The organism is Paenibacillus sp. UMB7766-LJ446, assembly GCF_030226665.1.
Classification (GTDB): Bacteria; Bacillota; Bacilli; order Paenibacillales; family Paenibacillaceae; genus Paenibacillus; species Paenibacillus vandeheii.
In genome coordinates this window covers 173,014-230,684 of sequence record NZ_JASOYM010000003.1, presented here as the reverse complement: position 1 = coordinate 230,684, position 57,671 = coordinate 173,014, and the positions used below count along the sequence as shown (strand labels likewise).

General features: G+C 48.6%; 50 protein-coding genes and 1 riboswitch (2 of these 51 only partly in view). Of the genes, 32 read left to right on the top strand and 18 right to left on the bottom strand.

Annotation, left to right across the window (positions count from 1 at the left end; genetic code table 11):
• The 12 genes from QP794_RS09125 to QP794_RS09070 form a co-directional block, all read left to right on the top strand.
• Positions 1-788, top strand: the 3' portion of a protein-coding gene (locus QP794_RS09125) for a carbohydrate ABC transporter permease (protein ID WP_024632860.1). 94 nt of this gene lie to the left of the window's left edge; only the last 788 of its 882 coding nucleotides appear in the window; the start codon falls outside the window, past its left edge; it ends in the stop codon at positions 786-788.
• 59 nt (positions 789-847) lie between these two features.
• The gene (locus QP794_RS09120; RefSeq protein ID WP_285075908.1) at positions 848-2,461 is read left to right on the top strand and encodes an ABC transporter substrate-binding protein; all 1,614 of its coding nucleotides are present in this window, start codon (positions 848-850) and stop codon (positions 2,459-2,461) included.
• A 105-nt stretch (positions 2,462-2,566) separates the two neighbouring features.
• Positions 2,567-4,048 carry a glycoside hydrolase family 32 protein gene (locus tag QP794_RS09115; protein WP_285075907.1) on the top strand — a complete coding sequence of 494 codons (1,482 nt, stop codon included), beginning with the start codon at positions 2,567-2,569 and terminating at the stop codon, positions 4,046-4,048.
• 18 nt (positions 4,049-4,066) lie between these two features.
• On the top strand, positions 4,067-4,951 hold the full coding sequence (locus tag QP794_RS09110) for an ROK family protein (RefSeq protein WP_285075906.1): 885 nt from the start codon (positions 4,067-4,069) through the stop codon (positions 4,949-4,951).
• Positions 4,952-5,241: 290 nt separating this feature from the next.
• Positions 5,242-8,910, top strand: coding sequence for a GH32 C-terminal domain-containing protein (locus QP794_RS09105; protein ID WP_285075905.1), 3,669 nt, complete (start codon positions 5,242-5,244; stop codon positions 8,908-8,910).
• A gap of 204 nt (positions 8,911-9,114) precedes the next feature.
• Positions 9,115-9,459, top strand: coding sequence for a Na-translocating system protein MpsC family protein (locus QP794_RS09100; RefSeq protein ID WP_024632855.1), 345 nt, complete (start codon positions 9,115-9,117; stop codon positions 9,457-9,459).
• A gap of 242 nt (positions 9,460-9,701) precedes the next feature.
• Positions 9,702-10,772, top strand: coding sequence for an ABC transporter substrate-binding protein (locus tag QP794_RS09095; RefSeq protein WP_285076460.1), 1,071 nt, complete (start codon positions 9,702-9,704; stop codon positions 10,770-10,772).
• A 111-nt stretch (positions 10,773-10,883) separates the two neighbouring features.
• Positions 10,884-11,822 carry a nucleoside hydrolase gene (locus QP794_RS09090; protein WP_285075904.1) on the top strand — a complete coding sequence of 313 codons (939 nt, stop codon included), beginning with the start codon at positions 10,884-10,886 and terminating at the stop codon, positions 11,820-11,822.
• Between the two features lie 222 nt (positions 11,823-12,044).
• Positions 12,045-12,863 (top strand): ABC transporter permease, encoded by an 819-nt coding sequence (locus tag QP794_RS09085; protein WP_024632852.1) that lies wholly within the window; start codon positions 12,045-12,047, stop codon positions 12,861-12,863.
• Positions 12,864-12,867: 4 nt separating this feature from the next.
• Entirely contained in the window at positions 12,868-13,659 is a 792-nt protein-coding gene (locus QP794_RS09080) for an ABC transporter permease (RefSeq protein ID WP_024632851.1), read from the top strand.
• 18 nt (positions 13,660-13,677) lie between these two features.
• Complete coding sequence (locus QP794_RS09075) at positions 13,678-14,736, top strand: ABC transporter ATP-binding protein (protein WP_285075903.1); 1,059 nt, start codon at positions 13,678-13,680, stop codon at positions 14,734-14,736.
• Between the two features lie 155 nt (positions 14,737-14,891).
• The gene (locus QP794_RS09070) at positions 14,892-16,649 is read left to right on the top strand and encodes an adenine deaminase C-terminal domain-containing protein (RefSeq protein ID WP_285075902.1); all 1,758 of its coding nucleotides are present in this window, start codon (positions 14,892-14,894) and stop codon (positions 16,647-16,649) included.
• A 185-nt stretch (positions 16,650-16,834) separates the two neighbouring features.
• Here QP794_RS09070 and QP794_RS09065 read toward each other — a convergent pair whose 3' ends face one another.
• Together QP794_RS09065 and QP794_RS09060 are read right to left on the bottom strand one after the other, a co-directional pair.
• Positions 16,835-17,266, bottom strand: coding sequence for an SMI1/KNR4 family protein (locus QP794_RS09065; RefSeq protein WP_285075901.1), 432 nt, complete (start codon positions 17,264-17,266; stop codon positions 16,835-16,837).
• Between the two features lie 161 nt (positions 17,267-17,427).
• Positions 17,428-17,691, bottom strand: coding sequence for a hypothetical protein (locus QP794_RS09060; protein ID WP_285075900.1), 264 nt, complete (start codon positions 17,689-17,691; stop codon positions 17,428-17,430).
• Between the two features lie 273 nt (positions 17,692-17,964).
• Between QP794_RS09060 and QP794_RS09055 the strand changes: the two genes are divergently transcribed.
• The 3 genes from QP794_RS09055 (at position 17,965) to QP794_RS09045 (ending at position 20,865) form a co-directional block, all read left to right on the top strand.
• Complete coding sequence (locus tag QP794_RS09055) at positions 17,965-18,702, top strand: HAD family hydrolase (protein WP_285075899.1); 738 nt, start codon at positions 17,965-17,967, stop codon at positions 18,700-18,702.
• Positions 18,703-19,050: 348 nt separating this feature from the next.
• Positions 19,051-19,530 (top strand): Dps family protein, encoded by a 480-nt coding sequence (locus QP794_RS09050; protein WP_285075898.1) that lies wholly within the window; start codon positions 19,051-19,053, stop codon positions 19,528-19,530.
• Between the two features lie 129 nt (positions 19,531-19,659).
• Entirely contained in the window at positions 19,660-20,865 is a 1,206-nt protein-coding gene (locus QP794_RS09045) for a nitric oxide synthase oxygenase (protein WP_285075897.1), read from the top strand.
• 334 nt (positions 20,866-21,199) lie between these two features.
• On the opposite strand, the gene QP794_RS09040 is transcribed toward QP794_RS09045, so the two are convergent.
• Positions 21,200-22,477: an MFS transporter gene (locus tag QP794_RS09040; RefSeq protein WP_285075896.1), complete on the bottom strand. Its 1,278-nt coding sequence runs from the start codon at positions 22,475-22,477 to the stop codon at positions 21,200-21,202.
• Between the two features lie 258 nt (positions 22,478-22,735).
• Here QP794_RS09040 and QP794_RS09035 point away from each other — a divergent pair, with 258 nt between their 5' ends.
• Genes QP794_RS09035 through QP794_RS09020 form a run of 4 tightly spaced genes read left to right on the top strand, consistent with a single transcriptional unit; the run spans position 22,736 to position 26,522 of the window.
• Positions 22,736-23,845: an ABC transporter ATP-binding protein gene (locus QP794_RS09035; protein WP_285075895.1), complete on the top strand. Its 1,110-nt coding sequence runs from the start codon at positions 22,736-22,738 to the stop codon at positions 23,843-23,845.
• Positions 23,835-24,668: an ABC transporter permease gene (locus QP794_RS09030; protein WP_024632841.1), complete on the top strand. Its 834-nt coding sequence runs from the start codon at positions 23,835-23,837 to the stop codon at positions 24,666-24,668. Before QP794_RS09035 ends, QP794_RS09030 begins: the two co-directional genes overlap by 11 nt.
• On the top strand, positions 24,643-25,452 hold the full coding sequence (locus QP794_RS09025) for an ABC transporter permease (RefSeq protein WP_024632840.1): 810 nt from the start codon (positions 24,643-24,645) through the stop codon (positions 25,450-25,452). The genes QP794_RS09030 and QP794_RS09025 overlap by 26 nt, the downstream gene beginning before the upstream one ends.
• On the top strand, positions 25,449-26,522 hold the full coding sequence (locus QP794_RS09020) for an ABC transporter substrate-binding protein (RefSeq protein WP_094937573.1): 1,074 nt from the start codon (positions 25,449-25,451) through the stop codon (positions 26,520-26,522). The genes QP794_RS09025 and QP794_RS09020 overlap by 4 nt, the downstream gene beginning before the upstream one ends.
• A 357-nt stretch (positions 26,523-26,879) precedes the next feature.
• Here the strand turns inward: QP794_RS09020 and QP794_RS09015 are convergent, their stop codons facing one another.
• The 4 genes from QP794_RS09015 to QP794_RS09000 form a co-directional block, all read right to left on the bottom strand.
• Positions 26,880-27,380, bottom strand: coding sequence for a hypothetical protein (locus QP794_RS09015; RefSeq protein ID WP_285075894.1), 501 nt, complete (start codon positions 27,378-27,380; stop codon positions 26,880-26,882).
• A 363-nt stretch (positions 27,381-27,743) separates the two neighbouring features.
• On the bottom strand, positions 27,744-28,745 hold the full coding sequence (locus QP794_RS09010) for a cation diffusion facilitator family transporter (protein ID WP_094937602.1): 1,002 nt from the start codon (positions 28,743-28,745) through the stop codon (positions 27,744-27,746).
• Positions 28,746-28,955: 210 nt separating this feature from the next.
• The gene (locus tag QP794_RS09005) at positions 28,956-29,726 is read right to left on the bottom strand and encodes a dioxygenase family protein (RefSeq protein WP_285075893.1); all 771 of its coding nucleotides are present in this window, start codon (positions 29,724-29,726) and stop codon (positions 28,956-28,958) included.
• Entirely contained in the window at positions 29,726-30,400 is a 675-nt protein-coding gene (locus QP794_RS09000) for an alpha/beta hydrolase (protein WP_285075892.1), read from the bottom strand. The genes QP794_RS09005 and QP794_RS09000 overlap by 1 nt, the downstream gene beginning before the upstream one ends.
• Positions 30,401-30,621: 221 nt before the next feature.
• Between QP794_RS09000 and QP794_RS08995 the strand changes: the two genes are divergently transcribed.
• From QP794_RS08995 to QP794_RS08985, 3 genes are read left to right on the top strand one after another with little or no spacing between them, the layout of a single operon-like run.
• The gene (locus tag QP794_RS08995) at positions 30,622-30,990 is read left to right on the top strand and encodes a glyoxalase superfamily protein (RefSeq protein WP_285075891.1); all 369 of its coding nucleotides are present in this window, start codon (positions 30,622-30,624) and stop codon (positions 30,988-30,990) included.
• A 42-nt stretch (positions 30,991-31,032) separates the two neighbouring features.
• Positions 31,033-31,581, top strand: a complete 549-nt coding sequence (locus QP794_RS08990) for a helix-turn-helix domain-containing protein (protein WP_285075890.1) — start codon at positions 31,033-31,035, stop codon at positions 31,579-31,581.
• 10 nt (positions 31,582-31,591) lie between these two features.
• Complete coding sequence (locus QP794_RS08985; RefSeq protein WP_285075889.1) at positions 31,592-31,750, top strand: hypothetical protein; 159 nt, start codon at positions 31,592-31,594, stop codon at positions 31,748-31,750.
• Between the two features lie 54 nt (positions 31,751-31,804).
• On the opposite strand, the gene QP794_RS08980 is transcribed toward QP794_RS08985, so the two are convergent.
• The 5 genes from QP794_RS08980 to QP794_RS08960 all read right to left on the bottom strand — a co-directional run bounded on the left by QP794_RS08980 (position 31,805) and on the right by QP794_RS08960 (position 36,242).
• On the bottom strand, positions 31,805-32,524 hold the full coding sequence (locus QP794_RS08980) for a 3-ketoacyl-ACP reductase (protein ID WP_079347818.1): 720 nt from the start codon (positions 32,522-32,524) through the stop codon (positions 31,805-31,807).
• Between the two features lie 87 nt (positions 32,525-32,611).
• Positions 32,612-33,511: a DUF4097 family beta strand repeat-containing protein gene (locus QP794_RS08975; protein ID WP_285075888.1), complete on the bottom strand. Its 900-nt coding sequence runs from the start codon at positions 33,509-33,511 to the stop codon at positions 32,612-32,614.
• A 2-nt stretch (positions 33,512-33,513) separates the two neighbouring features.
• Positions 33,514-34,101: an HAAS signaling domain-containing protein gene (locus tag QP794_RS08970; protein ID WP_285075887.1), complete on the bottom strand. Its 588-nt coding sequence runs from the start codon at positions 34,099-34,101 to the stop codon at positions 33,514-33,516.
• Positions 34,094-34,423, bottom strand: a complete 330-nt coding sequence (locus QP794_RS08965) for a PadR family transcriptional regulator (protein WP_024632829.1) — start codon at positions 34,421-34,423, stop codon at positions 34,094-34,096. Before QP794_RS08965 ends, QP794_RS08970 begins: the two co-directional genes overlap by 8 nt.
• Positions 34,424-34,697: 274 nt before the next feature.
• The gene (locus QP794_RS08960) at positions 34,698-36,242 is read right to left on the bottom strand and encodes an FAD-dependent oxidoreductase (protein WP_285075886.1); all 1,545 of its coding nucleotides are present in this window, start codon (positions 36,240-36,242) and stop codon (positions 34,698-34,700) included.
• A gap of 374 nt (positions 36,243-36,616) precedes the next feature.
• On the opposite strand from QP794_RS08960, the gene QP794_RS08955 reads away from it, so the two are divergent.
• Complete coding sequence (locus tag QP794_RS08955; protein WP_285075885.1) at positions 36,617-39,433, top strand: glycoside hydrolase family 3 C-terminal domain-containing protein; 2,817 nt, start codon at positions 36,617-36,619, stop codon at positions 39,431-39,433.
• A 160-nt stretch (positions 39,434-39,593) separates the two neighbouring features.
• Here the strand turns inward: QP794_RS08955 and metE are convergent, their stop codons facing one another.
• The 3 genes from metE to QP794_RS08940 all read right to left on the bottom strand — a co-directional run bounded on the left by metE (position 39,594) and on the right by QP794_RS08940 (position 45,103).
• Positions 39,594-41,942, bottom strand: a complete 2,349-nt coding sequence (metE, locus tag QP794_RS08950) for a 5-methyltetrahydropteroyltriglutamate--homocysteine S-methyltransferase (RefSeq protein WP_285075884.1) — start codon at positions 41,940-41,942, stop codon at positions 39,594-39,596.
• Between the two features lie 223 nt (positions 41,943-42,165).
• Positions 42,166-42,366: riboswitch (cobalamin riboswitch) on the bottom strand.
• 269 nt (positions 42,367-42,635) lie between these two features.
• On the bottom strand, positions 42,636-43,145 hold the full coding sequence (gene nrdG / locus QP794_RS08945; protein ID WP_285075883.1) for an anaerobic ribonucleoside-triphosphate reductase activating protein: 510 nt from the start codon (positions 43,143-43,145) through the stop codon (positions 42,636-42,638).
• Positions 43,142-45,103, bottom strand: coding sequence for an anaerobic ribonucleoside triphosphate reductase (locus QP794_RS08940; protein WP_285075882.1), 1,962 nt, complete (start codon positions 45,101-45,103; stop codon positions 43,142-43,144). The genes nrdG and QP794_RS08940 overlap by 4 nt, the downstream gene beginning before the upstream one ends.
• Before the next feature lie 487 nt (positions 45,104-45,590).
• On the opposite strand from QP794_RS08940, the gene QP794_RS08935 reads away from it, so the two are divergent.
• A complete protein-coding gene (locus tag QP794_RS08935; protein WP_285075881.1) occupies positions 45,591-47,228 on the top strand; it encodes a hybrid sensor histidine kinase/response regulator in 1,638 nt (545 codons plus the stop codon).
• Positions 47,229-47,264: 36 nt separating this feature from the next.
• On the opposite strand, the gene QP794_RS08930 is transcribed toward QP794_RS08935, so the two are convergent.
• Positions 47,265-48,290 (bottom strand): LacI family DNA-binding transcriptional regulator, encoded by a 1,026-nt coding sequence (locus tag QP794_RS08930; protein ID WP_024632822.1) that lies wholly within the window; start codon positions 48,288-48,290, stop codon positions 47,265-47,267.
• A 304-nt stretch (positions 48,291-48,594) separates the two neighbouring features.
• On the opposite strand from QP794_RS08930, the gene QP794_RS08925 reads away from it, so the two are divergent.
• A complete protein-coding gene (locus QP794_RS08925; RefSeq protein ID WP_285075880.1) occupies positions 48,595-50,241 on the top strand; it encodes a cellulase family glycosylhydrolase in 1,647 nt (548 codons plus the stop codon).
• A gap of 203 nt (positions 50,242-50,444) precedes the next feature.
• Positions 50,445-51,383, top strand: a complete 939-nt coding sequence (locus tag QP794_RS08920) for an aldo/keto reductase family protein (protein ID WP_024632820.1) — start codon at positions 50,445-50,447, stop codon at positions 51,381-51,383.
• 100 nt (positions 51,384-51,483) lie between these two features.
• Here QP794_RS08920 and QP794_RS08915 read toward each other — a convergent pair whose 3' ends face one another.
• Together QP794_RS08915 and QP794_RS08910 are read right to left on the bottom strand one after the other, a co-directional pair.
• Positions 51,484-51,702: a diguanylate cyclase gene (locus QP794_RS08915; RefSeq protein WP_285075879.1), complete on the bottom strand. Its 219-nt coding sequence runs from the start codon at positions 51,700-51,702 to the stop codon at positions 51,484-51,486.
• Positions 51,654-52,610 (bottom strand): GGDEF domain-containing protein, encoded by a 957-nt coding sequence (locus tag QP794_RS08910; protein ID WP_285075878.1) that lies wholly within the window; start codon positions 52,608-52,610, stop codon positions 51,654-51,656. Before QP794_RS08910 ends, QP794_RS08915 begins: the two co-directional genes overlap by 49 nt.
• A gap of 274 nt (positions 52,611-52,884) precedes the next feature.
• Between QP794_RS08910 and QP794_RS08905 the strand changes: the two genes are divergently transcribed.
• The 6 genes from QP794_RS08905 to QP794_RS08880 form a co-directional block, all read left to right on the top strand.
• Complete coding sequence (locus tag QP794_RS08905) at positions 52,885-53,280, top strand: Fur family transcriptional regulator (RefSeq protein WP_024632818.1); 396 nt, start codon at positions 52,885-52,887, stop codon at positions 53,278-53,280.
• Positions 53,256-54,062: a winged helix-turn-helix transcriptional regulator gene (locus QP794_RS08900; RefSeq protein WP_285075877.1), complete on the top strand. Its 807-nt coding sequence runs from the start codon at positions 53,256-53,258 to the stop codon at positions 54,060-54,062. Before QP794_RS08905 ends, QP794_RS08900 begins: the two co-directional genes overlap by 25 nt.
• A 320-nt stretch (positions 54,063-54,382) precedes the next feature.
• Positions 54,383-55,846 (top strand): catalase, encoded by a 1,464-nt coding sequence (locus tag QP794_RS08895; RefSeq protein ID WP_024632816.1) that lies wholly within the window; start codon positions 54,383-54,385, stop codon positions 55,844-55,846.
• Positions 55,847-56,088: 242 nt separating this feature from the next.
• Positions 56,089-56,505, top strand: coding sequence for a BlaI/MecI/CopY family transcriptional regulator (locus QP794_RS08890; RefSeq protein ID WP_024632815.1), 417 nt, complete (start codon positions 56,089-56,091; stop codon positions 56,503-56,505).
• A gap of 1 nt (position 56,506) precedes the next feature.
• Complete coding sequence (locus QP794_RS08885) at positions 56,507-57,367, top strand: M56 family metallopeptidase (RefSeq protein WP_285075876.1); 861 nt, start codon at positions 56,507-56,509, stop codon at positions 57,365-57,367.
• Positions 57,368-57,406: 39 nt separating this feature from the next.
• Positions 57,407-57,671, top strand: the 5' portion of a protein-coding gene (locus QP794_RS08880) for a DoxX family protein (protein WP_285075875.1). Its footprint extends 146 nt past the window's final position; only the first 265 of its 411 coding nucleotides appear in the window; it begins with the start codon at positions 57,407-57,409; its stop codon lies off the right edge, out of view.

Below are 57,671 nucleotides of genomic sequence, written 5' to 3'. Positions count from 1 at the left end.
TTTATATCGTTGTGGCCTCATTCATGGACCCGACCGTGCTGCTAAATCGCGGGCTGTCCTTCAATGTATCGGACTGGAGTCTGGATGGATATCAGATGATTTTGTCCAATCCGGCCATGATTCGAGGGTTTGCGAATGCGGTGCTGTACTCGGTTTCCTTTGCACTCGTGACGGTGACCGTCTCGATATTTGCAGGCTATGCACTGTCTGACGAAAGGCTGGCAGGGCGAGGGTTTTTCATGATTATATTTATCATTACGATGTTCTTCGGTGGCGGATTGATCCCTACCTATCTGCTTGTTCGCAATCTCGGCATGCTGGACACGGTGTGGGCCATTATTATTCCAGGTGCAGTCAACGTCTGGAACATCATTCTCTCCAGAACCTTTTTCAAAGGCGTACCGCGAGAACTGAAAGAAGCAGCCAATGTGGATGGCGCCTCCGAGATGAAGATTTTTTTCCAAATCGTTATTCCCTTGTCCAAACCCATTATTTTTGTACTCGCATTGTACGCGTTTGTAGGGCAGTGGAATTCCTATTTTGACGCCATGATCTATCTGGATAATCCCAACCTCCATCCGTTACAGCTCGTACTGCGCTCCATTCTGATTCAGAATCAGGCTGCACCAGGCATGATCAGTGATCAGCTTGCGATGGCGGAACTGAAACGGCTTTCAGAAATGATCAAATATTCAGCCATTGTCATTTCGAGTCTGCCACTCATCATCATGTATCCGTTCTTTCAGAAATATTTCGAAAAAGGTGTCATGGTAGGTTCACTCAAATAGTGAGCAGCCCTGAAATACAGCCAAGTTTCGTCCCAACACAATCCACGGAGGTCATTATCATGAAAAAAGTGAATAAGTCCAGAAAAGCCGCTACAACGGCATCCATCTCCATGCTGTCTGCCATGCTCCTGCTCTCGGCATGTGGTGGGGGTGGAGGTGGAGGTGGTGCAGCTAGTGAAGCCCAGTCCCCTGATGGCAAAGTGACATTGAATTTTATAACACAGAGTTCTCCGCTGGCCCCCGCTGATCCGAACGAGAAGTTGATTAACAAGAGACTTGAAGAGAAGACCAATGTGCATATCAACTGGAAAAACTATACGAGTGATGTGTTTGCGGAAAAAAGAAACCTGGCGGTAGCCAGTGGTGATTTGCCGGATGCCATTTTTGACGCAGGTTATGGAGATTATGATCTTCTGAAACTCGCGAAGGATGGAGCCATCATTCCACTGGAGGACATGATTGAGCAATACATGCCGAACCTGCAAAAGGTGCTGGAGGAAGCTCCCGAATACAAGAGCATGATTACGGCTCCAGACGGACATATTTATTCCTTCCCCTGGATTGAGGAGCTCGGAAGTGGCAAGCAGCGGATACAGGCGGTGGATGACTTGCCTTGGATCAACGTGGAGTGGCTGAACAAGCTTGGACTGAAGATGCCAACGACAACCGAAGAACTGAAACAAGTACTGATTGCGTTCAAAACCCAGGACCCCAACGGCAATGGCAAGGCCGACGAAATTCCGTTGTCCTTCATTAACAAGCCGGGCGGAGAAGATCTAACCTTTTTATTTGCGGCATTTGGACTCGGGGAGAACTGGGACCACACCGTGGTAACCAACGATGGAAAAGTGGTCTTTACTGCAGCGGATGAAGGCTACAAGGAAGCGGTCAAATACATTCACGAACTGGTTCAGGAAGGTCTGGTGGATGTGGAAGCGTATCAGCAGGATTGGAATACCTATCTGGCCAAGGGTAAAGACAACAAATATGGCATGTACTTCACTTGGGATAAGGCCAACATTACAGGCATGAATGATACCTATGATATTCTGCCTCCGGTTGCCGGGCCCAATGGAGAGATTAATGTTGCACGTACGAACGGTATAGGTCTCGACCGGGGACGCATGGTTGTTACGAGCAGCAATAAAAATCTGGAATCCACAGCGAAGTGGGTGGACCAATTGTACGACCCGCTCCAATCCGTACAGAACAACTGGGGAACTTATGGCGATGAGACGCAGCAGAATATTTTTGAATTGGATGAAGCCAAGGGCATGCTAAAGCATCTTCCGCTGGAAGGCGCTGCACCCGTTGAGCTCAGACAGAAAACGAGCATTGCAGGTCCGCTTGCCATTCTCGACAGCTACTATGACAAATACACGACTAAACCGGAAGATGCCGCATGGCGTATGGAGCTGCTCGACAAATATATGGTTCCACATATGAAAGCGGAAAACGTGTATCCAAGCGTGTTTTTCTCAATCGATGAACTCGACCGCCTCTCCACCATTGAGACAGATCTGTTCGCTTATGTGCTGCGTATGCGCACGGAATGGTATCAGAACGGGAAGATCGAGCAGGAGTGGGATGCTTATCTGAAAGAGCTGGATCGTCTTGGACTGCAAGAATGGCTTCAGATTAAACAAGCGGGATATGACCGCAATACTAAATAAAACAAACTGGATGAGGAGACTCTGCATTCTGCCATACATAGCCTCAGATTGCGGAGCGAAGCAAAGTCTCCTCTTCAACGGTTTGATCCAAAGGAGTAAACCATAATGTCTACAATCTCAACATCCGATTACCGGGGAATCTATCACTTCTCACCTAAGGAGAAGTGGATGAATGACCCCAATGGCATGGTGTTTTTCAAAGGCGAGTACCACTTGTTCTACCAGCATCATCCGTTTGGCACAACATGGGGACCTATGCATTGGGGACACGCGGTAACCAGGGACTTGGTTACTTGGGAAGAGCTGCCTATAGCTTTGGCGCCGGATGAACATGGCATGATATTCTCCGGCAGCGCTGTGGTGGATTGGAACAATACGTCCGGATTCTTTGATGATGAGCCAGGACTGGTGGCTATTTTCACCCATCATCAGGAGGTACCAGACCATCATCCGGTTCAGCGACAAAGCCTCGCTTATAGCAAGGACAGCGGCAGAACATGGATTAAGTACGAGGGCAATCCGGTACTGGAGCATGAGTCGTTCGTGGATTTCCGTGATCCCAAAGTTTTCTGGCATGAGCAGACCAAAGAATGGATTATGATTATTGCCTGTGGTCAAACGGTATGTCTGTACCATTCTCCCGATCTGAAGGACTGGACTCTGGGCAGTGAGTTCGGCACAGGAATCGGTTCGCATGATGGCGTCTGGGAGTGTCCTGATCTGTTCCCGCTGACTGTGGATGGAGATACGAGTCAGGAGAAATGGGTAATGCTCGTCAGCATTGGTGCAGATCCAGCCTTCAAGGAAGGCTCTAGAACGCAGTACTTCACTGGAGATTTTAATGGCACTACATTTGTTCCTGATGAAGCTTCCCATACCGTTCGCTGGCTTGACTATGGTCGGGATAACTACGCAGGGGTCAGTTGGTCCGACATTCCGGCAGAAGACGGCCGACGCCTGTTTATGGGTTGGATGAGTAACTGGATGTATGCCAACCAGACGCCAACCGAAGACTACCGCGGCGCGATGACTATCGTGAGAGAGCTGACATTGGAGACAAGGAACAGTAAAGTCGTGCTGATTCAGCGACCTGCGCGCGAGTTGGAACAGTTCCGCACGTCAGTATTATCCCTACAGGATGCTTCCATCAGCCAGATGAGTGAGCTGTTGAGCACTTTGCGCCTTGTAAATTATGAGATTCATGCGGAATGGGCTTCTGACCAATCTGTTCATTTTGCATTACGAAGTGGCATGGACTACGTAACGCTCGTAGGTGTGGATGCTAACCGGAATGAAGTGTATATCGATAGAAGTCGATCAGGCGTCGGCAGTTTCCATGAACATTTCCTGGGTCGCCATGGAGCTGAATTGAAAGCAGACGACGGCAAACAACATCTGCGTATCTTTGTGGATTACTCATCTGTAGAGGTATTTGCCAATGACGGGCAGGCGGTTATTACCGATCTGATCTATCCGGATGCGGGTTCCAAAGGTATCTCTGTGCAGTCCGGAAACAAGGATTTAGTATTTTCTTCGCTTCATATCTACGAACTATCCCCCATCCGAACTGAAGGTCAATCGGAATGAGCGCGGGGGGACAGTAAGATGCGTATAGGAGCCATAGAAGCGGGTGGAACGAAGTTTGTATGTGGTGTCGGTAACGAGCACGGGGAAATTGAAGGTCGGTGCAGCTTTCCAACGGAACATCCGGAGATCACACTGGCGAAGGTCATCGACTATTTCAGGGATAAAGGAGTGGCGGCGATTGGGATCGGTTCCTTTGGTCCAATTGATCTGCAACCGGATAGCCCCACCTATGGTTACATTACGACAACGCCCAAGCCAGGGTGGGAAAACTGCAATGTTATTGGAACATTGAAGCGCGAATTCCCGATCCCCTTTGGATGGGACACGGATGTGAATGCAGCGGCCCTTGGAGAAGTCACTTGGGGTGCAGCACAGGGACTGGACAACTGTGCGTATTATACGATCGGCACAGGTGTTGGGATTGGACTTGTAGCGGGAGGTAAACGTGTGCATGGATTGTTGCATCCAGAGGGTGGACACATCCGGACGAGACGACATCCGGAGGATCATTTTGCCGGATTATGCCCGTATCATGGCGATTGCCTGGAAGGGATGGCTGCGGGGCCAGCCATTCAGGCCCGCTGGCAGAGCCCTGGTAGCGAGCTGCCGCCAGACCACCCGGCATGGGAGATCGAATCCTTTTACATCGCGGAGTCCATCACGACGGCCATTCTGCTTCATTCTCCGCAAAAGGTGATCCTGGGCGGTGGTGTGATGCAGCAAAATCATCTGTTTCCCATGATCCGAGAGCAGGTCGCACGGAACCTGAACGGGTATGTGAATGCAGCTCCAATAACGCAACATATCGACCAATATATTGTCCAGCCGGGATTGGGCCAGCACGCAGGACTATGCGGTGCTCTCGCATTGGGTCTGGAGGCACTGGAACGTGTCACGTCATAGTGTTTGATCCCCATTGAGATGTCCCAGAAGGGACGGATGCAGGTTCACTTATTTTGCTAAGAGACTGCACCGTCCTTTGTGGGATTTTTTTGTCTCATCTACTACTACGAAAAGAGGGAATGCTCATGAAATTTATGTTCCGAACCATCGGTTGTGTTCTATTATCTTGTTTCCTTGGATCTTCTTCTGCTGGGGCCTATTCCACAGCAGCTGTTATGGAGACAAATGCCTCGCAAAGGAGGGAGCAGACCTCCGAGGGCTCAGTGAAACAACACGAGGAGGCGGTTCATATGTTAACCAAAGTGTCCAAGGCAGCAACAAATTTGTCGGATTGGACATTGCAGGGCAAAGGCAGTATGGAAGACACGGATGAGGGGCTACGTCTGGCTTCCGATGCCGGGGAGAATGTGATGGCCATATCGGCCACACGAGCCGATAATTTTATCTATGAAGCGGATTTGATGATTCAGGATATGAAAGCGGATACGAGCCTTATTTTTCGATCCAATGATACAGGCTGGTCTTCATATATGCTGCAAGTGGTTCCTCAAGCTGGTGTAATCCGTCTAAGAGATGCCAGTGGACAGCCGGGAACGTTAAATGTAGAACATAAAGCAAACCTGGAATCTGGAGGCATCTATCATCTGAAGGTCAAAGTGGACGGGGAGCGCCTTCAGGTCTATTGGGATAATCGGTATGACCCGGTGATTGATGTGAAGGACAGTGCGTACTCGACAGGAAAATTGGGGCTGCACGTTTGGGATGGGTCTGCTTTGTTCCAGAATGTGCAGGTTAGCATCATGAATGGCAACATGGGCAAACCGATTAGAAGCGTAGGTGAATGGCAGCCGGATTTGAAGGGCTATAGAGGGAAAGGAAACGCCCAGGGAAAAGGAAGAGTTATTTACGAGAAAGCGGCGTCTGATTTTGTATATGAAGGAAATATATCTCTGGCTAATGCAAGTACCTCAGCAGCGCTGTTATTCAGGGCGAGTACAGATGGAGCGAGGGGATATGAAGCAGCCCTGATCAGGGAAGGTGAAGAAGTTCGGGTGCAGCTTCGAAAAACGGACGGAACCGTACTCGCCAGCTCGAATCGCAAGGTTCCAAGTCAACTGGGTGCAAGGCATCACATTGAAGTTATAGCCTCAGGTAGCTTAATTCAGGTCTATGTGGATGGATACAAGCCTGCCGCTGTTGAGGTCACAGATAAAAGCTACGCTAATGGAAATATCGGACTAGTCGTTCAACAAGGCATGGCTTATTTTCAGGATATCTATGTGACGGAGGAGTCGGTGTACTACAAGGAGAACTATCGTCCCCAGTACCATTATTCTCCGATTCGGGGATCGGCAAGTGATCCGAACGGGTTGGTCTATTATGAAGGAGAATATCATCTGTTTCATCAGGATGGAGGCACCTGGGCTCATGCAGTCAGTTCTGATCTCATAAATTGGAAGCGTTTACCCATCACCTTGCCTTGGAATGATCAGGGTCATGTATGGTCGGGATCAGCGATTGCTGATCTGAATAATACATCGGGTCTGTTCACGGATTCGGGTGGAAAAGGTCTGATTGCGCACTACACATCCTATCATCCGGATAGACCTGGTGGTAATCAACGCATCGGCCTTGCTTACAGCACCGATCAAGGACGGAACTGGCAATACGCTGAAGATCGTCCCATTGTCATTGAGAACCCTGGCAAGAATGGTGATGATCCGGGAAGCTGGGATTTCCGCGATCCGAAGGTTGTTCGGGATGAAGATCATAACCGCTGGATAATGGTCGTGTCTGGAGGGGATCACATTCGGTTCTTTACTTCAACGAATCTGCTCGATTGGACCTTAACCGATAACTTCGGATATGGCGAGTACGTTCGTGGTGGTGTATGGGAGTGTCCTGATCTCATCCAGCTGCCTGTAGATGGAACAGGTCAACGTAAGTGGGTGCTTATGATTAGTACAGGAGCCAATCCGAAGACCCAAGGCTCTGATGCGGAATATTTTGTAGGCGAGCTGACAGCTGAAGGGAAATTCCTGAACGATCATCCGGTTGGACAGGTGTTGAGAACGGACTTTGGTAAAGAGTTCTACGCATCAATGTCCTTTGCAAATATGCCCGATCAACGGAAAGTGATGCTTGCATGGATGACGAACTGGGATTATCCGTTTGAATTTCCAACCTCCTCTTGGAAAGGGCAACTGACCATACCGAGAGAAGTCTCCCTTCGAACCACGGATGAAGGAGTGCGTTTGGTACAAACACCAATCACTGAGCTCCAAACGCTGCGGTATAACCTGTATAGTGCACAACAAATGATGATTGGACCAAAATCAAAAAATCCGCTGGATGGCCTAACAGCGGGGGCGTATGAAATTGAAGCTGAAGTGGAAATTCCGGCTAATAGCCCTGTAACCGAGTTTGGTTTTCAACTGCGTCAAAGAGAAGGGCAGAAAACCATAGTAGGATACAAGGTGGATCAGCAGAACATGTTCGTGGATCGCACCAGCTCGGGTGACGTGAGCTTCTCCGACTTGTTCACCAAGGTCCATGAGGCCCCGTTACAACCGGAAAATCAAAAGGTGAAGCTACGTATATTTGTGGATGAATCCTCTGTTGAAGTTTTCGGCAATGATGGCAAGGTTGTCTTCTCAGATGTCATTTTTCCAGATCCGGCGGGAAGAGCAATGGCTTTTTATAGCCTTGGTGGGGAAGTGAAGGTGAGCTCCATGAAGGTGTACGCCTTGGACAACATTTGGAGAACGAGCCCATCCCCTAAGACTCAAATTATTGCAGATGTGCAAAGTAGGACGGTAAATATAGGGCAGACGCAAACGCTGTACGCCACGGTGGAAGGCAGACCCGGAACAGATGTAACTCCAGCGTTGAAATGGAAGGTAAGCAATCCTAAAGTGGTGCAAATCGTTCATTCTGACAAAACGAAAGCGACGGTTCGAGCTGTGGGTGGAGGTGAAGCAGTTGTAACGGCATCAACGGCAGATGGCAAAGCTTTTGCCGAAATACCGATTACGGTATCCAGTGGCACATTCCACACCAACTTGTCTGGTTGGAAGTCGGATAAATCAACTGCCGAGTGGCTTGTTGCCAAACAAGGCATACAGAGCAACTATAGTGGAGATACACAGTATATCGCACAGGAAACGGCAGGCGATTTTCAATATGATGCTGATCTGACGCTAGGCACTCAGGGGGGAGCGGGGTCTATTGTATTCCGTGCAAGCGAGGATGGTCGAAACGGCTACTACTTGAATATTGACCCGAATCTGAAGTCCATCCGATTATTTTATAAAGTGAATGGGAAATTCGAAAATCGGCAGGTGCTTGCTCAAATCCCGAAATTCATCCGTAAGGATCATACGTATCACATCAAAATTCAGGCGGATGGTCCGCGAATTCAGATTGATGTGGACGGAGAACGAATCATAGATCTTCAGGATGGAACGTTTGCCGAAGGACATTTCGGTGTTCATGTATTTGGTGGAAGTGCCTCCTTTCAGAATGTGAATGCAACCCATACGAAGACAGCAGATCTGGAGCAGGTGATGATTCGTAACGCAGGACGTTCCGTTGTGATGCACGCTGTTCCATCTGAAGGAGGAGAAGTGATAAAGGTTACTGACGAGGCAGAGAATACAAGTAGAAGTTTCAAATGGGTGCTTGTACCTACAGGCGATGATTCCGGCTCATACTCCATTCGAACCTTGAGCGGGATGTCTCTGGATTGGGATGTAGGACAGAATCGCATTCAACTCTACTCGTACCTTGGTTATGCGAATCAACGCTGGAATATTTCAAAAAATGAGGACGGGACAATGCGCATTACAAGTGCACATAACGGGCACGCACTCGGCGTATCTGAGGATGGATCAGAGCTGGTGATAGGTGAGCCCCATCAAGAGAGCGAGTATCAAAGATGGGTTTTTAAGCAACAATAATAGAGAAAAGGGATATAGGTATCGCCAAGCATGCTCACTTTGAAAACGTATGAATTGTTTTCACTAGTTTTATACCTATCGTTCGCTTTTATGTGTTATTTTTATGTTAACTATATCTTTTGGGTTGCCTAAAATCGTAGATATATGTATAATCAATCGTGTTAACACGTCGAACGTACGGTAGTAAATGATGTGGGTGAGTTCATGGAACTGCTGGACAGCAATGAGAGTAAGAAGAAGATGTGCCAGTATTATAACGAAATTTCGAAGGAACTGTTCGGCTTTGGGACCACTCTCCTGAGAGTGACCATTGATCAGAACATCGTGACCTTCTACGCGAAGCACCGCCGTTCACCGCGCTCTGACGCCCTGGAAGGGGAGGCCCCCGGCTTGAAGCTGGAAGTGGACTTCCGTATGTCTGTCTTGTATAAGAAGAAATTCAGGGAGAAGTTGGAGCAGCACATGGGTTTGCCAATCGAAGCTGTATTACGGGATTATGATGCGTCCACGCAGTGGGCCATTACGAATGTGATTTTGGAACAAGCATAGGATGGATCGACAGGTTCGATTCATGCGTTGCGCACGGTTCTAGTCCATCATTCGGATTCCGAACAATTTCATATGATGGCGTCTGTCTTCGGATTGATTCTGGAGCAGAAACCGATGATGTACCGGCAGCGGGTGTCGCTTTCCTTTGTTTACGAAGAAAAGTGTTCTTGTTTATACAAGAATGCTTTTCTTTTTGTTTTTTTTAATACACATCACACATATCAGGGGGAATCAGGATCATGATGAAGAAGTGGATTAGCGGTTTGGCGGCAGTGGCAATGACATCGGTATTACTTGCAGGGTGCGGCAGCAGTACAGAGGACGCTACAGGCGGATCAGTAAGCGGAGGTACGGCGCCAACCAAGCTGGTCATCTCCACTTGGGGGTTCTCTGAAGATTTCTTCAATGAAGAAGTATTTGGTCCTTTTGAAAAAGAACATAATGTAGACATCGTGCTTGAAGTGGGTAACAACGCTGAGCGTTTGAATAAAATCCGCCAGGGTACGTCCAATGTCGATGTAATCTACTTGTCTGATTACTATGCACAGCAAGGCATTGATGAAGGTTTATTTGAGAAAATTGACCGCTCCAAAATTCCGAATGTGAACGATATTTATGATATTGCCAAAGCACCGCTTGGCGAAGATTACGGCCCTGCCTACACGGTGGGACAGCTCGGAATCGCTTATAACCCGGACCTCGTTTCCAAAGAAGTCACTTCATGGGCGGATCTGTGGGACCCGGCGTTTGCCAATAACCTGACGATTCCAAACATTACGGCAACAGCAGGACCAATGGTATTGGATGCTGCTTCACGCGTAGCCGGAAACGACACGTTTAATGAAGATGCTGCATTTGCGGAACTGAAAAAATTAAGCGGCAACGTGGTTAAATTCTACACGCAAACTTCCGAGTTCGTGAACATGTTCTCCCAGGAAGAGATTGCTGGCGGACCGATTATGGAGATGTACTTCAAGGATCTGAAAGCGGCAGTGCCGAATGCGAAGTTTGTTACACCTAGCGAAGGTGCATATGCAGTTATGAATACGATCAACGTCGTGAAAGGCAGCAAGAACAAAGAACTCGCTGAAGAATTCATCAACTGGCAGCTAAGCCAGGATGTACAAGCCAAATCCGCTAAAGCCAAAGTGGATTCCCCGGTAAATACCAAGGTTGAATTGAGTGCCGAAGAAGCTGAGGGCGTAACGTATGGCGCAGACGTGGTTGGCAAGCTGAACAAGCTGGATATGGAATTTGTGAATCAACAGGCCAAAGCATGGACAGATCGTTGGAACCGTGAGATTGCACAATAAGCATAATCAACGTTTGAACGATAAGGTTGATCCGCAGTAATGATATCGATTGAGCTCGACAAATAACATTTGCAGCAAGCAATCATTTAACGGCAGAGGAGTTGGGAATGCATGAGTGAAACAGGAAATCGCATCATTCTGGATGTGGATACCGGTATAGATGACGCGCTGGCGATCTTGCTGGCCGTCAAGAGTCGGAAGCTGGACATTCTCGGAATTACCACGGTCTGTGGGAACGTATCGCTCCAGCAGGCAACGGATAACACATGCAAAATACTCGAATTGGTGGGAGCACCTTCCATTCCGGTCATTGCCGGAGCGGCTGGCCCACTCACACGCAAGTCTCATTATGAGCACCGGGTTCACGGACAAGACGGATTGGGTGGTGCGCTGCCTGATCCGGCCGTATCCAAGCAGGCGGATGAAGGCTTTGCCCCGGACTTTATCATTGAACAGGCGAAGTTATACCCAGGCGAATTGACACTGATTATGACCGCGCCGTTAACGAATCTCGCGCTGGCTCTGATGAAGTGTCCTGAACTGCCTACATTATTGAAGGAAGTCATCTTCATGGGTGGCGTCGTTCGTGGACATGGCAATGTTACACCTACTGCGGAGTACAACACGTACGCCGATCCCGAAGCCGCACGCATTGTACTGCATGCAGGTTTCCAGAAGCTCACGCAGGTTGGCTTGGATGTTACCCGTCAAACGCTGCTGAATGAAGAAGCCATCCGGCGATTGACTGATCCCGTGCTTCGCGATTATGTGGCACAGAGCACCGAGATTTACATCAATCGTTACGAAGAAATGAACGGCATCCGAGCTTGTGCTCTGCATGATCCACTGGCAGTGGGCGTTGCACTTGCCCCGGAACTGGTTGGACGCAAATCATATTACGTCGATGTAGAGACAGCCAGCCGCCTGTGCGATGGTCAGATGGTGTGTGACTTCCAAAACCGTTTGGGCGAACAGTCTAACACTCTGGTATGTGAAACGGTAGACGCCGAAGCTTTCCTTGAACTGTTTATCAACGCGTTAAATGCGTAGCTATGACCGTTAAATTCATTTTTTACACAAGAACGAAGTGACAGAAGAAAGCTGTAGAAGCGAAGCGCTCGCCTTTATCCCCGGATTTTACCCTTTAATTAAAGGATCGAAAAAATCTGGGGATAACAGCGATCGAAAGATTCTTCTGGCACGGAGTGAGATAGTGTAAAGTTGTGATTTTAACATGTGAATAAAACCATTTTATAAGTCAGGAGTACCGCGATGAAGAAATCAGTATACTGGCTATTGCTGCCAGGATTCATATTTTTGGCGGCATTTATGATCATTCCGATTGTCCTGACGATCGGATCGACATTTTTTCAGGAGAACTCCTTCACATTTGAAGGATACATGCATTTTTTCAGAGACCCTTACTTTTTGAAAATATTGCTTACGACGCTGCAAGTCAGCGTGGTCACCACCATCGTCTGCGTGGTGCTCGGATTCCCGACAGCTTATTATATTTCACGGAAAGCGCCGCGCCGCAAAGGCATTCTGCTCGCGCTGGCCATCTTCCCGCTGCTAACAAGCCCGGTTGTGCGCTCGTTTAGCTGGATGATTATTCTCGGACGCAAAGGGCTGATCAACAACGCCCTCGTTGGACTGGGGATCGTGGACAAGCCGCTGGATATTCTGTATACGCCGGCTGCCATGATGATTGGTTTGACCCATCTGTTCCTGCCACTCATGATCATTTCCCTGGTCGGTGTGCTTGAGAACATTGATGGTGATCTGCTCAAGGCGGCACAGAGCCTGGGTGCATCACGCTTCACGGCATTCCGCCGGGTGGTATTCCCGCTGGCCGTGCCAGGGCTTGTGATCGGAGCCGTACTTGTTTTTGTCGGAAGCCTGACGGCTTATACGACGCCTGCACTTTTGGGAGGCAAACAGCGCGTCATTGCGACGTTCCTCTATCAGAACGCTATGACCCTGAACGACTGGTATCTGGCCTCGGTCGTTGCCGCGATTATGATTGTCATTACATTTGTCGTGGTCGGTGTCATGAACAAAATGGCCAAAACTTTAAATCCGAAGGGGTAGACATATGCGGGAGAAACATATCGGGCTGGGCCTGTTCAGTCTGCTGGTCTTTATCTTTCTGCTGGGCCCGCTTCTGATCATCTCGGTGACTTCGTTTGAACCGGGGACGGTACTCAAATTTCCGCCGGAGGGCTTCTCCCTCCGCTGGTACGAAAATATTTTTAACACAGGCGGTTTCCTTCGCACGTTCCAGACGTCCATCATCATTTCCCTGCTGGGAAATTTGCTGGCGTTGTTGCTCGGGGTTCCGGCTGCGTATGCACTTAGTCGTTACGATTTCAAAGGCAAGTCGGTGCTGAATGCATTGTTCCTGTCCCCGGTACTCATTCCGGGAATCGTGCTTGGTTTTACTTTGATGAAATACCTGATCGTGATCTATCACCTGCCGATGTATCTGGGTCTGCTGATTGGTCACACCATTATTATGCTGCCATTTATCATTCGCGTTATCGCATCGAGTCTGTCGAGCTTTGATTTTGCAGTGGAAGAAGCGGCCCTGAGTCTCGGCGCGGGACGGGTTAGAACGTTCTTCCAGATCGTGCTGCCCAACATTCGTTCCGGTATTCTCGCGGCGGTGCTGATTGCGTTTCTGGAGTCGTTCAACAACGTGGACATTTCCGTGTTTATGACCGGACCGGGGGTAAGCACATTGCCCATTCAGATGCTGACCTATGTGGAAAATTATTTTGACCCAACCATTGCAGCGATTTCCGTACTGTTGATGGTATTGACTGGACTTTTAATGTTCGTGATCGAACGGATCATGGGCGGATTCTCATACTTTACTAAACGTTAATTGGAGGCGCAGAACGCTATGGCATTGCTGACATTGGATCGCGTATCGGTGGCTTACGATAACCAGACGATCCTGAAGGATTTTCAATTGGAGCTGGAAAAAGGTAAGCTGCTCTCCCTGCTCGGACCGAGCGGTTGCGGCAAAACAACTACGCTGCGCCTCATCGCCGGATTCCTGGAAGCAACAGAGGGCAAGTTTATGTTCGGCGGCAAGGATTATACAAAAGTTCCGGTAAATAAGCGGAATTTCGGATTTGTATTTCAGAGTTATGCGCTATTCCCGCATCTGTCTGTCTATGACAACGTAGCCTTCGGCCTGCGGATGCGCAAGGTGAAAGACAAGGATATCTCGTCACGTGTGATGCGCATCCTTGAGGTGGTTAACCTGAACGGGTTTGAGAAACGTTTTCCAACAGAACTGTCTGGTGGTCAGCGTCAGCGTGTGGCAATTGCCCGCGCACTGGTCATTGAACCGGATTTGCTATTGTTCGATGAACCGCTCAGTAACCTGGATGCCAACCTGAGACTCAATATGCGGGTGGAGATTCGCCGCATTCAGCAGGAACTGGGCATTACGACGCTTTATGTCTCTCATGATCAGGAGGAGTGCTTCTCCATCTCCGATCAGGTAGCGATTATGAACAAAGGCGTTGTCGAGCAGCTCGACCGCCCGGAGACGATTTTTAAATACCCGGCAACGGAGTTTGTAGCCCAATTTATTGGATTCCACAATTTTATTGAATTCGCAGAGCGCAGTGATGCAGGAGAGGTGATCACGCTGAAAGCGGGTGGTCGCTTGTTCACGGCAACTGCGCATCCCGGAACGGCACGTCCCGGTGCACGCAAAGGTGCGATTCGCCCGGATGATCTGATGGTTAGTGGAGATACCTCTGGGGACATGGCAAATGCATTGCCAGGGATTATCAAAGTAAGCACGTACCTTGGACGCAGTTATCAGTACGTCATCGAGACAGAACTTGGCGACTTCACAGCCAATCAGGAGATGGAGACACCTTATCTCAGTGGACAGCGGGTGAATCTGATTTTCCCGCAGGATAAGCTTGTCCTTGTGGAATAGCAGCAGGAAGCAGAAGCAGAAGCAGTAAAAGAGGCGTTTTATCAGTTGAATCCAGATGTGGCATATCGAAAATAGCTGTTTCCACTCAACCTGGCTATCGTAAACTACCGCTCTGGATCGCTGTAAAATGCTCATGAAGAAGGAGATTATGCCCCATGCGTGCAGATCAACTAATTAAGAATGTACATGTGTATAACAGTTATTATAAACGATTTGAAATGAACAACGTGGCTGTACTGGACGGCAGATTCATGTATGTCGGGTCAGGCGGACCGGAGATGATTGTAGCCGATGAAGTGATTGATGCACGGGGACGTTACATGATTCCAGGCCTCATTGATATTCATCTGCACATCGAGAGTACGATGGTGACACCGGCAACTTTTTCCCATGGCCTGATCCGTTGCGGGGTAACGTCCATTGTGGCGGAACCGCATGAGATGGCGAATGTGTTTGGTTTGGAAGGTGTGCAGGAGATGATGTCGGCCAGTCGCGAGACAACCGTGGATATGTTCTACGCTATCCCAAGCTCCGTTCCGGCGACACCAATGGAAACAACGGGCGGTTCAATCGAAATTGAAGACATGGATGTGCTTCTGGCTACTGGAGAGATTATTTGTCTCGGTGAGATCATGAACTATGTGGACGTCATCCGTGACCCGGAATGCAAGACCAACCAGATCCTCCAGCATATTCGCCAGAACTATCCCGATCTTGTGATCGAAGGTCATACACCGAAACTGCTTGGGCTGGATCTGCACCGACTGATCTATGCGGGCGTGGATTCCGATCATACGCATCAGAGTATTGAAGGCTTGCAGGCGCGAATTGCGGCAGGCATGTTTATAGAAATTCAGGAAAAATCGATGACGCCAGAAGTTATGGAGTACCTGATTCAGCATGATGTTGCTCAGCATTTCTGCTTTGTAACGGACGATGTTATGCCTGATTCGCTGGTGGAACGGGGACATTTGGATCATATCGTGCGTAAAGCCATTCGGATGGGTATGCGCCCTGAAGATGCAATTTACGCTGCAACCTCGACTCCTGCATCCCGGATGAAAATGACTGATCGCGGTAGCATTGCCCCAGGCAAAGTGGCGGATTATGTGCTGCTGTCCAACTTAGATACACTTGCAGTAGAGCAAGTATACAAAAATGGCCGTAAAGCTTATGACGACTACGAACCGTACAAGCAAGACCGGATCAGTGGACAGTTTCCACCTCACTTTTACAAGAGTGTGCAGTTGGATCTGCTGGGAACCGAGGATTTTGCAATTCGTTTGTCTGATCCGAAGGTGAGTGGGAAAAGTGAAGCATCAGCCTCAGACGCGCAGTTATCTGAAAATGGGATAAACAATTGCCGGGTTATGATTGTGAAGGACGGTTCAACCTTTGTGGAAGAGCATATTGCCCAAGTTCAGGCTGCGAATGGTGAACTGCTCTGGGAAGAGAGCGAATTTGGACAGATTGCGACCTTTGAACGTTATGGTGTGAACGGTAACCGGGCACATGGTTTGATTGGTGGAGACACGATTAAGCGTGGGGCCATTGCGACAACATATTCACATGACAACCACAACCTTTTGGTCGTAGGGCGCAATCGTGAAGATATGATCTTGGCAGCTAACACGGTAATTTCGAGCCAGGGTGGATTCTGTGTGGTGGAAGACGGCAAAGTATTGTCCCATCTCGAACTCCCTGTAGGTGGCATTTTGACGGAGGAACCGCTGGCGGTAGTGTCCCATCAAGTGAAAAAACTGCGTGCAGCGATGTTGTCTCTTGGCTATGTGCACTATAACCCGATTATGTCGATAAGTACTCATTCCCTGGCGGTAAGTCCAGCTCTGAAAATTACGGATCACGGCCTGATTGATGTGAATGCAGGGAAGGTTGTACCGTTGATCATCTAATTTAAATACACACATTTCGTGATGTACCTCCAATTAGATTGTTGATCGTGGAGTAGTTGTATTATAAAAAGAAAAGTCCAATACCCCGTATCGCCACGATGAGTCGCGTTACGGGGTATTGTTGTATGACCAAGGATTTAAAATCATAATTCCTATGTACTGAGCCTGGCAAGAGGAACATTGAGCTAGATTTTGATCATTCCTTTTAGCGACCATTCCAAATATTTGGATACCGAAGGCGCGACCCATTTTCGGCTATCATTTTCATGATTCCATACAAAGACGTCTTCTTTACAAATTCCATCCCCCGTCACTGGAAACGCGAATAAATCGCCAATTCCACTTTCACCGAAAAAGACCAAGTTATCAAATGGCATATAATATTCTTGGAAGTGTTCGTCCCGATAGTGTTTGTTTTCATTCTTGATTCGGTCTATTGGCCATATTAGACCTAAATCATAAATGGCTTTTACCCCATTGGTTTCCAACAATATTTCCTTTAGTTCACGGGGCAGAGCGACATGGAACAAGCTCTCAACCTTTGCAAGTTCGTCTCCCGATGCAGGAGAACTGAACGTATATTCTTCTGAAAGTCCCTTGAAATAATCTTTCCACATGAAGGAATCCTCCCCGCATTATGCAATTGAATCGTATGACTTATATGAAAAATCGTCGTATTGTTCAATGAAAAGAAGGTAGCCCTTTTTAGACTGGCCTTACTGCTGATAACAAATAACAATAGGGAGAGTTCTGTAGGGCTACCTTTTCTAAAGCTTGCTTACCAAGTAAGCCAACCACTCGTTCGTATATAATTGTGAAGGAGATCGTATTGCTCGGTGTACATCAATCGTTTCATTTTGGTTCTATACAGACGATAATCTTGTTTACGAGCCGGTTTACTTTCTTTGTTAAAATGAGTGCTCTTGATTCCTTTGCGGAAATCTTTGAGCTTCTCTTTTCTTGGATCAATGAACTTCTTGTTGTTTTTCTGATTATGCGATTGTTCATTTTCCCAAGATTGAATCTCTTCCTGTGCAAACATCTTCATCCCCGTTGTGCCGGGTTAGATTTTGGCTTCGGGAGCCATGGCCTTAGACACAACTAATAGAAGAAGACTTTCGGATTGAACATAAGCATCACCTCTGAGATAATAGATAATTCATCCTTATTTTAACATATATAATGGATCTTTATGCTACTCCAAGTACGGGGTAATCATGTTTAAGCACGCATACTTGTTTGGACTGGCCAACTCAATGCATATATAGTAAGAAGAGAATGTTTGGAGCCAACACCAGGAGGATAAGTAGCAATTATGGAAAAAACAAATAAAACGAGAGCTATCTTTTTCGATGTAGACGACACCTTGTATGATCACTTGCTGCCGCTGAGAGGAGCACTACAGGAGGTTCTTGGTCTGCCAGACGATTTCCCGTATGGTGAGGCATACCATCGTTTCCGTTATTATAGCGACTGGCTGTCTGCCCAAGAAGACTTGTCTGCTGTACCCGAACCGGAAGCGGTGGAACGGATGCGTCATCGCAGATTTGAGCTGACCATGGCGGAATTTGGACTACCCCTGCAATCGGGACAGGCTGAAGAATTGCAAGCACAGTATTTAAGTAGACAGTTTCGGATCCAGCCCTTTGAGGGGGCATATGAACTTATACGGAGACTTCTTGCAGAAGGGCATACAGTAGGGTTAATTACCAATGGAGAAGGGAAACATCAACAGCGGAAGCTTGAAGCGCTGGAAGTATTCAACCTTATCCCAGAGGAACGGATTTTCATTTCGGGTACACTTGGTTACGCCAAGCCGGATCGCAGATTGTTTGAGCATGTAAGCAGGCAGACGGGATCGGATTCCAGCTCCAGTTATTACATCGGCGATTCTTGGCGCAATGATGTTGTCGGTGCAGTGGATGCCGGATGGAAAGTGATCTGGTTCAACCATCGTAATGCTTTGCCAGAATCAGAGCATCAGCCTCATCATGTTGCGCGTAGTTATGAAGAGGTAAGCCGTATCCTTACATCCGAGTTGGTTCAACAATAAAGCATGCGCTATGTGCATTGGTGCAGTCCTGATTACTCGTTTGAGGATCAGGGCTTTTTTTGTTGTTGAATACGGAGTGAGGATTGTCATTGTATATAAGCGGAAATCGCGGTATAGATATTGTGTGTAAAGGTGTTGGAAGAGTCTTTCCACATGAGTCAAAGATGAAGCACAGCTTCATGGAATCTTCATTTGAAAGAGTAGTCTAAAGCCTTCACAAAGGATATGGGCAATGTTATAATTAAAACAAGATTTAGATTAAGTCTAAATTAAATTAAACAAACGAAAGCAAATTAAACTAGGTTATCAAAATAAAAACTATATCGTATTCGAGAGGGGATAAATTCCATGAGCACAATCCAGACTAGAAACAATACTTTTGCAAACCACGCCACTGAACTTCAGGAGGTCCTGAACCGCCTGATCGCAGGCTGGTCTGTACTGTACACCAAACTGCACCACTTCCACTGGTATGTCAAAGGTCCTCACTTCTTCACACTGCATGCCAAATTCGAAGAGTTATATAACATGGCTACAGCGAATATGGACGAAGCCGCAGAACGCCTATTGGCCATTGGTGGACGCCCGGTCGCAACGATGGCTGAACAACTGCGGTTGTCACCAGTTGAGGAAGCACAGGGACAGTTCTCGGCTGAAGACATGGTAGAAACAGTAGTTGCCGATCTGAGAGCCATGGTGGGTGTAATTAACCAGGGTATTCAAGCAGCGGGCGAAGCCGAGGATAACGCAACCGAAGATATGCTGATTGGATTCACCGCTGCATTGGATAAAGAGGTCTGGATGTTAAACGCATTTCTGGGCAAATAAGCTAAGTTCCCCTGCATCCGCTGACAACCATATGTAGAGTCCGTGAACAAAGTGCCCGTTCGCTTACAAATCCGGTGTGCTTGCCGTATAATGATGGCATTCAAGATGTAAAGATTGGTGGAGTGAATAATGCGGACAGACCTGGAAGAACTGCGGGATGAAGCTGAACGGTTTATATATAGATGTTATGAAGAGCTGGGCCAATCGCGTGAAGACGCGCAGGCCCGGCTTGTTGCAGTTTTGAATGAGATTGAGCACACAGGCACATATGTGCATACTGCGGATGAACTGGAGCATGGTTGTAAAATGGCATGGCGGAACAGCAACCGCTGCATCGGACGGCTGTTCTGGGATAAACTGCGCATTATCGATGCACGGCACGCAGATACCGTTGGAACAGCAGCGGATGCTGTGCTGACGCACATCCGAGCGGCTTCCAACGGAGGTAAGATCATTCCAATGATTACGATCCTTCCACCTGATGGACCGAATGGAGCACCCGTGCGGATCTGGAATCACCAGTTAATTCGTTATGCAGGATATGAGACGACGGATGGTATTGTAGGCGACCCTGCATCCGTTGAGCTAACGAAGACAGCAATTTCGCTTGGTTGGAAGAGGGAAGGCACACCATATGATGTGCTGCCTTTGATTATACAGGCACAGGGGCAAGCTCCAGAGTGGTATTCAGTGCCCGAGGAAGACATCGTGGAAGTGAGGATTGAACACCCGGAGCGTCCCGAGATTGCTGAATTGGGCATGCGCTGGTACGGTGTGCCGATGATTGCCGATATGCGGCTGGAGATTGGCGGTATATCCTACCCGGCAGCTCCATTCAACGGCTGGTATATGGGTACTGAGATCGGTGCGCGTAATCTGGCGGATACGTTTCGGTATAACAAACTGCCTGCGGTAGCGGTAGCCCTTGGCCTGAATACGTCGAGTGAAACGACGTTGTGGAAGGATCGGGCTCTGGTAGAGCTGAATGTAGCTGTGCTGCATTCGTTCAAGAAAGCAGGCGTGAGCATTGTGGATCACCACACGGCGGCAGCGCAATTTGCCTTGTTTGAGCAGCGGGAGGAGAAGGCTGGGCGCGAGCTGACAGGCGATTGGGTTTGGCTGATTCCGCCCGTGTCTCCGGCGACGACGCATATTTTCCACAGCTCCTACCGCAATGAGATTGTGAAGCCGAACTTTTTCTATGGAGATCATTCCTATAAGCTGGATTCAGAACAAGTAGAAGCTGAACGGATGGACTGGGAAAGCCAACAACTCGTGGGGGATCACCAGCCTACGGCGGAGAATCCACCAATGAAATGCCCGTTTGCACACTGATGTTTACGAGACTGTGAAAAATATAATCGAGAGGCTTCTTCGGGAAGTGGTTTCTCTCGTAAGTTATAACGCTAACGAATCGAGCGCACCTTAAAAGGCGAATTATCGTGGAATGCCAAGTTTAACGAACTTCAGTGGCGTTATTCCGGTATAAACGCGCCCGAACCTGTGACATAATCAGTAAATCAAGGAAATAACGCCTCTGTGATTCGTTAAAACGCAGCAAAGTGGAAATTGAAGCGAATAGCGCATGCTCAGTTCGTTAGAAAGTAATTATGCTAAAAAGGGATGTCCCCAGTCATGTAGATGACTTAGGAGACATCCCCTTGTTCGTTTACCCCCGTTTGGCTCTGTAACGGCTGTGCATCACCGCCTGAACAGCGATAGCGGCAGCGATCAGAAGCAGATTAAACACGAACACAGTGTACAGCGATCCATACTCCACAAGCAGCGCAGCCACCAGAGGGGAAACGATCGAGCCAATCTCGGCGGCAGAGACAATTTTGCCTATGACGGAGCTCCTGCCCTCGTCCGGGATGTGATCCCCGATATGCGCAAAGAACGAATCCATGTAACATGCACCGCCAACGCCGCCGATCAGCATGCCCACGTAAACCCACACATAAGAAGATGTACTCAGAAAAACGACCACTTCGATGCCAATCATCAGCATGCCGAACATGCAGAGCAGCAGGCGATCCCCCATCCGATCAGACAAGTAACCTGCTACAGGGGCAGCTGCAAGTGTAGAGATTCCGGCAACGGTAAAGGCAAGGCTGGTCGCAAACGGGTCCCAGTGCATGATATGAGCAGCATATAGTGCAAAATAAGTCAGAAACACGGCATAGGCGCTCATCTCCAGAAAATGCACCGTACCGTAGCCAATCAGTTGTTGCCGCCGGGTAAGTCCGGTGGATGGTTCTGGAATGGTTGGGCTAGGTGTATCGTTGACTGTAGAAACGGTGTAATCCGTATCCATAGGCGTTTGAGTTTGTTTTACAATACTTGAAGACTCGCTTAAAGTCTGACCGTTCACCTCAATTTCAGATGCATGATCTGCTTTTGATGCCGACTTTATCCCCATTGCCGCAACGACAGCCATCAGACAGCACACGGTAACGAGTAAAAAAGGCACGGACAATGGCCAGTGCAACGAGAGCCAGCCGCTGATGACCGGACCCAGCACCATTCCCCCGCCTTCACTGCTGCTGATATAACCGTTGAACAGCCCCCGGTTATCGACATTGCTCCCGTCCCCGATGATGGAACGCACGACGACCGTAAGCCCGGTCGAAGCCAGCCCTTGCAGCAGCCGTAACAGGCCGAATAGTAGCGCGGCAGAAGTTACAGCGAACCCGCCCATACAGACAGCGAGAAGCAGCAGCATGGCAATCAGTGCCCGCTTGCCCCCGATTTTCCGATAGAGTGCCGCAGCGGGCACCCCGCCAATTACTTTTCCGACATAAAAGAGTGCAAAAATAACCCCCATCATCCAGCCAGACAGGCCGAATTCCTCAATAAACAAGGGGAACAGGGGCAGGATCATGAAACCGCCCATCTGACTAAGAAAACAAATGATCATCAGCAAAGGCAGGTTACGGCGAATATCCACCAACAAGACTCCTTTCGCACATAAACTGAACTCTGATCGTCCTTCAATAGCTCTACCTGAATGCGTAGATATCGACATATACCCGTAATGTATGCTGTATTTGTTAGAATAAGAAGAAATAACACATGGCGTTTACATCAAAACCATTGCGGATATAGCTGAATCATATATAATAGATGGGATTTGTAATGAAGCATGCATGAAAAGAAGTGTACAGGCTCAAGGTATACCTCAAGTTTAAAGGGGGCGAAATGAAGCATGTCAGAACAACAACCGATTATCCGGTTCGACCGGGTGACTCAGCAATACGATCAGGATGAAGCCGTATTGAAGGAAGTCAGCTTCGAGATTGAGCGGGGTAAATTTTATACGCTACTCGGCCCGTCAGGCTGCGGGAAAACAACGATATTGCGCTTGATCGCCGGCTTTGCGGAGCCGACACAGGGCAGTATTTATTTTAACGGTGCAGTGATTAACCAAGTGCCGGCCCACCAGCGGCAGGTGAATACCGTATTTCAGGATTACGCGCTATTTCCACATTTGAATGTATTTGAGAACGTAGCTTTTGGTTTGCGGATCAAAAAAATGAAAAGCGCTGATATTCGCGACAAAGTGCTGGAAGCACTCAAGTTCGTTAATCTCTCCGGTTATGAAAACCGTGAAATTGGCGAGATGTCCGGCGGACAACGGCAGCGTGTTGCGATTGCGCGGGCGATTGTCAATGAACCCGAGATTCTGCTGCTGGACGAGCCACTCTCTGCACTCGATCTGAAGCTGCGGACCGAAATGCAGTATGAACTGCGTGAGCTGCAACAGCGATTGGGTATTACGTTTATTTTTGTCACGCATGATCAGGAGGAAGCCTTGGCAATGTCGGATGAGATTTTTGTCCTGAACGGGGGCGTCATTCAACAGAGCGGCACGCCCAATGATATCTATGATGAGCCGATTAACCGCTTTGTGGCTGATTTTATTGGCGAATCGAACATTGTATCCGGCAAAATGAAGCAGGACTTTGTCGTGGAATTCGCTGGCGCACAGTACGAATGTGTCGATCAGGGGTTGCAGAAGGACGAGCCTGTGGAGATTGTGATTCGTCCAGAGGATATGGAGATTACGACCGAGGAACAGGGCAAAATGCAGGTCAACGTGGACTCCCAGCTGTTCCGCGGGGTGCATTACGAAATATCCACCTACGATGACGCAGGCAATGAGTGGCTGGTTCATTCCACCAAGAAAGCTGTGGTAGGCGATCGTATTGGTCTGTATTTTGACCCGGAAGCGATCCACGTCATGCGCTTTAACGAGACGGAAGAAGAGTTCGACAAACGTCTGGAAGCCTACCAAGAGGCCGTTCATGCAGACTAAGGCGAGTACACGCAATGCGTATCTGATTCCATATGTATTATGGATGGTGTTGTTTGTAGTTGCTCCGGTTCTGCTGGTGGTGTATTACTCGTTCTTCGATGTGGAGGGCAATTTCACGCTGGGTAACTATGCCCGGTTCTTTACACCTGTGTACATGCAGATGACTCTGAGCTCGTTCTGGTATGCTTTTCTGATCACGGTGTTCTCACTGTTGGTCTCGTATCCGACGGCGTATTTACTAACTCGTACGAAGCACAAGCAGCTATGGCTGCTGCTTATTATTTTGCCAAGCTGGATCAATCTGTTGTTAAAAGCGTACGCCTTTATCGGCCTGTTCGGCACGTATGGCCTGACCAATTCCCTGCTTGAAGTGGTGGGTATTGGCACGCAACAGATTCTGTTCACCGATTTCAGCTTTATCTTTGTCTCGGTGTACATCTTCATTCCGTTCATGATCCTGCCGATCTTCAACGCGCTGGAAGAGATGAATCCGTCGCTGATCTATGCGGCACGGGATCTTGGGGCATCGTCATGGCTGACGTTCCGCCGGGTCATCTTTCCGCTGACACTCAGCGGAGTGAAATCCGGCTGTCAGGCCGTATTTATTCCGGCATTATCCTTGTTCATGATTACCCGCCTCATTGCGGGGAACCGGGTAATTACGCTGGGAACAGCGATTGAGCAGCATTTTCTCGTCACCCAGGACTGGGGGATGGGCTCGACGATCGCCGTCTTTTTGATTATTGCGATGGCGATCATTATGTTCCTGACCGGGTCAGGCAAGAAGGAGGTGCGTAATGGGAAGAAACGGAAAGCTGTCTAACGTCTATCTGGCCGTTGTATTCGCCATACTGTACGCACCGATCGCGTATTTGATCTTCTATTCCTTCAACAGTGGCGGTCATATGCGCGGCTTCGAAGGGTTTACATTGGAATGGTACAGGGAGGTATTTGCCGATACCCGGCTGCTGATTATTGTACTGAATACGTTTATTATTGCGCTCCTGTCCTCGGCGATCTCGACGATGCTCGGTGTGGCAGGGGCACTGGCGATCTATCATGTACGGCGCAAACGGACCAAGAATACGTTGCTGTCACTCAATAACGTGCTGATCGTTAGTCCGGATGTCATCATCGGTGCATCATTTCTCATTTTGTTCACCATGATTGGCATCAAACTTGGATTCACTTCGGTATTGTTGTCTCATATCGCATTCAGCGTGCCGATTGTCGTCATCATGGTACTGCCGAAGCTTCAGGAGATGAGTCCAACCTTGATGGATGCGGCGCGTGACCTGGGTGCGGGATCATGGCAGATCCTGACTCGTGTGGTGCTTCCATACGTCAAACCGGGTATTTTTGCCGGGTTCTTCATGGCCCTGACATACTCACTGGATGACTTTGCAGTAACATTCTTTGTCACAGGTAACGGCTACTCCACACTTTCGGTGGAGATTTATTCAAGAGCAAGGCAAGGTGTGTCATTGTCCATCAATGCGCTATCAACGCTGCTATTCCTGCTGACGGTGCTGCTGGTGGTTGGGTACTACTTCATTAACCGCCGTGCAACACGGATACCACCCGGAGGAAAGGGGCTGCGTCCATGAAGCAACTGGTACGGACATTTGCGATTGTATTCATCGCTGCCTTTGCCCTGATGATTCTGGCCTCGTATCTGAACAAGAGTCAGGGGTATTCGGGCGGCAACACGCTGACCATCTATAACTGGGGCGATTATATCGACCCTGATCTGCTGAAGGAATTTGAGCAAGAGACAGGCATCAAGGTCATCTATCAGACGTTTGATTCGAATGAAGCGATGCTGACCAAGATTGAGCAGGGCGGAACCACGTTTGATGTGGCGATTCCTTCCGAATATGCGATTAGCAAAATGAAAGAAGAGAACCTGCTCGTTCCACTGGATCACAGCAAGCTGCCCAATTTGAGCAACATCGACCCACGGTTTATGGACCTGTCCTTCGATGAGGGCAATAAGTACTCCATTCCTTACTTCTGGGGAACAGTGGGGATTGTGTACAATCCTGAACTGGTCGATGGGTTAACGTTTGAGAGCTGGAACGATCTGTGGGACCCACGTTTGAAAAACCAAATTCTGCTGCTCGACGGTGCCCGTGAAGTGATTGGCATGGGGCTGAACAGCCTTGGTTATTCGCTGAACGATACGAACGAAGACCATCTGCAGGAAGCTTTGAAAAAGCTATCCACCCTGACGCCTAACGTCAGAGCCATTGTCGGTGACGAGATCAAAATGCTGCTGGCGAACGAAGAAGCAGCGGTTGGACTCGTATGGTCCGGGGATGCTTCGGAGATTATGGATGAGAACGACAAGCTGGATTACGTCGTTCCTGAAGAAGGCTCGAACCTATGGTTCGATAACATGGTCATTCCGAAGACAGCGAGTAATATTGAAGGCGCTCATCAGTTTATCAACTTTATGCTGGACCCGGATCATGCGGCCCGTAATGCTGAATATGTCGGGTACTCTACACCGAACGCCGAGGCATTGAAGCTGCTGCCAGAGGATATTTCGGAGGATGAGCGATTCTATCCGGATGAGACGCTCACAGGCAAGCTGGAAGTGTACAATAATCTGGGCAAAAAAATGCTCTCGCATTATAACGATTTGTTCCTCGAATTTAAAATGCATAGCAAATAAAAGGCATTTAATTGAGACGTATAGCGTCTCTCTGATTCGTTAAAACTCAAATGGGAGCAAATGACCGCCAATAGTGCGTGTATAGTTCGTTAGAATAAATAGGGGTGCTGCTCGTCATTTCACTTGAATGACGAGTAGCACCCCTATATTTTTACCCTGCTTCAAAGCAAATAGCTCAGGAAGTTGTCTTATCTTTGTTTACACGTTAACGGAGGGGACAGAACAAACTGGAGAAGCGAAGCGCTCGCCTTTATCGCCGGATTTTACCCTTTATTAAGGGGAATCAAAAAATCCGGCGATAACAGCGATCGAAAGTTGTTCTGTCACCGCAGTGGTCTAGTGTAAACGACATAAGATCTACATGCGCTTTTTGCGTCCCACAATGATCCACGCCCCGCCCATAATCAGCCCAATCGCCACGAACGGTTGGACAAAGGACAGACTGTCCAGCATCGTGCCAATCGACATGACGGAGAAGAATAACAGCGAGATAACCGTCAGAATGTTGATCGGAATCAGCAGCCATTTGTTACGGCCACCGAACCAATACAATTCAAACAGACCTACCGCTACCGCAAGAATGAAGCCAGGCCACATCGTGCTCCAGTTGCCAAAGAGCATGGCGATCTGGCTGACAACACCTGCCGTAAGCAAGATGCCTCCAGGAACCAGCAATCCAATTCCTCGTCCAATCATGGAGAAGTAGAGCCAGTGGAAGAACAGCCCCAGCGGAATCACAAATAGGGTGGGCCAGAATGTGGCGAAGATCGTACCTGGACCGAGTGAACCTCCCTGGTTCAAAATCAGGTACACGCCCAGCAAAATAAGGACGGGCGCAAGGATGGTGCGTTTAGCCATGATATCTCTCCTTTTCAATACAAGATCAATTCCCGAACGGTCATGGAGTATGTTTTCTCGTTATTCACAGCATACCATGAACCGCAAAAGGGTATCCTCGGTCTTTGGAGTTAAACTGGACCTAGACTAAAGTCTAGGTACGAAATATGCAATCGAGATCAGTCCAATCAAAGGCTCCACAGAAACGTTCCGTCTAAGATGGCTGGATAAATTGATGGAGATGGGGATGAAGCAGGGTGGGCGGAAATAAACCCTATGACAACCCAGTCAGTGAATTCTATCCAATGTCACGTAAGTTAGCTACGCGAAGAAGCCCACTCCGCGAAGAGTGGGCCTTTTTCTTTTATAAAAGAGGGTAATTCCTCACTTCACCACATCCGAATGCTTCTTGCCCCAACTGTTCACACCATCATCTTCGATAATGGAAATGGCTGCATCGGCGATGTCGGGATCTGTCATTAACTTCTCCTGAATACGGAACTTGATATCATCGGCATCGGCAAGGCTCAATCCTTTGGTCAGTTCGATCAGACCCTCGACGTGGTAATAACGGCCTTCCTGAATAATGCGCATCATCTGGATATCTGCAACATGAGTGTCGGCCAGAATGGTCTGGGATACTTTGTCCTCAACATCCTGTGGAGCCGCTACACCAATCAGTCCGATCATATTGTCATAGCCGACACGGAAAGCGACAGCGATCATCAGGCATCCAATAATGGTCGTCACGATTCCATCGAGCAATGCAAAATTGGTCAGTGCAATGACAACAACAGAAATCAGGGCGAGTGTCGCACCGATTACCGCTACAACATCTTCGTAAAATACAAGGCGTGTTGGCGGCGCGGCACGTCCTACATTTTTGATTGCAGCAGGGAACAGGGCCAGGCCTGACGCTTTGGGAGCGCGTGCTTCCTTAAGAATTTCTTTCATCGCTTTGATCAAAATGGCTCCATCGATCACAATGTTAAGCACCAGCACACCGATGTTAATCCAGAGACCGCCCGAATGACCAGCAGGATGCTGTAAGAGGTGAATCCCTTCATGAATCGTTTCATAGGCCATAATGGTCACAACGATAACGGCAATCATACAGAAAATGTTGATGACCCGTCCGAATCCGGTTGGAAAGCGGCGTGTAGGTTTTTTCTCGGACAGTACACTTCCGACAAAGACAAACCCTTGGTTGATGGCATCGGCCAAAGAGTGCATCGCCGAGGCGAACATGGCGCCACTGCCACTGAATAGAAAGGCTCCTCCTTTGCACAGTGCAAGTACCGCATTACCTGCCATGGCTACGGCCGAGGAGGTGTTTCCCTTTTTGACGAGAGACATCAAGCTCTCAGACTTTGGTTGTTCAGCCACTTCGAATGTTCCTCCCAGAAAAATGTGATAGGTGTAGAAAGAGTAATCCATCATTACAGCTTGTTCATTTCCACTAAATGTTATTATAGCTTGCTTTAGAGCTCCCAGCATTATGCAAAAAAGGTCATATCACTCCAAACACCCGTGCAGTTTCACACGAGTGTTTGGTTATTTTTATATATGGAGTTATATAAACCAATCCATCGATGATCAATCAAATTTCCAGCAAGACAGGCTCAGGTTGCCATACTGATAGGCTTTGAACAGGAGTGATGCTTGCTTGTTCTGGTCTCCGGCGCCCATGGCGAGCAGCAGCGGCACAAAATGCTCTGGCGTAGGCACAGCCGCTTGGGCGGATGGTGCGAGCCTGTCATAGGCAAAGAGGGATTCTGTATCCCAGCTCACCAGCTTGTCATGCAGCCAGTTGTCAAACGCCATGGCCCAAGGATCAGCGCCTGCGCTTTCCCAGTTTAACTGACGCAGATTGTGTACCGTTCCACCACTGCCAATGACGAGAACATCCTGCTCACGTAATGTGGCGAGCGCCTGTCCTACCCGATAGTGCTGTTCACTGGACAGATAACGATTTACAGACAGAGCAACAACCGGGATATCCGCATCCGGATAGAGCAGGCGAAGAACGACCCAGGCGCCGTGATCCAGACCACGAACGGAGTCGCTCTCTACCGGAATCCCAGCATCCGCGAACAGACGCTGAATTTCCGCTGTTGTCTCTTCATGTCCTTGTGCCGGGTATTTGATCTGATACAGCTCGGGTTGGAAGCCACCAAAATCATAGATAGTCTCGTAATTCGCTACCGAGGAAACCAATTGGGTTGTAGATTCCCAGTGAGCAGAGAACAATACGATTGCTTTGGGTTTCGGGAGTTCCTGTCCGAGCTTTTGCAGAAATTCAGTGTACGCATTCTCCTCCAGTGCGAGTGATGGTGCACCGTGAGCGACAAACAGGGATGGCATCATTATGAATTCAGTCCTTTCAGGTCTTCGGCAGCCAGCTTGGCATCCGTCCGAAGCCATTGTTGAAATTGTTGATATAGATCGGGGGTGACTTGGTGCCCACCGCGATATGGAACATACGTAACGTTATGGGTGTGTTCACGGAAGAAACTTGCGTTATCCTCGCCAAGTTGCAGCGGGAAGAGATGATCCTGATCGCCATGCGATATGAATACAGATAAATCCGAGTTGGGGCGAACCTTGTATTCGTCTTTCACAAATTGCGGAATGTAACCACTCATAGCTACAATTCCCTTGATTGCATCTCCCATGATTAGCGAGAGTGTCATCGCCATAATGGCGCCCTGACTGAATCCGGCGATATAACGCCGTGCGGGATCTATGGCATATTTGGCGGACAAGTTTGCGACTAACTGCTGCAACCCCTGAACAGACGCGTCGAACAATTCCCGGACGGGATGGCCAATGCTTTTAATCTGAAAATAGGCGTAGCCGCTACCCTGAACAATGGGCCCCCTTATGGCCACGATAATAAAATCGGACTGAAGAGGCTCCATTAAACGAAGCATATCCTGCTCATCCGAACCCATGCCATGCAGGGCAAAGATCACGGGATAGTGTTGTTCTGTATTGTAATCGGAAGGAAGCCGAACCTCGTAAGTCAATGAATAACTCAATGGAATCACCACCTGATAAGAAATGATAATCTAGATAAAGTTTACTTATATAAAACTAATATTCTTATTGATAAACAAAATTTATCATGATTCCATTGTAGGGTCAATATTTTTTTTGTATTATGAAAATATGTTCCGTATAAGAAATCTATATTAATCTAATAACGTTGTATCAGGCAGATCGCTAAAGTAATGCACATATTACTCCCAAGGACGTGATAATGATGATCAAAGGAATCGTGCCTATTCTGAGGATATTTGATGAAGACAAAGCGAAAGAGTTTTACCTGGATTACCTGGGTTTTCGATTGGATTGGGAACATCGATTTGAGACAGACTTGCCGCTATATATGCAGATCTCCCTCGATTCCATTCAATTGCATCTATCCGAACATCATGGCGATTGTACGCCTGGAGCGGCATTGCGGTTGGAGACGGATGCGCTGGATGCATTACGTGAGAAGCTCAATCGGAAAAAATACAAACATTCCAGACCGGGCATTTCCGACACGCCGTGGAATCTAAGGGAAATGACAGTGATTGATCCGTTTGGCAACCGGATTGTTTTTTATGAACCTGACGCAAAATAGATTGAAGAGTTGATATTTCTATAGAAGAGGAGGTTTTGCAACATGGATATTGGCCTAGCCATTCGTACGATCCGCAAACAGAAACAGATCACCATCATGCAAATGTGCGAAGGTACGGGGCTGTCCAAGGGGTTTATCAGCAACGTGGAAAATAACAAAACCTCACCTTCCATTGCCACACTCGAAAGTATCGCGGATTATCTGGAAGTTCCACTGCCTTACTTGCTGCTCTCACCAGAACAACGGATGAACGTGGTGCGCAAGGATGAGCGCAAGGAAACAACTGCCGGGAGCGGGCAGATTAAAGTACAGCATCTAACGGCAAAGGGTGCCATGCGGATGTCCATTGTGGAGCTGCCCGCAGGTGCATCAACGGGGGTAAACAAGCATGCTGGAGAAGAAAGTCACCTGATTCTGCAGGGCAAGATTCGCGCAGAGCAGTGTGAGGATGTAGAGATTCTGGAGGCGGGGGATTCATTTAGCTGGAATGCCATCGTTCCCCATGAAGTAACCAATATTGGGGAGGAGCCCGCGGTGGTGCTGATCGCCGTGTCCAAGGAGCTGGATCTGGACCATTTGTGGGACGCATAAGCAGAGGATAATGGAATGGAGAAATGAGAGAAGTAACGCTGCATTAATCATAAGGGTAGAGAATAATCAGCGCGATGAATTGTATTCGGACACGATGGCGGCTGCTGAATATGTAAAAGGCCGCCCAGAGGTTTCTCGGGCGGCCGGATGGCGACGGATTGCACATTAGAAATGGTTGCTTCCGTCATTCATTGTTCTTTATAAATGGTTCGACTACTCCTGCTTACTGCGGGTTAGTTGTCCAGATGCCTGCGGCTTTAACAAATACACGGTCCGACAGCTTGAGCGTCGCCAAAGCCAGTTCAGCTACGTCCTCCGCTTGCATCATGCGGTCTTCGTCTCCAACTTTCAGTCCGGCATTGGTTGCCAGCTCTGTGTTCACCGTACTTGGTGTTAATGCAGTAACCCGGATATTGGATTTACGTACTTCCTGCATCAGGGATTCGGTCATGCCGAGCAGGGCGAATTTGGATGCACAGTAGGCTGAACCCGTTGCGAATCCACGCTCACCAGCAGTAGAGGCGATATTAATGATGCTGCCACTGCTTTCCTTGATCATGCTAGGCAGCACAGCACGAGTTACATAGTATGTACCCATGACATTGACATGCAGGATACGCTCCCACTCTTCCGGGTCCATATCCAGCAAGGTGCCGAAGCTTGCGATACCTGCATTGTTGATAAGGATATCCACCGCGCCAAGCTCCATCTCAATAGCAGCTACGGCTGCCTCAGCCTGAGTGCGATCCGAAATATCCGCAATGGCACTAGTTACTTTTACACCATATTCCTGACTCAGCGATTGCTGGAGAGCCTCCAGATCGGAGGCCGTCCGAGCAATAAGTCCGAGATGTACACCTTCCTTGGCAAGTGCCTGAGCAATGGCACGGCCTATCCCTTTACCGGCGCCAGTAATGACAGCCGTTTTATTTTTAAGTTCCATGTGGGTAACTCCTCCTTAGAATTGGACTAGCATTTAATTATACTATATTACCCACAGTTCGAATATTTGCTTCATCATAATTTAACATTATTGCTTGATCTTGATGCTGCCTGAGGTGGTGCGAGCTTTGATAACATCACGGCTTACCATGGGGGAATCAGGGATACTCACATCACCGGAAATAGCCTGTGCGTCAAATATACCTTCAAAATCAGGCGCTGCCTGTATGGAAATATCTCCAGACTGCCCCGATACATCCATTGAACCGGAGGATGTTTGCTCGATCTTCACACTGCCGGAAGTGAATTTAACGTTTGCCGCACCGTTTAATTTCATAATTTTGGTATCCCCTGACTGCACACTGCGGGTTACATCGCCATTCATGCCATCCAGCGTGAAGCTTCCGGAAGTTTGTTTTACTTCCATAGTTCCCTCAATTGCCGTGGCTTTGATGTCCCCTGAAGCTAGATCCAGTTGAATGGTTGGTACATTTATGTCCTGAAGGTGAATGCTCCCAGACGTGTTGTTAAGGTCCAAGGTCTTAGCATGCAGACCCTTCAGATCCAGATCACTGGAAGTAGAGACGATGTTGACGTCATCCAGCTGATGTCCTTCAGGCAGCGCAACCGTGATCGTTTGCTGCTGAGTATTCCAATAAAGGGTGAAAAATTGCAAACGCGAGCGCCCTTTCTGGTTTAACGTAAAGGTTCCATCCGTGATCGAGGCCTGTTTAAAACCTTCAATTGTGGCCGGGTCCCACTTACCATCCACTTCAATGTAACCATTGGAATCGGGACTTACTACGAATTCAATATCTGCGCTAAAGTTAGAGTTCATCATGATGTTGTGCAGCTCATCGTTTTTGAATTCCCAACGTTTGGAGTAGGCTTCTCTCTGATCTCCGAACTGAACTCCGTATATGGAGGTTCCGAGCAGGCCGATGCCGATACATAGTATCGCTAAAGCGATCCACTTTTTGGTGCTCATGGTTAGACATCTCCTTTCATCGTCTTTTGATTCCATCTTATATATTGAAGAGTGATCAGCTTAAAGGCTTTAAAAATCCATTTTGTCAAAAGGGCAAATAGAATGCCTATACCGAATACTCCAATCGAAACGAATATCTCAGAATACTCGAAATGGTCAAGATATAAGAAATCCACTGCTGCAGCGACCGGTGCCAATACCAGCAGCGACAGACTGGCAATTGTGAGCCATACCGACCACAGCATCAATCCTAGTGGAATCGCCAGCATGATGTTCAGGAAAAAAAGTCCGATTGCCGTGAAGAAGCTGCGTGCAGCGCGATTTCCTCTTTGCTGAGGACGCATTTCTTCGAATGTTGGCGCATAGAACGGATCAGATCCTGGCGTCTGTGCATCATACCGATCACCGAGCGCTTCTTTTGCAATCTCGATCGGATGCCCCAGTTCCCTGGCAATTTCTTCTTCCGGTCTTCCTTCTCTTAATCCCATCTCAAAATGCTGTTCATAATCAGCGAGCAGTTCTGCCCGTTCCAGCGGGTCCATTGGTCTCAGATGAACCTCCATTGCCTGCATGAATTGTTGTCTATTCATTGGGGGTACCTTCCTCTATAAGATTTGCGACATTGCGCACAAAGTTATTCCATTCATTCGTAAGAGTCTTCATATAGTCACGACCAGTATCAGACAGTTTGTAGTATTTACGCGGTGGTCCTTCACTGGATTCTTGCAGGTAAGTTGTACAATATCCGTCATTGACCAATCTTCGCAAAAGGGGATACAATGCACCTTCCGCCACTTCAATATGCTGGGATACCGCTTGAGCCAGTTCGTAGCCGTAACGATCCTGGCGGTTGATCAGCACGAGTACGCATAGTTCCAGCACCCCTTTTTTGAATTGAATATTAACATTCACTTGGGTTCCTCCTTGTTGCTCTATCCAATCACTAGTGTGTATTGTTCAGTAGTCGTGAACTCATCATAGCATCCGGTACTGTTTAATGCAAGGTAGTGATTTTAAAATAGTTCCGTGTCACGGTGTACCGCAAATGGGACTAACTTCGATTTCTCGCTAATTCACTTATAAATCAGCATACGCAAAACCCGGATCGGTTACTTCCGTCTGAGGACGGATTCCGATCCGGGTCTATGGGATGAAGATATACAGTGATGGGGGTATCAGCTTTAATTTATTCTTGTGCGTCCAATACCGTAAGGTCTTCAACGGCAGGGCCTTCGATGACTTTGCCCGCGTAATCGTACCGTGATCCGTGGCATGGGCAATCCCAGGAACGTTCGCCGGCATTCCATTCCACTTCACAACCCAAATGGGTGCAGGTGGTATCCACCAGAAAGAGTTTGCCAGTTGGGTCCTTGTAGGCGCCGGCCCGTTTACCGTCATGGCGAACGACGGCTCCTTCATCGTTACCGAGTTGTCCCGTGTTCTTGTGAATAATGCCGACTTTGCCAGAGATCAGTTCCGTGGCTACATTGACATTCTCTACGAGGAAGTTTTTCACACCAGGGTCTACCTTGAACCTTGCAGGATCGAATACCGCTGCGTAAGAGTTGTCGCGTCCGGTAATCCGGTCCGTAAGGATATGTCCAGCCATCGTTCCTGTGGTCATGCCCCATTTGGCAAAGCCGGTAGCCACATAGACACGTTCATGTCGTCCGGTAATGGGTCCAATATAAGGGACCTTATCGATGGAAATCAGATCCTGAGCTGACCAGCGGAATGGGATGTTGCGAATGCCGAATGTATCGGCTGCATAGCGCTCCAAATTTTCATAATGACCGACGGTACAAATGCCCTGTCCGGTTTTATGATTCTCTCCTCCAAAGAGGATGTGTTCCTTCCCTTTATGAATGACAGTACGCAGTGAACGGGAGGGTTCATCATCAGAGATATACATGCCACCTGTGAAAGGCTTCTGAGGTTCAACCATAACAGCATAGGATCGTTCAGCGTGCAGCCTTGAAAAATAAAATCCAGGGTCGTAGACCGGGAAATGGGAGGCAACGACGACATGTTCGGCCGTTACGGATGGACCATTCTCATAGGTCCGCACATGCAGTGAGGTGTCTTCCTCTACATCGGTAACTGTTGTATGTTCGAAGATGCGGACACCTTGCTTAACTGCGGATTCCAGCAGGTAATGCAAATAACGGAGCGGGTCAAAGCGGGCTTGTCCCGGCATCTTAATGCCTGCTCTGGACGGGACAGGAATGGGAAGTGGATCGACCCATTCACCAGGAATATTTAGCTTGCCATAGGCGGTCAGTTCAATCTCCAGCTTTTTGAGGTTTTCCTCGGATTGAATGTAGACATAGGCATCTTCCTCAGCCCACTGGCAATCGATTTTTTTCTCTTTCACCAGATCGCGCATCCACTTGGCGGCTTTAGCATTACCTTCATAATACATGCGGGCCTGTTCCTCGCCAAAATGATGCAGCAATTCATTAAATATCACGCCATGCTGTGCGGATACCTTGGCAGTGGTATGGCCGGTTGTGCCATCCAGTACTTTTCCGGCTTCAAGCACAACCACACGCCTACCCGTCTGAGCCAGCAAATAGGCTGTCGTAATGCCCGCAATGCCTGCACCAATGATGGCTACATCCGCAGTTGTATTTTCTGTCAGTTTCGGATATTCATTGAATGTGTTGGTGGCTCTCCACAGGGATTCCGGAATGGAGGGCAAACCTGTCGGGGTCTGTTGATGATCATTCACTCGATTTCCTCCTTATATTTGTTCATTAGGGCTTATGCTCAGCTCATAAATACGTCAAAATTTTACTCTTATCCATGATTACCATACTGTGCCAGAATGAAACGATTGACCCCATACTTTCCTGAGGGAAATTCACATTTTCCTGTGCAAGCCCCCTGTTTTTTTTGCTAAACATGCTATATGATAGGTTTACCGAAATCGTTTTAGTAAATGAAGAGAAGAGTTAACATCGGACTAATAAATGCTTGTTTTATAAGGTTAAATCTTCGATTCATGAGGTCGGATACATTAAAATCACATCATAAATATGTCGTGTTCATGTATTCGCTATCATTTTAATAAACCATTGAAAGCCCAAAGGAGAATTCCATATCATGACTAACCAAACGAAATATCCTTTCCAGGATACAACGCTTGAACTCGATACACGTGTAAAGGACCTCGTATCCCGCCTGTCGGAAGATGAGAAAATCGAATCCATGCTGCAATACCAACCAGCAGTAGAACGCCTGGGTATCGCAGCTTACAAACACGGCACAGAAGCAGCTCACGGTCTGGCTTGGCTGGGCGAAGCCACGTCCTTCCCGCAGCCGGTAGGGCTGGCGTGTACGTGGGATGCAGATCTGATGAAAGAGATCGGCTCCGTAATCGGGGACGAGGCACGTGTATTCTACAAACGCAATCCAGCCGTGAACGGTCTGACGCTGTGGGCACCTACAGTTGATATGGAACGTGATCCGCGCTGGGGTCGGAATGAGGAAGCCTACGGGGAAGATCCGGAACTTACGGCCGAGCTGACCACAGCTTTGGTTAAGGGTATTCAGGGTGACCATCCGAAGTATTACAAGGCGGTTGCCACATTGAAGCATTTCCTGGCAAACAATAATGAGGTGGACCGCGGCAGTGGTTCATCAAGCATTGATCCACGCAACATGCGAGAATATTACCTGAAAGCGTTCGAGAAACCGTTTAAAGAGGGTGGGGCGCAGTCCATGATGACCGCGTACAACTCTATTAATGGTACGCCAGCATTGTTGCATCCGTTCGTAAACGAGATTGTGAAGGGCGAATGGGGCATGGATGGCTTCATCGTGAGTGATGCAGGGGATGTCATGGGCATCAAGAACGATCATAAATACTATGATTCCCACACCCCAGGTACAGTAGAGTCCGTCAAAGCCGGCATTGACAGCATTACCGATGATGCGGATCTGTCGAAGCAGGCGCTGCGTGAAGGGCTGGAGCAAGGTACGCTCACGATGGAAGACATCGATCTGGCGTTGTTCAATACGTTCCGTGTGCGTTTCCGTCTGGGTGAATTTGATCCGGCTGAAGGCAATCCATATGCTTCGATTGGCGAAGAAGCGATGATGACGGAGAACGCGAAGGCTTTGTCATTGAGAGCGGCGAGAGAACAAGTGGTATTGCTCAAAAATGATCAAGGCACACTGCCGCTGGATAAAACGAAATCCGGCAAAGTGGCTGTGATTGGTCAACTGGGTGGAACAGTCTATCGTGACTGGTATGCAGGTACCATGCCATATAGCGTATCCCCGCTTGAAGCAATCAGTTCCAAAGTAGGCGGCGACAAGGTTACGTTCAAGGATGGTAATGACCGTATTACATTGACTTCCGCAGCAAGCAGCAAGGTTGTTGGACTGGCTGAAGATGAGAAATCATCCATCATTGCTTCAGGAGATGCCGAGACATTTACACTGAGTGACTGGGGATTTGGCAGTTACACGCTGCAGGCGGACAGTAATGGCAAATACCTGACGACGGATGAAGAGACGGTTACGGCATCAGCGGATGAAGTATATGGCTGGTTTGTAAAAGAAGTATTCCATCTGTTGCCACAACAGGACGGAAGCGTGGGGCTGACCACTTGGAACGGTAAAACCGTAACGGCACCCAATGACGGAAACGATGTGTTCGCCGTGTCCGAAGAGTTGAAATCATTCGGTGCTACGGAAACATTTAAGAAGGATATTGTGGTGAATGGATTAGAGGAAGCGGTAGCAGCTGCGAAGGAAGCGGAGACAGCGATTGTATTTGTCGGCAACAATCCGCTTGTGAATGGTAAAGAAGAGATTGACCGTCCAAGCCTGGATCTGGCAGAATCCCAGCAGCGTCTGGTTGAAGCTGTTTATGCAGCGAACCCGAATACCGTTGTAGTTATCGTGGGAAGTTACCCGTTCACATCCAACTGGGTACAGGAGAACATCCCGGCTGTATTGTATACCTCCCATGCAGGACAAGAGCTGGGCAACGCTGTGGCTGACGTATTATATGGCGATTATGCGCCAGCAGGCCGCCTGAATATGACGTGGGTGCAATCCGCAGATCAGCTGACTGATATCAGAGACTACGATATCATTCAATCTGGACGCACGTATCAGTATTTTGAAGGGGATATACTGTATCCGTTCGGACATGGATTGACGTATGCATCGTTTAAATACAGTAATCTGGAGTTAAATCCGTCCCAAACTGGAACTGAAGGCACAACTACGGTAACTGTGGACGTGACCAATACAGGGACGATCGCCAGTGATGAGGTTGTGCAATTGTACGTGCGTGCCGGACAGTCCCGTGTGAAGCGTCCGCTCAAAACGTTAAAAGGCTTCCGTCGTCTTCATATTGAAGCTGGAGCTACAGTGAAAGTCAGCTTCACGTTACCGGTTCAGGAGCTGGCAATCTGGGATGTAACCCGTGATCGTTATGTGGTTGAAAGCGGCACGTACAGCATTATGGTAGGGAAATCGTCTTCGGATATTCAGCTTGTCGCTGACCTGACGGTAGAAGGTGAGACCATTCCTTCACGTAACCTTGGAGTGGCAACTCGCGCCGAGAATTACGATGCATACTTCGGTGTGGATCTGGATGAGAGCAAGGAAGGCGGAACATCTGTCCGTGTGATTGGAGAGCAGGGATGGATTGCCTTCAAAGATGCGGATCTGGGCAGTGCAGCAGCGCTTGAAGCTCGTGTATCGGCAGAACAGGCAGATGCGGTATTGGAAGTTCGACTGGGCGCACCTGACGGTGCGTTGGCAGGACGCGTGGAACTGGCACAGGGCAAGGCCCAGCAGTGGTCCACGGTTAAGGCAGACCTCCAAGGCGCATCAGGTCAACAAGATGTATACCTTGTGTTGTCAGCAGGAGTGCGTATCAGCTATTTCGAGATTCGTTAAACCTGCAGCCTATGGAAGTTGCAGCTCTAATAGCAAGTGCTCAGTTCGTTAAATAAAAACGCTAAAAAGGGATGTCCCCTTGTCATCTTCATGACTAGGGGACATCCCTTTTGTTAATAAAACAACTTTTTCCAAAAGCCTAAGTGGCGAAATATCGAATTTAGATTGATGAGTCAGCCGTTACCCGTTCTCTTGCCGTACGAGCAGCGTCTACCATGATGCTCAATGCATCCACGACTTCGGCCTTACCACGTGTTTTCAGTCCGCAGTCAGGATTCACCCAGAACAGATCGGCTGGCAGCACTTGAAGTGCGCGCTCGATCATATTCAACATCTCGTCCTTGCCTGGAACACGTGGACTATGGATATCATATACGCCGAGACCGATGCCTTTATCATACGTATTTTGCTCAAAACTGCCTACCAGTTCTCCATGGCTGCGGGATGTCTCGATTGAGATCACATCCGCATCAAGGTCGCTGATGGCTTCAATAATATCATCGAACTCGCAGTAGCACATGTGAGTATGCACCTGCGTTGTTGGTTTCACGGTTGCTGTTGCCAATCGGAAGGATTCTACGGCCCATTGCAGGTACTCATCCCACTTGCTTCGTTTGAGTGGGAGTCCTTCACGCAGAGCTGGCTCATCGACCTGAATCATCTCAATGCCTGCTTGCTCCAGCGCTTCAACCTCGTCCCGAATGGCGCGGGCTATCTGATAGGATACTTCGCTGCGCGGAATATCTGAGCGGACAAAGGACCAGTTCAGAATCGTTACCGGACCTGTGAGCATGCCTTTTACCGGTTTGCTGGTCAGTGTCTGAGCATACGCCGTTTCTTTCACCGTCATCGGTTCATTGAACAGCACATCTCCGTAAATGACAGGTGGTTTTACACAGCGTGAGCCGTAGGACTGTACCCAGCCATTTTTGGTAAAAGCGAATCCAGTCAGCTTCTCACCGAAAAACTCGACCATATCGGTACGTTCGAACTCACCGTGTACCAGCACATCCAGACCAATTTCCTCCTGAATGGTAATCCATTCCTGGATCTGTTCACGCACATAGGCATCGTATTGCTCCGCATTCCATTCGCCTTTGCGGAACAGGGCGCGTGCCTTGCGCACCTCCGCCGTCTGCGGGAAGCTGCCAATCGTTGTCGTTGGCAGCAGCGGGAGCGACCATTTTTGCTGCTGCAATTCGCGCCGCTCCTGGAATGACGCGCTGCGAAGCAGCTGCTCGTCGGCGTGCACCCCTGCGGGAGCGCCACTCAGGCGTGTCCGTGACTCGGACTCGCTCAGCAGGCGCACCGCTTCGGTGCTCGCCTGGGCGCGGCGGCTGGCTTCAGCCACAGCCGCTGCCTGGTCCGCCTGCTTCGCACCGCCGGACAACAACGTTCCGAGCGTCGCTATTTCTTCCAGCTTCTCGTCGGCAAAGGCCAGGGCATTGCGCAGTACCGGATCAAGCGCGCTCTCCTGAGCGGCAGTCACCGGTACATGCAACAGGCTGCAGGAAGGCTGAATGATTAGCTTGCCTTCGGCAGCGAATTCAGCCACCTGCTCCAGCAGCTTCGCCGTCTCTGCGAGATCGGCGCGCCAGATGTTGCGCCCGTCAATGACACCGGCGCCCAACCATTTATCCTGCGGGAAGCCATGCTCCCGCAGGCTGGCCAGGTTGCCTTCATAGCCGTGGACCAGGTCCAGGCCGATTCCGGCTACAGGCAGTGCTGTCACGACCGGATAAGCTTCCACCGATTCGAAGTACGTCTGAAGCAGCAGCTTCAATTCAGGTGCGGCTTGTGCCAATGCGGCATACACCTGTTGCAGCAAGGCTTCATCTTCGGAAGAGACAGCCAGCGTCAGAGCAGGCTCGTCGATCTGTACCCACTGTACGCCTTCGGCTTGAAGCTCGGCCAGAAGCTGGGCGTACACCGGAACGAGACGTGTGACGATCTCTGCGAAGCGTTCCGCGTCATAGCCTTTGGCGAACCGTACATACGAGTACGGACCGACCACGACCGGTTTACCTTCCAGCCCAAGCTCCTGCTTCGCTTCGCGATAGGCGGCAAGGGGTTTATTTTCAAGCAAAGCAAATGCAGTATCATTATGTATCTCAGGTACGATGTAGTGATAGTTGGTGTTCAGCCACTTGGTCATCTCACAGGCCGTTGCCTGGTCATTACCCCGAGCCATGGCGTAATAGGTAGATACGGACACCGGTCCGCCAGTATGGTTGAAGCGCTCAGGAACGACGCCAAACATTGCGGATACGTCGAGAATATGATCATAGTAGGAGAAGTCGCCCACAGGAATCAGATCGAGCTGCTGTGCCTGCTGTTTCTTCAGATCCTGCAACCGAAGCGTGGTCAGTTCCTGATGAAGCGTGGATTCATCGATTCGGCCAGCCCAGAAGGACTCCAGTGCTTTTTTCCATTCACGTCCCGCACCGATGCGAGGGTAACCGAGGTTGCCTGTCAGAACTTGTGCCTGTTGTTGCTGTGATTGCGACATGTAAAATTCCTCCTCATTTATAATGGTGAACTCATCATTCAGGTTGAAGCTATGTTGTTGTATTTCATTTGAAAGCATCAAAAAAAGGCATTCCTTCCAATGTCATACCCTGAGAAACAGGCATCATGAATGACGTCTGTGCACAAAGATAGAATGGGAAAGAACACCTGCTATAAGTTATTTTAGCGGTTGCTCTAACACCTCCCTATCTTCCGTAGGTCATGCGATGCTGTCGAAACAGGCAGGTCTCCTGGCTTACGGATCATGGTCTTGTACATGTCCTTCCCGGTGGATACACCAGTGGATTGTTTATGTACAGACTCCCCGTTTACAGTGGCGGGACCGCGACGGACTTACACCGTGCTTCCCTTTTAAGCCTGACCACGCCTGTAGCGCGGTCGGCACCTGTTTCCGTGTGCAGAAATGTGCTTACACATCTCCAGCTATGAAATTGGTGACCAAGCATAGATGATAGATTATATAATGATGCAATCGTCGTATACTTGCTCTTATGCTACCAATCATAGACGATAACCTACTAGCTTGCAACAAATATCATTAATCCGATCGGAAATAAAAATGAGCCGTATGAAACCTAGGTTTAGTGACAGATTTGTCTCCTCAAAATGAAGCTTCAAAATGAACTACATATCCAGCACATGTTGTGCTGGATTCAACCCAATAAAAAAATCGTTACCATGCATCCATCTGCATGGTAACGATTGTGTGGCAAGCCATCGTTGCGGCTACATCAATGATGCGCTGATTGCGACTGCCGCGATAAGGAAGAGATACATCACGCTCAGCTGCAATATAAGGTCCATCAATAATAACGTCGCATAGGCGGGATAGTTCTGCTCGCGCAGGGTCGGCAACAAGTTCCTCATATACAAATCCCGTATAGGCCCATACCGTCAGATCAGGCCGTACCGCACGAAGCTGTCGAACCCAGGATGCACACTCTGCGGCAGAGAAAAAAGGATCACCTCCGCATAACGTAACCCCTTCCAGCAAGGGATGCGCGGTCACTTCATGCAAAATCTGCTGCTGCCGTTCCTCCGTGAAGGGTTCACCCGCACGGAAGCTCCAGGAGTCCGGGCTGAAGCAGCCCGGACAGGCATGTCGGCATCCGCTAATGAACAACACGGCTCGCAGGCCCGTTCCCTCATTCACCGATTCGGGGATATAGCCATATAGATTCACTGATGTTTCACCCGATCCCGTACTTCCGCTTGCTTTGCCGTATTGAAGCGTACTTTGTAATCTCCGGTCAGGTATCCTGTCACCCGGCGCAGTCTCTGGAAATGCACCTGATTTTCATGAGCTTCACATCCGGGACATACCTCTCCGATTACACCTTCATAACCACAGGCCGGACAACGGTCAATCGGGTGATTAATGGAGAAATAACCGATATCCTGGGCCAGCGCGTATTGCACGATTCGTTGGAAAGCCGTGGTGTTGGCCCGTACATTCCCGTCGAGTTCGACATAAGAGATTGCTCCGGCATTACATAGCTTGTGGAAAGGAGCTTCCAATTCAATTTTGCGATAGGCAGGAAGGGTATGATAGACCGGAATGTGAAATGAATTGGTGTAATATTCCCTGTCGTTGACCCCCGTGATGCTGCCGTATCGCTCGCGATCAAGCTTGGTGAATTTGCCGGATAGGCCCTCGGCGGGCGTAGCGAATAAGGTGATATTCAAGTTATGCAACTCACTCATCCGGTCACAGAACTCTCTCATCGTACGAATGATATTCAAGGCTTCTCGATGTACATGAAGGTCTTGTCCATGGTGACGACCATATAGGGCGGTCATACATTCAGCAAGCCCGATAAAACCAAGGGATAACGTACCATGCTTCAGCAGGTCAGCCACCGGTTCATTCGGAGCCAATTGTTCTCCACCTTCCCACACCCCTTCCCGCATCATGAAGTCCGATGCTTTGGCAGGCTGGTTAGTCTGAATTCGATAACGGTGCAGCAGTCCATCCGTAGCATTGTGCATGACGGACTCCAAAGCCATATAGAAGCCGGCCCGGTCAGCGATGGCTCTTGTTCCCTGGCAGATCCCGTATCGTATGCCGAGCTTGACCAGATTGATGGTGTTAAAGGACAAGTTCCCTTTACCGCTCTGACGATTGCGTCCGAAGCGATCAGCCAGTGTGCGTGTACGACATCCCATTGTGGCAATGATCGTGTCGGGATCTTCGGATCGATAATAGGGAATGTTGAAGGAAGCATCCACATTGACAAAATTCGGATACATACGTCGGGAGGAGCAGGTAACAGCGAGCCGGAACAGATCGTAATTCGGATCTCCCTCAGATTGGTTAATGCCTTGTTTGCATTGGAAAATATGCTGTGGGAACACGGGCGTTTCCCCGTTACCGAGTCCACGAATGGTCGCTTGCAGCAGCGACCGGGAGACAAGCCGGCCTTCGGGTGAAGTGCACAGTCCGTAATTCAGCGAAGTAAACGGAATCTGTCCGCCAGCACGACTGCTCATGGTGTTCAGATTATGGATTAGCGATTCCGCAGCCTGTTCGGTCTCCAGTTCCGTTTCTTCACAGGCAAAGGCAAAGGCTCGTGGACATTTCTCCTTCGCTTCATCACTATTCAGATGTAGCTGTTCATCCTCAATCCGGTCATTTTCCCCAAACAGCCGTTGTGCTTTCCGGTAATGCTTACGGAACGATCGCTTCACATAAGGTGCGAGATCCCAGTCGATTTTATTGGCCGATACGCCGCCATACTGGCTGTTCTGCTGGGATTGAAAAATTATGGCGACCAGCGCCATGGCAGACATGATCGTTTGTGGTGTACGAACCGAACCGTTGCCTGTGTTAAATCCGGAGGCCAGCAGCCGGTCAAACGGGATGAAGATACAGTTGGTCGTTCCAAGGGCATACTGATCCAGATCGTGTACATACAGATCACCATTCTCCACAGCTAGAGCAAGGTCCTCTGGCAGCACATGACGCAGAGCATGCCATTTTGCCGTCTCCGAACCGAGCCTGCTCATCTTGCCGCTGAACGAGTCTCCGTTCAGATTGGCATTCTCCCTCAGCGTATCAGCGTCTTCTGCACCGATAATTCGTCTTCCCAGGTCAGATAGCAGATCAGGCGCCGGTGGAGAGGCATACTCAAGCATGTTCATAACAGATTCCTCCTAAAAAATGAGATTGTATAGGGATAATGTAAATTCATTGAATACTATATGTAGAGTTTCTTTATCCATTTATAAACTATATCTTGTTATTTGGGTGTGATAATCGTCACATAAGAGGGGTGCGTTGAACAAGGCGATTTTCTAGTCTGGCATGATAAAGGTTTCCAAAGCTGGAGGGTAAGCGTATAATTTCTTATTACCGTGTCAGTATAGTTGACGAAGCTAGAAATAAGGACAGAAAACCTGCCAGGGAAGCGGTTGCTTAACTTTACTGTCATCGAATCATACCGTCCATAGCAGATTCCCGTCCGTGGAATAAATTGGATTCGGGTATGTTTCCCTTTGATTCCTACAGTGTTAATCATATATGAATAGGTTGTGACAGCTGTTTCGGAACATATGAACCCTCTTTGATCGATGGAATCATCATGTGCAATACGGATTTGAAATGCAGCTAAAACAAGAGGGGTGAGTCATGGGAACGGTAAGCATTACAAGAGGCTTCTATGAAAATATCCAGGAAGCCGCGTCCCATATTGTTGACGTGTTAAGCGGCATATTAAAGGTGAACACTATCTTTGTTGCCACGAATGATGGCGTGACCAATGTTATTATGGAGGCTTTTAACCGAGAGGAACTGTTGATTGCCAAAGGCAGTGCACTTCCATTTGAAGCTTCATATTGCAGCCTGGTATTGAGAGATAAGGAAGGCAGTATGGTTATCACGGATACATGCGAACATCCACTTACGGAATCGATGAACGTAACGAGCGAACTGGGCAATCGTTTCTTTGTGGGCATTCCGATTCTGCGGAGGTCAGGCGAAGCGTTCGGCACCATATGTCTGATGGACAATCCCGATTATGTGATTAGTGAAACGGATATGAAGACGCTGAAAGCTATGGCTGTTTTCCTGGGGTATGTCGTGGATCTGGAAGATACACTGCAGGTCCAGGAGCAGAAGCTGAGTGATTCGGAGCAACTAAAGGAGCAGCTGCAGGCAGAAAAGGAACGTGCGGAATCCGAGGCAATGACTAAGACACAGATGCTGTCGCTGATGAGCCACGAGATTCGTAATCCACTGAACGGCATTTTGGGATTGACTGACCTGATGCGTACACCGGATATGTCGGACGAGCAGACAGAGTATGTAAATATGATTGAGACCAGCGGTAACATTCTGCTCTCACTGCTAAATAACATGATGAGTTTTAACATCAACGATGCAGGCAAAACAGTTGTACACGATGATCCATTTGATCTGGTAGCCACGATCGAGAATACCGTTTATCTCTATGCGGGACTTGCGCTTAGCAAGAACATTGAGCTGGGATTGAACCTTGATCTGAATGTATCTCAGGTCTACGTCGGGGATGAAATCAAGATCGGACAACTATTAGCCCATGTCATTCAGTATGCCATAGATTCAACACGGACAGGATCAGTGTTGGTTACAGCAACTGTGGATGGTGGAGATGCAGAGGAAACGGGGACGCTTCGACTTCATGTGAAGTATACCGGTCGCATGCTGTCTTCGGACAAAAAGCTTAGATCATTTAACAATTTGGACGGAAATATAAGTACACAGAAGCTGGTGGGAACCAATCTCGGTTTGGCGGTCAGCCAGAACCTTGCCATCCTTATGAACGGCCGGATTCAGGTGCGCGGCCTGGGAGACAAGGAAACAGAATTCGAGATCTGCTTGCCGCTCCGCAAACATTGGGAACTGCCTCAGCTTGCCAATATTCAGCACCGACTGAGGGGCAAAAAGGTGTTGCTTGCGAAGGATCCTGACATTTTGCAAGGGGCCTCCTCCCTGATGCGAAGATGGAAGATGGATGTGCATATGACCTCGGTTACAACCGAGGCGTACAACTGGATTGAGGAGGGCTTTAAGCCTGATGTGGCCGTTGTGGATATGGGACTGCTGGAGGGCGGCGCTGTGGATTTTGTGCGCAAGCTGAAGCACCTGGTTACCGATTCACCGGTCATTGTGCTGATTCCGTATGGTATGCATATCGATCCGCATGAAGCGGAAGTCTTCGATGCGGTCCTGACCAAGCCGGTGAAGCAGGCTGAATTGTTGAATGCGTTAAGCATCATTGTGCATTAAGAAAATGAAAAAAGTATATTAAATTAGGCGCACCTGTTAGGGGTGCGCTTTATTTGTTATTCGGAAGGAAGACGATCCTCGAACAAGCAGCTCCGAGTCGACTTTAAATACGCGTTTGTCCTGAAATTCATTTGTATTCATCATGTCAATCATCTTCTCCATCAGAATGGCCCCCATCGTATACTTGGGTTGGTTCACCGAACTTAGCGTAGGATGGATGTATTTGCTGATTCGATTGTTGTCCACACCTACGATAGCCAATTGCTCGGGAATACGTATTCCGTATTCTGTACATGCCTTATATACGCCGAGGGCCATTTCATCATTGGCCGCATATACCGCTGAGAAGGACAGGCCTTTGTTAAACAGCCTTTTGATGGCCTCGTACCCGCCTTCCTCGTTGAAGTTCCCATTCTCGATCAGTTCGGGACGAAATGGAATTTGATGATTGCGCAGGGCTTTCAAATAGCCTTCAAGCCGCTCATAGCTGTCGATTGCTTCGGGATAACCGTTCAAGAATACGATATTTTGATGTCCGGCCTCAACCAGATGCTGAACAACTTCCTGGGAAAATTTCACGTTGTCAGTATATATACAAGGAATCTGATCATGTTCGATATATTTGCCAACGATGCCAATACGGTACCCCTTGTCCGCGAGATTGAATAATTCCTCATCCGCCAGCATGGGAGTGATAATGATGACACCGTCAATCGTCCGGTCCAGCAGCAAATTAAGATAATCGACTTCTCGCTCTTTCAGGTTATGGGCATCACATATGATGACTTTGTAATGGCGGGCGTAGGCGATGTTCTCAATGCCTTTAATTATTTCCGCATAATAGGAATTGTTGATATCTGGAACGATGACGCCAATCGTCATGGTTCTCTGTGAACGAAGATTCTTGGCTGCTGCGTTGGGGTGATAGCCCAATTGCTCGATGGCGCGCATCACCTTATCTTTGGTTTTGGTGCTAACCTTGCTGTGCTGATTAATAACTCGTGATACGGTTGCCGGGGATACACCTGCGATGGCAGCGACATCAATGATTTTGACATCCATATGGTTCACAACTCCAAATAAGTGATTGACAATTCATTCAAATTCATTATAATTCCAATTGAAAACGATTACAAGATATAACCGATTGAAGCAATAATTGGGGATAGTGCAGGAATAGAGGGTTTGTATTCAATTTAATGTAATCGATTTCATGAATCTCCTCCGTTGCGATAAATAGCGGTGCATCCATGAATCTTGCCACTTGTAGACCCGCTGTTTCTATAGCATTATGTTACCCGTCGTGAGTGCTGCATCCTGGTTCAGTCATACTTCAAGCTATGACCATTCAAGGGAGGCGTCAACTATGTTGAAGAAGAGCACCATCATGCTATTGTGCAGCTGTCTGCTGCTCGGACTGCTGGCTTCGGCAGTAGGTTCTTCGAAGGCCGAAGCGGCTTTTGGATCAGGGGATTTCCTGAAAGCCAACGGGACGGTTGTCCGCAAAAATTCGGGTACAGGTAACGTGGTAAACCTGCGTGGAACCAATTTGGGTGGCTGGCTGCTGCAGGAAGAATGGATGACGCCATCCGGGGCGGTAGATGAATACACACTGCGACGTACTTTGACAAATCGTTTTGGAGAATCGGGTGCACAGAGCCTGATCAATGGATATCAGGACAACTGGATTCAGGCTGGCGATCTGGATAACATCAAGAACTGGGGCATGAACGTTGTGCGTGTGCCGATCTATTGGGAGGATTTTATGAACACCAGTGGTGTCATGAAGCCTGATTCGGTTACGTTCCGCAAGCTCGACTGGCTCATTGATGAAGCGGGCAAACGGAACCTGTATGTGATTCTCGATTTGCACGGGGCACCGGGAGCAGCCTGTCCGTGGCATTCCTGCGGTCAGGAGAATTCCAACCAACTGTGGACCAACTCTACATACCAGAACTGGACTATTCAGATCTGGGAACGGATGGCAACACGTTACAAAGGCAATCCAACCGTTGCCGCGTATGACCTGCTCAATGAACCTCTCGTAACCATGGGTACAGGTGAAAATGCAGCTCAAATCAAGCAAAAGATGGATTTCTATGACCGGATGTACAAAGCGGTTCGTGCCAAGGATGCGGATCACATGATCATCATCGCGGCATTCTTCGACTGGTGGGCAGCTTCACCGCCAACGACGTATGGCTGGACGAATGTGATGTATCAGACGCATCACTATCAATTCACGGATTATAACAACTGGGATCTGACCAATTCAGAGATGGATCGCTGGTTGAAGGATATGGCGTCCTATCAGAAGAATTGGAACGTTCCGGTGTTAGCTGGCGAATTCTCGTTTGGTCAGGATGATCTGACCGAGAAGTGGCTGTCCGGTCTGAATGCACTGAATGCTTCTTGGACGAACTGGAGTTATAAGGTCAAAGGGGGCGGAACCTGGGGTTATTACAATAATAACAACAACCCGGCACCTAATCTGAATACGGACAGTGCGGCAACGATTGCTTCCAAATGGAGCATGTTCACCACGGCGAACTTTGCTTCTAATACCACATTTCAGAATGTAGTCAAGAAACATACGGGCACAGCTCCGTTTACAGAGACCTGGTCCAGTCTGAAGGCCAATGCCAACGGTACGTTTGTCAGCGCAGAGAACGGTGGGGCGGATTCGCTGGTTGCCAATCGGGATACTGCCGGACACTGGGAACGGTTCAAAATCATCCAAAACTCGGATGGAACGGTATCCTTGCTGTCGATGAGCAACATTAAATATGTGCAAGCCGATCTGAATAACGGCGGGCGTTTGATCGCATCGGCCACGTATCCATCCACATGGGAGAAGTTTACCCGTGAAGATGTGGGCGGGGGACTGGTTGCTTTCAAATCCGTTGCGAACGGTAAATATGTCAGTGCGGATCTGAACAACGGGGGCGTGCTGTACGCCAATCGTAATGCTGTGGGCGGAGCATGGGAACAATTTATCGTTACAGCTAACTGAGACAAACTAGGATCTCTCATAAATAATGAAGAAACGTAATGTAGTGACCCGCATGATGGCTCCGCTTTTGCAGCGGAGCTTTTTAATATTCATCCATAACTATTTCCCAAATTCTGCTCCAAGACCCTTTTAATCCGAGCCGAATACGATACAATAGAAAGGGAACTTCATCATTAATCAGTTTAGAGGAGGATGTGCATTCAATGGAATACCGTAGATTGGGTGGAAGCGGACTGAAGGTAAGCGAGATCAGCCTGGGTAGCTGGCTGACATACGGAGGGTATGTGGAACGTGAAAACGCGGTGAAATCAATTGAAGCCGCATTCGATGAAGGTATTAACTTTTTTGACACAGCCAATGTGTACGAGCGGGGTGCAGCAGAAGAGCTGCTGGGGCAGACGTTGAAAGCGTATTCCCGTGATTCGTATGTGCTTGCAACCAAGGTTTTTGGCAAAATGGGTGACGGTCCCAATGATCAAGGGTTGTCCCGTAAACATATTAAGGAACAATGCGAAGCCAGCTTGCAGCGGCTGGGTGTTGATTATGTAGACATATATTATTGCCATCGCTATCATACCGAAACACCGATTGAAGAGACACTGCGAGCACTGGACGATCTGGTGCGTCAAGGCAAAGTGCTCTACGTAGGTGTGAGTCAGTGGACGGCGGCACAGATGGAAGCGGCGCTGGGTACCGCTGATCGCCTGCTGCTGGATCATATCGTGGTGAACCAGCCGGTGTACAACATGTTTGACCGTTACATCGAAAATGAAATCATCCCGTTGGGTGAGCGCAAAGGAATTGGACAGGTGGTCTATTCCCCGCTGGCACAAGGGCTTTTGACTGGTAAATACACCTCGGTGTCTGATATCCCCGAGAATAGCCGGGCAGCAAAGCTGGGCTGGGATGAAGGGAAAATTAACGGTGACCGGATCGCGAAGGTTCGCCAGTTAATTGAAGTAGCGGACAAGCTGGATCTGAAGGTCGGTCAATTGGCTCTGGCGTGGATTCTGCGCCAAAATAACGTGTCCAGTGCCCTTGTAGGCGCAAGCCGTCCCGAGCAGGTGAAGGAGAACGCGGCTGCTTCCGGGGTGAAGCTGGATGCCGCCATCGTTGAAGAAATCGAACAAATATTAGCTTAAGGCAAGCTAAACTACACAGGCTGCTCTTGCGCTGATAAATAAGAAAGGGATGTCCTGGCTAGCCTGTATGGCTACTGGGACATCCCTTTTGCGTTTGAAACTAGATTGAATTTGGGCCGGAAAGGGTGGTGGAAGGCAGTGGAATGGCACAGACTCGATTCCTGCCCGTATTCTTGGCTTCATATAATGCACGATCTGCCTGTTCAAAGAAATCGTTATCATCCCGGTCGTCACAGTGATCCGGAAACACAGCAACACCGATCGAGATGGTCAGCCGGATCGTATTGCCATCCGGCAGGGCGAAGAGGTACTTCTCCACCGCTTGCCTGATCGACTCAGCAATCGCCATAGCCTGGTGGCGTGACCACAATCGAGCAACAGAATAGCAAATTCCTCGCCTCCGTTTCGAGAGACGATATCGGCCGAGCGGGCATGCTTGATGAGCAATTGCCCGAGCTGTTTCAAGACCGCATCGCCTGAAGAATGGCCGAAGGTGTCATTTACTTTTTTGAACCGGTCAATATCAATGACCAACAGGGATAGTTTTTGCTTGTTCTCACGTGCCCGTTCCAGTTCCAACTCGAGTGATTTCTCAAATTGTCTGCGATTACTTAGGTTGGTTAGATGGTCGGTGGAAGCTTTTCGCTCCAGCAGGAACAACATTTCATTGGATTTATTAATGAATTCTGCGATGAAATAAATAAAGATCCCACCGACAAAGGAAATGGTTATCTGTAATGGATATACTTTCATTAAAGAATTCATGCTGGAAGTATTGAGCATCAGAATGACAAAGATCAGCGTCATACCCAGCAGGTTCATGGTAATAATCTTGGTTAATCTCGACCAAGGAGCATAAGCAAAATATACACCGGACAGTCCGATGATTGTCATGACGAAGGCTGCATCGATAGCAGCGGATGACATTCCAAACATGAGAATACGCAGGATGGAAATGACGAGTCCCGAGATGACCGAAGCGAATCCTCCTAAATATACGGCTGCTGTGACGATAGCCAAATGACGCAAATCCACAATTGTCGTTTCATTCAAAGGAAAGGAGTAATTCATCAGTACCGTTCCATAGATCCCGAACAGCAGACCACCGATCATCTGAACACGCATTGAGGGAAAGGGCACACGGATACGATAGAATTTGGCGATGATTCCGGACACATACATGAACGTAATCATGACACAGACATTAACGAAAAATGTGCTTAGCAACCAGCATCCCCCCTTTAGCGCACATTACTATATTTTAGCTGAAAAGCAGTGCGGTAGCGAACCATAATATCCCAAATAGGAGAGGGGGAGCTGTGAAGAGGCTTGGCTATGGCAATTCATGAATAAATTAGTCGGATATTGACTTCATTATACAATGAGATTTATACTTAATCTAAATCAAAATTGATTTTGATGTTTCTGGGAATCATAGCAGTCTGTAGATTACTGTGTCATCTTATATACTATTGAATGAGTAAATAAAGGAGAATTGCTGGTGAGAACTCTAAATCTGACGATACAGCGTCAAGCCGTTTACGATGTCGTCCGTCATTCCGAAGACCATCCAACCGCAGCAGACGTGATGAATCGTCTGGTGGAGCAAGGTTATAATTTGGCTTATGGTACGGTATATAATTCGCTCCGATATTTGACAGATAAAGAATTGATTCGAGAGCTCAAGTTGGGCGAGACGGCGAGTCGTTATGATGCCCGCATGGACGATCATCAACATATTATGTGTGAAGTATGCGGCAAGGTGGATGAAGTTATGACGGAAGTTCCTCCGCAATGGATGAAGCAAGTTGCGGAGGAAACCGGGTATGCGATTGATCACGCTCATGTGGTCTTTGGAGGTGTCTGCGCAGAATGCAGAAACAAACGGGTCAAGTAAAAATCAACCTGTCCGGTCGTCGTTTGCCGATCCGGGTCAAGCCTGCCCTTGCCGATTCAGCTCCCCTCGTAGATAATTGTCCGATCACGAGACGGGTCATTCTGATCAGTCCGATGCCCGGTCAGGTACATGAACTGGTCAAGGCACTAACGGATAGCTGCTTCGATGTGCTGGTATTCCATCGCTGGGAGCCTGATTTGCATGAACGGCTTGTATTCGATCTGTTAATCTATGACCTGTCTGTTGCTGGAACCATCGATGCATTTGCCGGCATCAGCAGCCGACTGAACCGTGAAGCTGAATATGCAACACCCTGTCTGTATTTGGTGGGGGAGAAGATGATTGGCAGTGCCAGTGGCCCGATGCTTCAGGAGGAATTACTGGTTTGGCCAGCACGTCCGCAGGAGGCGTTATATCGTGTGCAGCGCATGATCGGCAATAGTCCTGCTGCACCGAAACGCGGATTTCTGCCTCAGGAAGGACAGCGTATCGGTTTCAAGGATTTATGGCTGGATCGTGAGCGGATGAGCGTGCACCGGAATAATGACCGCATTCATTTGACCAAGACAGAGTATGATCTGCTGCTGAAGCTGATTGACGCCAAAGGTGCAGTCATTTCTCGTGAGGAGATGCTCAGCGATATTTGGGAGACGGATTTTACGGGTGGAAGCAATGTAGTGGATGTTCATATCAAAAGCTTGCGCAAAAAACTTGGCGATAACGCGGCTTCGCCTCAATATATAGTAACAGTAAGAGGAGTGGGCTACCGCCTGGCGGATTAGTCCGCTTTTTTTTGTGGGCAGATTATGCTGTTCATGTCACATTGTATGCGGGTATATCCGCTAGATAGCGTAAATCAGACCCATCGAATCGAAATGAAATAATGCTCATCGTTCTCAAAGTTGATGTTCATATTTCATTCATGAAACGAACAAGAAACTCATCTGAATCTCATGTGAACCTCATGCAAGAGGCGAGTGGGACATGTTAGAATCATTTTAACAGTTAGATCAAGTCTAAATGTATATTTAAAGCGATGTCGAATATGATTTTAATAGAGTATATACAGCAGGCATGAGACCAACATGAGGAGGATAACGATATGACAGAACGCATGACAACCAATCAGGGCGCACCCGTAGGTGACAACCAAAATTCCCGTACCGCAGGAAGAAGAGGCCCGACATTACTTGAGGATTATCATCTGCTTGAAAAGATCGCCCACTTTGACCGTGAGCGTATACCGGAACGGGTCGTTCATGCGAGAGGTGCCGGTGCACATGGCGTATTTACACTGGAGCAGAGCATGAAGGCTTACACAACTGCAGACTTCCTGCAAGACCCTGGCACAGAGACGGACGTATTGGTGCGATTCTCCACGGTAATTCACGGCACAGGTTCCCCGGAGACAGCGCGTGACCCACGTGGTTTTGCCGTGAAGTTCTATACCCGTGAAGGAAACTATGATATCGTGGGGAACCACTTACCTGTCTTCTTCATCCGTGATGCTATGAAGTTCCCGGATATGGTCCATTCCCTGAAGCCTGCGCCGGATACGAATATCCAGGACCCTGCACGCTACTGGGATTTCATGACACTATCACCAGAGTCGACGCATATGATGACCTGGTTGTTCTCCGATCTGGGTACGCCAGCAAGCTACCGTGAAATGGATGGATTCGGAGTACACGCCTTCAAATGGATCAATGCGCAGGGGCAAGTTCATTATGTGAAATACAAGTGGGAGTCAGCTCAGGGCGTACGAGGCTTCTCTCGTCAAGAGGCAGCTGAAGTACAAGGGCAGGATTTCAACCATGCTACCCGGGATTTGCACGATCATATCAAAAACGGTCAATACCCGCAGTGGAAGCTGCAGGTTCAATTGCTGAAGCCGGAGCAGATGGATGATTTTGCTTTTGATCCACTCGACCCAACGAAAACATGGCCGGAAGACGTATTGCCTTTCCAGACCATCGGAACGATGACGTTGAACCGTAATCCACAGAATTTCTTCGCAGAAGTGGAGCAAGCAGCCTTCTCTCCAAGCGCTCTGGTTCCTGGTATTGAGCCTTCCGAAGATAAATTGCTGCAGGGTCGCCTGTTCTCCTATCCGGATACACAGCGCCACCGGCTCGGACCGAACTATTTGCAGATTCCGGTGAACTGCCCTTATGCTCCGGTTCGCAATCATCAGCGTGATGGACTCATGAATGTGAGTCAGGACCCATCTCCGGTAAACTATGAACCGAACAGCTCGGGCAACAGCCCGGTGGAAGCACCGGAATACCGTGACAGTCAGGCTCCGCTACAGGGTCATGTTACGCGCGAGAAAATTGAGAAGACCGATAACTATACACAGTCAGGGGAATTGTTCCGTTCCTTCACGGCGGTAGAGCAGCAACACTTGCTCGATAATCTGATCAACGACCTGAAGGCAGTTCCGGAACAGACTCAGTTACGTGCCTTGTGTCACTTCTTCCAGGCAGACGGACAGCTCGGTGGTCGTCTGGCTCATGGACTTGGTGTAGATATCTCCGCATTTATGCCATCACAGGATCGTAAATAAAGCACTTAAATTCATCTTTTTCAGAAATGAATAATTGATTTTATAATAGACCGGGTAGGACTGCAGAATAGCAGGCTTGCCCGGTCTTTAGACTTTTTTTACCTATAAACCACCTTGTGCAATGAAATGATATTCTGAAATGGAAAACATATTTACAAATTATTTACAATAAATAGCTGACATAGAGGTTGACTTCTCGTTTGTTGGCACTACAATGGGTAGTGTGAGGGGTGTCTGAACATATGAGAATACACAATTTTAAAGTGGGTGAGCGTGGGCTGAATCGATTTTTCGGTCCGCTGGAGGCGAAGATCATGGACATTTTATGGACGCGTCCAGGCAGCAGCATTCGCGAAGTGCAAACCGCACTTGAACAAGATAAAGACGTTAATTTCAATACAGTCATGACGGTGATGAATCGCCTCGTGGACAAGGAGCTGCTCCGCAAGTCGCAGAAGGGCCGAACGTCACTGTACCATCCGGTGCAGAGCAGGGAGGAGTTTATGAACGACCAATCCAAGGAATTATCACATGAATTGGTGGATGAGTTCGGGGCACTTGCTCTGAATCATATGCTGGATGCGCTGGATGAAGCAGATGCAGGGTTGATAGAGCGTCTGGAGCAGAAGATTAAGCAATGGAAAAAGGATAGCGATTGACATGTGGAAGGCCCGCTCGAAGCTCTTGTTTACCGTCGGGTTTGGCATTCCGTTACTCGTGTTCATGCAGATGTTCATGTACGCGATGTACAAAATATTCGGTTGGGATATTCCATTTAACTTGCTCTGGCTGTGCAATCACTGGATGAGCAGACTGGGCTGGTTATCCGTAGGCCATGTTCTTATGGCGCTGGTGATTCTGACATTTGCCGGTACAGGCTGGTTGCTGCTGGATCGGATGATTAAGACATGTGCAGCGGTACGAAAGCTTCGGTCGATGGAGGATGGGACCCTGTCTCGGAAACTGGAAGCGCGATACCGTCATCTGAAACAAGCCCGATTCATTGTGGTGGACAAGCCGTCACCGGTTGCATTTACGATAGGTCTATGGAAACCCGTTATTGTACTTTCCACGGGGCTGCTCACTATGCTGGATGCTGAAGAAGAAAGAGCGGTTGTGTATCATGAGGTCCATCATCTGTGGCATCGTGATCCACTCAAGACGACATTGCTGTCGGTATTCGCCTTCATGATGCCGTATATTCCGGTGTTGAAGCATACGTCAAAACATTACAATATCATTAGAGAAATTCTGGCTGACAATGAAGCGATTGAACGGACAGGGAACGCCGCGGGCATTGGTAGTGCACTGCTTAAACTGATCCGGGCTTGCCCTGAACATTGGAGAATTAGAGAGACAGCTATTCAATCATCTTTTGCCGACACTTCGGTAAATGTGCGTATATCCCGTCTATTAGACCCGGAACAGGATGTTGCGCTGACGCTTCCCTGTTATGCGGTATTCATATCGGCCACAGTAATCCTGCTGCTGTCTGTCTTGTTTGTTTGGTCCATTGGTTGAATTTCACGTTGAACTTAAACGCCAAGGAGGAAGATGAATATGAATCGAAGTGTGGAAATTGGACTGTTTTTCTCAAGGATCATGATTGGTCTCATCTTTGTATTGCATGGCTGGAGTAAATTCGAAGGTGGAATTAGCGGTACCGTCGGGTTCTTTGAAAGTATCGGCATTCCCGGATTTCTGGCATCTGTTGTAGCGATCATTGAGCTGGTGGGTGGTGCAGGCATGATTCTGGGATTGGGAACCCGTGTATTTGCTGCATTGTTCATCGTCGTTATGGGAGGCGTTCTGCTTACTGCCAAAG

What these genes read in the sequence shown, in the direction of transcription:
- QP794_RS09120 (WP_285075908.1), top strand. Translation starts at nt 848, where the DNA reads ATGAAAAAAGTGAATAAGTCCAGAAAAGCCGCTACAACGGCATCCATC.
- QP794_RS09115 (WP_285075907.1), top strand. Translation starts at nt 2,567, where the DNA reads ATGTCTACAATCTCAACATCCGATTACCGGGGAATCTATCACTTCTCA.
- QP794_RS09110 (WP_285075906.1), top strand. Translation starts at nt 4,067, where the DNA reads ATGCGTATAGGAGCCATAGAAGCGGGTGGAACGAAGTTTGTATGTGGT.
- QP794_RS09105 (WP_285075905.1), top strand. Translation starts at nt 5,242, where the DNA reads ATGTTAACCAAAGTGTCCAAGGCAGCAACAAATTTGTCGGATTGGACA.
- QP794_RS09100 (WP_024632855.1), top strand. Translation starts at nt 9,115, where the DNA reads ATGGAACTGCTGGACAGCAATGAGAGTAAGAAGAAGATGTGCCAGTAT.
- QP794_RS09095 (WP_285076460.1), top strand. Translation starts at nt 9,702, where the DNA reads ATGAAGAAGTGGATTAGCGGTTTGGCGGCAGTGGCAATGACATCGGTA.
- QP794_RS09090 (WP_285075904.1), top strand. Translation starts at nt 10,884, where the DNA reads ATGAGTGAAACAGGAAATCGCATCATTCTGGATGTGGATACCGGTATA.
- QP794_RS09085 (WP_024632852.1), top strand. Translation starts at nt 12,045, where the DNA reads ATGAAGAAATCAGTATACTGGCTATTGCTGCCAGGATTCATATTTTTG.
- QP794_RS09080 (WP_024632851.1), top strand. Translation starts at nt 12,868, where the DNA reads ATGCGGGAGAAACATATCGGGCTGGGCCTGTTCAGTCTGCTGGTCTTT.
- QP794_RS09075 (WP_285075903.1), top strand. Translation starts at nt 13,678, where the DNA reads ATGGCATTGCTGACATTGGATCGCGTATCGGTGGCTTACGATAACCAG.
- QP794_RS09070 (WP_285075902.1), top strand. Translation starts at nt 14,892, where the DNA reads ATGCGTGCAGATCAACTAATTAAGAATGTACATGTGTATAACAGTTAT.
- QP794_RS09065 (WP_285075901.1), bottom strand. Translation starts at nt 17,266, where the DNA reads ATGTGGAAAGATTATTTCAAGGGACTTTCAGAAGAATATACGTTCAGT.
- QP794_RS09060 (WP_285075900.1), bottom strand. Translation starts at nt 17,691, where the DNA reads ATGTTTGCACAGGAAGAGATTCAATCTTGGGAAAATGAACAATCGCAT.
- QP794_RS09055 (WP_285075899.1), top strand. Translation starts at nt 17,965, where the DNA reads ATGGAAAAAACAAATAAAACGAGAGCTATCTTTTTCGATGTAGACGAC.
- QP794_RS09050 (WP_285075898.1), top strand. Translation starts at nt 19,051, where the DNA reads ATGAGCACAATCCAGACTAGAAACAATACTTTTGCAAACCACGCCACT.
- QP794_RS09045 (WP_285075897.1), top strand. Translation starts at nt 19,660, where the DNA reads ATGCGGACAGACCTGGAAGAACTGCGGGATGAAGCTGAACGGTTTATA.
- QP794_RS09035 (WP_285075895.1), top strand. Translation starts at nt 22,736, where the DNA reads ATGTCAGAACAACAACCGATTATCCGGTTCGACCGGGTGACTCAGCAA.
- QP794_RS09030 (WP_024632841.1), top strand. Translation starts at nt 23,835, where the DNA reads ATGCAGACTAAGGCGAGTACACGCAATGCGTATCTGATTCCATATGTA.
- QP794_RS09025 (WP_024632840.1), top strand. Translation starts at nt 24,643, where the DNA reads ATGGGAAGAAACGGAAAGCTGTCTAACGTCTATCTGGCCGTTGTATTC.
- QP794_RS09020 (WP_094937573.1), top strand. Translation starts at nt 25,449, where the DNA reads ATGAAGCAACTGGTACGGACATTTGCGATTGTATTCATCGCTGCCTTT.
- QP794_RS09015 (WP_285075894.1), bottom strand. Translation starts at nt 27,380, where the DNA reads ATGGCTAAACGCACCATCCTTGCGCCCGTCCTTATTTTGCTGGGCGTG.
- QP794_RS09005 (WP_285075893.1), bottom strand. Translation starts at nt 29,726, where the DNA reads ATGATGCCATCCCTGTTTGTCGCTCACGGTGCACCATCACTCGCACTG.
- QP794_RS08995 (WP_285075891.1), top strand. Translation starts at nt 30,622, where the DNA reads ATGATGATCAAAGGAATCGTGCCTATTCTGAGGATATTTGATGAAGAC.
- QP794_RS08990 (WP_285075890.1), top strand. Translation starts at nt 31,033, where the DNA reads ATGGATATTGGCCTAGCCATTCGTACGATCCGCAAACAGAAACAGATC.
- QP794_RS08985 (WP_285075889.1), top strand. Translation starts at nt 31,592, where the DNA reads ATGGAATGGAGAAATGAGAGAAGTAACGCTGCATTAATCATAAGGGTA.
- QP794_RS08980 (WP_079347818.1), bottom strand. Translation starts at nt 32,524, where the DNA reads ATGGAACTTAAAAATAAAACGGCTGTCATTACTGGCGCCGGTAAAGGG.
- QP794_RS08975 (WP_285075888.1), bottom strand. Translation starts at nt 33,511, where the DNA reads ATGAGCACCAAAAAGTGGATCGCTTTAGCGATACTATGTATCGGCATC.
- QP794_RS08970 (WP_285075887.1), bottom strand. Translation starts at nt 34,101, where the DNA reads ATGAATAGACAACAATTCATGCAGGCAATGGAGGTTCATCTGAGACCA.
- QP794_RS08955 (WP_285075885.1), top strand. Translation starts at nt 36,617, where the DNA reads ATGACTAACCAAACGAAATATCCTTTCCAGGATACAACGCTTGAACTC.
- metE (WP_285075884.1), bottom strand. Translation starts at nt 41,942, where the DNA reads ATGTCGCAATCACAGCAACAACAGGCACAAGTTCTGACAGGCAACCTC.
- QP794_RS08940 (WP_285075882.1), bottom strand. Translation starts at nt 45,103, where the DNA reads ATGAACATGCTTGAGTATGCCTCTCCACCGGCGCCTGATCTGCTATCT.
- QP794_RS08935 (WP_285075881.1), top strand. Translation starts at nt 45,591, where the DNA reads ATGGGAACGGTAAGCATTACAAGAGGCTTCTATGAAAATATCCAGGAA.
- QP794_RS08930 (WP_024632822.1), bottom strand. Translation starts at nt 48,290, where the DNA reads ATGGATGTCAAAATCATTGATGTCGCTGCCATCGCAGGTGTATCCCCG.
- QP794_RS08925 (WP_285075880.1), top strand. Translation starts at nt 48,595, where the DNA reads ATGTTGAAGAAGAGCACCATCATGCTATTGTGCAGCTGTCTGCTGCTC.
- QP794_RS08920 (WP_024632820.1), top strand. Translation starts at nt 50,445, where the DNA reads ATGGAATACCGTAGATTGGGTGGAAGCGGACTGAAGGTAAGCGAGATC.
- QP794_RS08900 (WP_285075877.1), top strand. Translation starts at nt 53,256, where the DNA reads ATGCAGAAACAAACGGGTCAAGTAAAAATCAACCTGTCCGGTCGTCGT.
- QP794_RS08895 (WP_024632816.1), top strand. Translation starts at nt 54,383, where the DNA reads ATGACAGAACGCATGACAACCAATCAGGGCGCACCCGTAGGTGACAAC.
- QP794_RS08890 (WP_024632815.1), top strand. Translation starts at nt 56,089, where the DNA reads ATGAGAATACACAATTTTAAAGTGGGTGAGCGTGGGCTGAATCGATTT.
- QP794_RS08885 (WP_285075876.1), top strand. Translation starts at nt 56,507, where the DNA reads ATGTGGAAGGCCCGCTCGAAGCTCTTGTTTACCGTCGGGTTTGGCATT.